The organism is Pseudomonas sp. FSL R10-1339, from assembly GCF_009600545.1.
In the GTDB taxonomy this organism is placed as follows: Bacteria; Pseudomonadota; Gammaproteobacteria; order Pseudomonadales; family Pseudomonadaceae; genus Aquipseudomonas; species Aquipseudomonas bubulae.
In genome coordinates this window covers 1-56,939 of the sequence record NZ_WIVQ01000024.1, presented here as the reverse complement: position 1 = coordinate 56,939, position 56,939 = coordinate 1, and the positions used below count along the sequence as shown (strand labels likewise).

At 57.8% G+C, this 56,939-nt stretch carries 52 protein-coding genes and 2 pseudogenes (1 of these 54 running past the window's edge); 29 read left to right on the top strand and 25 right to left on the bottom strand.

Going from position 1 to position 56,939, the window contains the following annotated elements; translation table 11 throughout:
- From GHO03_RS10110 to GHO03_RS10095, 4 genes are all read left to right on the top strand, one after another.
- Positions 1-327 carry the 3' end of an iron chelate uptake ABC transporter family permease subunit gene (locus GHO03_RS10110; RefSeq protein ID WP_153380318.1) on the top strand. The gene continues 624 nt to the left of window position 1, outside the view, so only the last 327 of its 951 coding nucleotides appear in the window; its start codon lies beyond the left edge, outside the window; it ends in the stop codon at positions 325-327.
- A complete protein-coding gene (locus GHO03_RS10105; RefSeq protein ID WP_138737953.1) occupies positions 324-1,103 on the top strand; it encodes an ABC transporter ATP-binding protein in 780 nt (259 codons plus the stop codon). Before GHO03_RS10110 ends, GHO03_RS10105 begins: the two co-directional genes overlap by 4 nt.
- Positions 1,100-2,095: a siderophore ABC transporter substrate-binding protein gene (locus GHO03_RS10100; RefSeq protein ID WP_138737954.1), complete on the top strand. Its 996-nt coding sequence runs from the start codon at positions 1,100-1,102 to the stop codon at positions 2,093-2,095. Before GHO03_RS10105 ends, GHO03_RS10100 begins: the two co-directional genes overlap by 4 nt.
- 114 nt (positions 2,096-2,209) lie before the next feature.
- On the top strand, positions 2,210-4,423 hold the full coding sequence (locus GHO03_RS10095) for a TonB-dependent receptor (protein ID WP_372241725.1): 2,214 nt from the start codon (positions 2,210-2,212) through the stop codon (positions 4,421-4,423).
- Positions 4,424-4,495: 72 nt separating this feature from the next.
- On the opposite strand, the gene GHO03_RS10090 is transcribed toward GHO03_RS10095, so the two are convergent.
- From GHO03_RS10090 to GHO03_RS10075, 4 genes are all read right to left on the bottom strand, one after another.
- Entirely contained in the window at positions 4,496-4,912 is a 417-nt protein-coding gene (locus tag GHO03_RS10090; protein ID WP_153399735.1) for a hypothetical protein, read from the bottom strand.
- A gap of 243 nt (positions 4,913-5,155) precedes the next feature.
- Positions 5,156-5,902, bottom strand: a complete 747-nt coding sequence (locus tag GHO03_RS10085) for an outer membrane beta-barrel protein (RefSeq protein WP_095000140.1) — start codon at positions 5,900-5,902, stop codon at positions 5,156-5,158.
- Between the two features lie 272 nt (positions 5,903-6,174).
- Entirely contained in the window at positions 6,175-6,522 is a 348-nt protein-coding gene (locus GHO03_RS10080; RefSeq protein ID WP_095023364.1) for a DUF6124 family protein, read from the bottom strand.
- Positions 6,523-6,985: 463 nt separating this feature from the next.
- A complete protein-coding gene (locus GHO03_RS10075) occupies positions 6,986-7,681 on the bottom strand; it encodes a pirin family protein (protein WP_133145177.1) in 696 nt (231 codons plus the stop codon).
- 257 nt (positions 7,682-7,938) lie between these two features.
- Here GHO03_RS10075 and GHO03_RS10070 point away from each other — a divergent pair, with 257 nt between their 5' ends.
- Together GHO03_RS10070 and ggt are read left to right on the top strand one after the other, a co-directional pair.
- A complete protein-coding gene (locus tag GHO03_RS10070) occupies positions 7,939-10,410 on the top strand; it encodes a UvrD-helicase domain-containing protein (protein ID WP_372241724.1) in 2,472 nt (823 codons plus the stop codon).
- 68 nt (positions 10,411-10,478) lie between these two features.
- Positions 10,479-12,254, top strand: coding sequence for a gamma-glutamyltransferase (gene ggt / locus GHO03_RS10065; RefSeq protein WP_256666464.1), 1,776 nt, complete (start codon positions 10,479-10,481; stop codon positions 12,252-12,254).
- Positions 12,255-12,389: 135 nt separating this feature from the next.
- Here the strand turns inward: ggt and GHO03_RS10060 are convergent, their stop codons facing one another.
- Positions 12,390-12,668: a DUF1652 domain-containing protein gene (locus GHO03_RS10060; protein WP_095023367.1), complete on the bottom strand. Its 279-nt coding sequence runs from the start codon at positions 12,666-12,668 to the stop codon at positions 12,390-12,392.
- A gap of 241 nt (positions 12,669-12,909) precedes the next feature.
- Between GHO03_RS10060 and GHO03_RS10055 the strand changes: the two genes are divergently transcribed.
- The 4 genes from GHO03_RS10055 to GHO03_RS10040 are packed head-to-tail and all read left to right on the top strand — an operon-like array spanning position 12,910 to position 16,690.
- Positions 12,910-13,728: an AraC family transcriptional regulator gene (locus GHO03_RS10055; protein ID WP_095020072.1), complete on the top strand. Its 819-nt coding sequence runs from the start codon at positions 12,910-12,912 to the stop codon at positions 13,726-13,728.
- Between the two features lie 48 nt (positions 13,729-13,776).
- Entirely contained in the window at positions 13,777-15,183 is a 1,407-nt protein-coding gene (locus GHO03_RS10050) for an FAD-binding oxidoreductase (RefSeq protein ID WP_095032122.1), read from the top strand.
- Between the two features lie 31 nt (positions 15,184-15,214).
- Positions 15,215-15,556 carry a cupin domain-containing protein gene (locus GHO03_RS10045; RefSeq protein WP_133144652.1) on the top strand — a complete coding sequence of 114 codons (342 nt, stop codon included), beginning with the start codon at positions 15,215-15,217 and terminating at the stop codon, positions 15,554-15,556.
- A gap of 54 nt (positions 15,557-15,610) precedes the next feature.
- Positions 15,611-16,690, top strand: a complete 1,080-nt coding sequence (locus GHO03_RS10040; protein WP_095000146.1) for a polyamine ABC transporter substrate-binding protein — start codon at positions 15,611-15,613, stop codon at positions 16,688-16,690.
- On the opposite strand, the gene GHO03_RS10035 is transcribed toward GHO03_RS10040, so the two are convergent.
- The 5 genes from GHO03_RS10035 to GHO03_RS10015 all read right to left on the bottom strand — a co-directional run bounded on the left by GHO03_RS10035 (position 16,691) and on the right by GHO03_RS10015 (position 21,888).
- Positions 16,691-17,665: a D-glycerate dehydrogenase gene (locus GHO03_RS10035; RefSeq protein WP_153399733.1), complete on the bottom strand. Its 975-nt coding sequence runs from the start codon at positions 17,663-17,665 to the stop codon at positions 16,691-16,693.
- A gap of 20 nt (positions 17,666-17,685) precedes the next feature.
- A complete protein-coding gene (locus GHO03_RS10030) occupies positions 17,686-18,981 on the bottom strand; it encodes an MFS transporter (protein ID WP_095018532.1) in 1,296 nt (431 codons plus the stop codon).
- A gap of 48 nt (positions 18,982-19,029) precedes the next feature.
- Positions 19,030-20,001, bottom strand: coding sequence for a sugar kinase (locus GHO03_RS10025; protein WP_095000148.1), 972 nt, complete (start codon positions 19,999-20,001; stop codon positions 19,030-19,032).
- Complete coding sequence (locus GHO03_RS10020; protein WP_095000149.1) at positions 19,994-20,776, bottom strand: sugar phosphate isomerase/epimerase; 783 nt, start codon at positions 20,774-20,776, stop codon at positions 19,994-19,996. The genes GHO03_RS10025 and GHO03_RS10020 overlap by 8 nt, the downstream gene beginning before the upstream one ends.
- Before the next feature lie 83 nt (positions 20,777-20,859).
- Positions 20,860-21,888 (bottom strand): LacI family DNA-binding transcriptional regulator, encoded by a 1,029-nt coding sequence (locus GHO03_RS10015; RefSeq protein WP_095020074.1) that lies wholly within the window; start codon positions 21,886-21,888, stop codon positions 20,860-20,862.
- Between the two features lie 659 nt (positions 21,889-22,547).
- On the opposite strand from GHO03_RS10015, the gene GHO03_RS10010 reads away from it, so the two are divergent.
- The 6 genes and pseudogenes from GHO03_RS10010 (at position 22,548) to GHO03_RS09985 (ending at position 30,875) form a co-directional block, all read left to right on the top strand.
- Positions 22,548-23,990, top strand: a complete 1,443-nt coding sequence (locus GHO03_RS10010; RefSeq protein ID WP_153380310.1) for a serralysin family metalloprotease — start codon at positions 22,548-22,550, stop codon at positions 23,988-23,990.
- 57 nt (positions 23,991-24,047) lie between these two features.
- Positions 24,048-24,437 carry an AprI/Inh family metalloprotease inhibitor gene (locus GHO03_RS10005; protein WP_095018535.1) on the top strand — a complete coding sequence of 130 codons (390 nt, stop codon included), beginning with the start codon at positions 24,048-24,050 and terminating at the stop codon, positions 24,435-24,437.
- A 121-nt stretch (positions 24,438-24,558) separates the two neighbouring features.
- Positions 24,559-26,302 (top strand): annotated as a pseudogene (locus GHO03_RS10000) (type I secretion system permease/ATPase).
- Between the two features lie 17 nt (positions 26,303-26,319).
- The gene (locus GHO03_RS09995) at positions 26,320-27,630 is read left to right on the top strand and encodes an HlyD family type I secretion periplasmic adaptor subunit (RefSeq protein ID WP_256668480.1); all 1,311 of its coding nucleotides are present in this window, start codon (positions 26,320-26,322) and stop codon (positions 27,628-27,630) included.
- 13 nt (positions 27,631-27,643) lie between these two features.
- Positions 27,644-28,999 carry a TolC family outer membrane protein gene (locus GHO03_RS09990; protein WP_095038920.1) on the top strand — a complete coding sequence of 452 codons (1,356 nt, stop codon included), beginning with the start codon at positions 27,644-27,646 and terminating at the stop codon, positions 28,997-28,999.
- 25 nt (positions 29,000-29,024) lie between these two features.
- Positions 29,025-30,875 (top strand): polyurethanase, encoded by a 1,851-nt coding sequence (locus GHO03_RS09985; protein ID WP_095032137.1) that lies wholly within the window; start codon positions 29,025-29,027, stop codon positions 30,873-30,875.
- A 62-nt stretch (positions 30,876-30,937) separates the two neighbouring features.
- Here the strand turns inward: GHO03_RS09985 and GHO03_RS09980 are convergent, their stop codons facing one another.
- Entirely contained in the window at positions 30,938-32,572 is a 1,635-nt protein-coding gene (locus GHO03_RS09980) for a methyl-accepting chemotaxis protein (protein WP_153399729.1), read from the bottom strand.
- Positions 32,573-32,855: 283 nt separating this feature from the next.
- Here GHO03_RS09980 and GHO03_RS09975 point away from each other — a divergent pair, with 283 nt between their 5' ends.
- Together GHO03_RS09975 and GHO03_RS09970 are read left to right on the top strand one after the other, a co-directional pair.
- Positions 32,856-33,686 (top strand): undecaprenyl-diphosphate phosphatase, encoded by an 831-nt coding sequence (locus GHO03_RS09975; RefSeq protein ID WP_095019896.1) that lies wholly within the window; start codon positions 32,856-32,858, stop codon positions 33,684-33,686.
- Positions 33,683-34,099, top strand: a complete 417-nt coding sequence (locus tag GHO03_RS09970) for a DUF1294 domain-containing protein (protein WP_372239744.1) — start codon at positions 33,683-33,685, stop codon at positions 34,097-34,099. The genes GHO03_RS09975 and GHO03_RS09970 overlap by 4 nt, the downstream gene beginning before the upstream one ends.
- Here GHO03_RS09970 and GHO03_RS09965 read toward each other — a convergent pair.
- Both GHO03_RS09965 and GHO03_RS09960 read right to left on the bottom strand, forming a co-directional pair.
- Complete coding sequence (locus GHO03_RS09965; RefSeq protein ID WP_095018561.1) at positions 34,088-34,432, bottom strand: MmcQ/YjbR family DNA-binding protein; 345 nt, start codon at positions 34,430-34,432, stop codon at positions 34,088-34,090. The genes GHO03_RS09970 and GHO03_RS09965 overlap by 12 nt on opposite strands.
- Before the next feature lie 5 nt (positions 34,433-34,437).
- A complete protein-coding gene (locus GHO03_RS09960; RefSeq protein ID WP_095000157.1) occupies positions 34,438-35,346 on the bottom strand; it encodes a LysR substrate-binding domain-containing protein in 909 nt (302 codons plus the stop codon).
- A gap of 126 nt (positions 35,347-35,472) precedes the next feature.
- On the opposite strand from GHO03_RS09960, the gene GHO03_RS09955 reads away from it, so the two are divergent.
- Together GHO03_RS09955 and GHO03_RS09950 are read left to right on the top strand one after the other, a co-directional pair.
- On the top strand, positions 35,473-36,084 hold the full coding sequence (locus GHO03_RS09955; protein ID WP_095000158.1) for an FMN-dependent NADH-azoreductase: 612 nt from the start codon (positions 35,473-35,475) through the stop codon (positions 36,082-36,084).
- Between the two features lie 138 nt (positions 36,085-36,222).
- Positions 36,223-37,293: a dienelactone hydrolase gene (locus tag GHO03_RS09950; RefSeq protein WP_153380301.1), complete on the top strand. Its 1,071-nt coding sequence runs from the start codon at positions 36,223-36,225 to the stop codon at positions 37,291-37,293.
- Positions 37,294-37,295: 2 nt separating this feature from the next.
- On the opposite strand, the gene GHO03_RS09945 is transcribed toward GHO03_RS09950, so the two are convergent.
- From GHO03_RS09945 to GHO03_RS09930, 6 genes and pseudogenes are all read right to left on the bottom strand, one after another.
- Positions 37,296-37,685: a tail fiber domain-containing protein gene (locus GHO03_RS09945; RefSeq protein WP_095000160.1), complete on the bottom strand. Its 390-nt coding sequence runs from the start codon at positions 37,683-37,685 to the stop codon at positions 37,296-37,298.
- Between the two features lie 147 nt (positions 37,686-37,832).
- Complete coding sequence (locus GHO03_RS09940) at positions 37,833-39,020, bottom strand: MFS transporter (protein ID WP_095000161.1); 1,188 nt, start codon at positions 39,018-39,020, stop codon at positions 37,833-37,835.
- Between the two features lie 231 nt (positions 39,021-39,251).
- Positions 39,252-40,838, bottom strand: a complete 1,587-nt coding sequence (locus GHO03_RS09935; protein WP_153380299.1) for an ABC-F family ATPase — start codon at positions 40,836-40,838, stop codon at positions 39,252-39,254.
- Between the two features lie 20 nt (positions 40,839-40,858).
- Positions 40,859-41,077: pseudogene (locus tag GHO03_RS25535) on the bottom strand (hypothetical protein); the annotation flags it as partial.
- A 470-nt stretch (positions 41,078-41,547) separates the two neighbouring features.
- Positions 41,548-41,715 (bottom strand): hypothetical protein, encoded by a 168-nt coding sequence (locus GHO03_RS25130; RefSeq protein WP_169916325.1) that lies wholly within the window; start codon positions 41,713-41,715, stop codon positions 41,548-41,550.
- A 178-nt stretch (positions 41,716-41,893) separates the two neighbouring features.
- A complete protein-coding gene (locus GHO03_RS09930) occupies positions 41,894-42,865 on the bottom strand; it encodes a LysR family transcriptional regulator (protein ID WP_095000162.1) in 972 nt (323 codons plus the stop codon).
- Between the two features lie 126 nt (positions 42,866-42,991).
- Between GHO03_RS09930 and GHO03_RS09925 the strand changes: the two genes are divergently transcribed.
- The 6 genes from GHO03_RS09925 to GHO03_RS09900 all read left to right on the top strand — a co-directional run bounded on the left by GHO03_RS09925 (position 42,992) and on the right by GHO03_RS09900 (position 47,150).
- A complete protein-coding gene (locus tag GHO03_RS09925) occupies positions 42,992-43,267 on the top strand; it encodes a DUF2798 domain-containing protein (protein ID WP_095000163.1) in 276 nt (91 codons plus the stop codon).
- 142 nt (positions 43,268-43,409) lie between these two features.
- Positions 43,410-44,450, top strand: coding sequence for a zinc-dependent alcohol dehydrogenase family protein (locus GHO03_RS09920; RefSeq protein ID WP_153399727.1), 1,041 nt, complete (start codon positions 43,410-43,412; stop codon positions 44,448-44,450).
- 78 nt (positions 44,451-44,528) lie between these two features.
- Positions 44,529-44,843: an acid-activated periplasmic chaperone HdeA gene (hdeA, locus tag GHO03_RS09915; RefSeq protein ID WP_095000165.1), complete on the top strand. Its 315-nt coding sequence runs from the start codon at positions 44,529-44,531 to the stop codon at positions 44,841-44,843.
- Positions 44,844-45,089: 246 nt separating this feature from the next.
- Positions 45,090-45,548, top strand: a complete 459-nt coding sequence (locus tag GHO03_RS09910) for a hypothetical protein (protein ID WP_232527584.1) — start codon at positions 45,090-45,092, stop codon at positions 45,546-45,548.
- A gap of 81 nt (positions 45,549-45,629) precedes the next feature.
- Complete coding sequence (locus GHO03_RS09905) at positions 45,630-45,983, top strand: hypothetical protein (RefSeq protein WP_153399725.1); 354 nt, start codon at positions 45,630-45,632, stop codon at positions 45,981-45,983.
- A gap of 69 nt (positions 45,984-46,052) precedes the next feature.
- Positions 46,053-47,150, top strand: a complete 1,098-nt coding sequence (locus tag GHO03_RS09900) for a PQQ-dependent sugar dehydrogenase (protein WP_372241726.1) — start codon at positions 46,053-46,055, stop codon at positions 47,148-47,150.
- Positions 47,151-47,264: 114 nt separating this feature from the next.
- Here the strand turns inward: GHO03_RS09900 and eco are convergent, their stop codons facing one another.
- The gene (gene eco / locus GHO03_RS09895; protein ID WP_095000169.1) at positions 47,265-47,747 is read right to left on the bottom strand and encodes a serine protease inhibitor ecotin; all 483 of its coding nucleotides are present in this window, start codon (positions 47,745-47,747) and stop codon (positions 47,265-47,267) included.
- A 197-nt stretch (positions 47,748-47,944) separates the two neighbouring features.
- On the opposite strand from eco, the gene pgm reads away from it, so the two are divergent.
- Positions 47,945-49,585 (top strand): phosphoglucomutase (alpha-D-glucose-1,6-bisphosphate-dependent), encoded by a 1,641-nt coding sequence (pgm, locus tag GHO03_RS09890; protein ID WP_153399721.1) that lies wholly within the window; start codon positions 47,945-47,947, stop codon positions 49,583-49,585.
- A 61-nt stretch (positions 49,586-49,646) separates the two neighbouring features.
- Here pgm and GHO03_RS09885 read toward each other — a convergent pair whose 3' ends face one another.
- From GHO03_RS09885 to GHO03_RS09870, 4 genes are all read right to left on the bottom strand, one after another.
- Positions 49,647-51,518: a DUF3857 domain-containing transglutaminase family protein gene (locus GHO03_RS09885; RefSeq protein WP_153380291.1), complete on the bottom strand. Its 1,872-nt coding sequence runs from the start codon at positions 51,516-51,518 to the stop codon at positions 49,647-49,649.
- A 173-nt stretch (positions 51,519-51,691) separates the two neighbouring features.
- The gene (locus GHO03_RS09880) at positions 51,692-52,165 is read right to left on the bottom strand and encodes a YbaK/EbsC family protein (protein WP_095000172.1); all 474 of its coding nucleotides are present in this window, start codon (positions 52,163-52,165) and stop codon (positions 51,692-51,694) included.
- Positions 52,166-52,245: 80 nt separating this feature from the next.
- Positions 52,246-53,256 carry an NAD(P)-dependent alcohol dehydrogenase gene (locus tag GHO03_RS09875; protein ID WP_153399719.1) on the bottom strand — a complete coding sequence of 337 codons (1,011 nt, stop codon included), beginning with the start codon at positions 53,254-53,256 and terminating at the stop codon, positions 52,246-52,248.
- A 54-nt stretch (positions 53,257-53,310) separates the two neighbouring features.
- Positions 53,311-53,607, bottom strand: a complete 297-nt coding sequence (locus GHO03_RS09870) for a helix-turn-helix transcriptional regulator (protein ID WP_019822791.1) — start codon at positions 53,605-53,607, stop codon at positions 53,311-53,313.
- 250 nt (positions 53,608-53,857) lie between these two features.
- Here GHO03_RS09870 and hemB point away from each other — a divergent pair, with 250 nt between their 5' ends.
- Positions 53,858-54,832, top strand: a complete 975-nt coding sequence (gene hemB / locus GHO03_RS09865; protein WP_095000174.1) for a porphobilinogen synthase — start codon at positions 53,858-53,860, stop codon at positions 54,830-54,832.
- Between the two features lie 88 nt (positions 54,833-54,920).
- Positions 54,921-55,697 carry a 5'/3'-nucleotidase SurE gene (gene surE, locus GHO03_RS09860; protein WP_095000175.1) on the top strand — a complete coding sequence of 259 codons (777 nt, stop codon included), beginning with the start codon at positions 54,921-54,923 and terminating at the stop codon, positions 55,695-55,697.
- Here the strand turns inward: surE and GHO03_RS09855 are convergent.
- On the bottom strand, positions 55,694-56,629 hold the full coding sequence (locus GHO03_RS09855) for a LysR family transcriptional regulator (protein ID WP_095000176.1): 936 nt from the start codon (positions 56,627-56,629) through the stop codon (positions 55,694-55,696). The two genes, surE and GHO03_RS09855, sit on opposite strands and share 4 nt — an antisense overlap.
- Positions 56,630-56,939: the final 310 nt, after the last annotated feature.

Genomic DNA, 56,939 nt, shown 5'->3' with positions numbered 1-56,939 from the left:
GCCATGTCCCTGGGGGTCGATTACCGGCGCAGCGTGCGCCTGCACCTGGCGCTGATTGCGGCACTGGTGGCGGTCTCAACCAGCCTGCTGGGGCCCACGGCGTTTATGGGCATCTTCGTGGCGAACATCACCTATGCGCTGGCCCGCACCTTCAGGCACCGGGTCACGCTGGCGCTGGGCAGCGTGATTGCCATCGGCATTTTCATCGTTGCGCAACTGCTGGTCGAGCATGTCTTCAACTACAAAACCACCGTCGGCATTCTCGTCAACCTGGTCTGCGGCGGGTATTTCCTGGTGTTGATGGTGCGTACCCGAGGAGCTCCATGATCACTGTTCACGGCATCCATAAAACCTATGGCAGCAAGACCGTACTACGCGGTGTCGACGCGAGTTTCCCGCCCCGGCAACTGACGGCGCTGATCGGCCCCAACGGCGCGGGCAAAACCACGCTGTTGATGATGATAGCGCGGCTGATGGAGCCCACGGCCGGTGAAGTACGCATCGAGGGGCGTGGGGTCGCGGGTATCGCGATTGGCGATTACGCCAGGCGCGTGGCCACTTTGCGCCAGTCACCGGACTTCAACCTGCGCCTTCGGGTGGAGGAACTGGTTGCCTTCGGGCGCTTCCCATACAGCCGTGGTGTGTTGACCGGCGAAGATCAACGGATCATCGACGAGGCCATCGCCTTTCTGTCGCTGCAAGCGCTGCGCCATGCCTACCTCGACGAACTCAGCGGCGGGCAGCGGCAGATGGCCTTTCTGGCCATGACCATCGCCCAGCAAACCGATTGCCTGCTGCTCGATGAGCCGCTGAACAACCTCGATATCAAGCACGCCGTACAGATTATGCGGGCGCTGCGCCGCTTGTGCGACGAACAGGGGCGCACGGTGATTCTGGTGGTGCATGACATCAACTTTGCCGCCAGCTACTGCGATCACTTCGTTGCGATGAAGGCGGGCGCGGTGCATTGCGCCGGCAGCGTTGACGAGGTGATCACCGAAGCGCGGCTGGGCGAACTCTACGGGCTGGACTTCGAGATCACCCACAGCCCGCGCGGTCGCCTGTGCAACTACTTCAACCCCCTGGAAAGAGACGCGAAATGATGATCCACAACAAAGATCGGTTATGGCCGTTGGCCCTGCTGCTCGGCGCGGCCGTGGCAGTGCAGGGCTGCAATGACAAACCGGCAGAGCCCCCACGGGCCGCCACCGCTGTGCAAGCCGTGCAGACGCCTTTTGCGCCGCTTACGGTGCAACACCAGTTGGGCACCACGGTCATTGAACGTGTACCGCAGCGGGTGGTTGCACTGGACATGAATGAAGTCGACTTCCTCGATCAACTGGGTGTCCCCGTGGCGGGCATGCCCAAGGATTTCATCCCGCACTTTCTCGCCCGCTATCGGGATGCACCGGGTGTCGAGGATCTGGGGTCGATTGTGCAGCCCAACCTGGAACGGGTACATGCCGCCAGGCCGGACCTGATCCTGATCACCTCACTGCAGGCCAACCACTATCAAGCCTTGAGCGAGATGGCCGCGACCGTTCATTTCGATGTCGATTATCGTGACAGCGAGACCCGCCATATCGAGGTGATCAGGCAGCACCTGCTGACCCTGGGGCAGATGTTCGCCAAACAGGGGCTCGCGCAGGAAAAAGCCCGGGCACTGGACGCGAAAGTCGAGGAGGCGAGAGGCATCACCCGCGGGCGCCCTGAAAAAGCGCTGGTGGTGCTGCATAACAACGGCGCGTTCAGCTCCTTCGGCGTGCAGTCGCGCTACGGCTTTATTTTCACCGGCCTGGGTGTCAAACCCGCCAGCCCTACGGCAGAGGCGGGGCTGCATGGGCAACCGGTATCCAGCGAATTTATCCAGCAGGCCAACCCCGACATCATCTACATCGTGGACCGTACGGCGGTAATGGAACACCGCCCGGCAATGGCTATCGAGAGCCTGGGCAACCCGTTGCTGCGCCAGACCAACGCCTGGAAAAACGGCCGGGTGATCGTTGTCGATCCCCAGGCCTGGTACGTCACAGGTGCCAGTCCGACCGCCCTGAAACTGGTAATCGACGATGTGATCAAGGGCTATCAGGGCTAACGCCTGAAGGCGGCTGCCAGGCATTTTTCTGGCCATATAACGATTCTCATTAAAACCATTCCTTAGATTCAGATTAACAAAAACCATTCCCTGCCAGTCCAACGGAGTCTTCACGTGAGTCACTGTCATTTTCCTACCCGCATTGCGCCCCCGCGCGCAATTTTTGCCCTGAACCGTACCGCCACGGCGGTACATGCCGTGTTGCTGACGCTGGCCATGACAAGCCTGGCAGCCCATGCCGAGACCATCCCTGACGAGAAAGAACCCGGCGCATCAACGCTGCCTGCCACGATGGTTGAGGGCCATATGGCCACCCCGGCCGACTTGCCGCCCGGTTACGCAGGCGGGCAGGTGGCCTATGGCAGCCGGGTTGGGCTGCTGGGCAACAAGGACTTTATGGAAACCCCGTTCAGTACCATCAGCTATACGGAGCAGTACATTGCCGACCGTCAGGCGCAGAACATCACCCAGGTGATTGCCGCAACTGATCCCTCGGTGTTTAGCAACGGCCTGACCGGGACCTTCAGTGAGAACTACTCCATCCGTGGCTTCGCCAGCAATATCAGCGACGTGATGATGGGCGGGCTGTTTGGGGTGGCCCCGTATTACCGGATTTCACCGGAAATGTATGAGCGTATCGAAGTGCTCAAGGGCCCGTCGGCCTTGCTCAATGGCATGCCGCCGGGAGGCTCGGTCGGAGGGGCGGTCAACCTGGTACCCAAACGGGCCGGCGACGAACCGCTGACACGGCTGACGGGCACCTATATGTCCGATGCGCAGTTCGGTGGCCATCTCGATGTGGGCCGGCGCTTCGGTGAAGACCAGCAATTCGGCGTACGCTTCAACGGTGTGTACCGTGACGGTGACGGCGCAATCAACCACCAGCGGCAGAAAGCCGAGCTCACGTCCCTGGGCCTGGACTGGCGCGGTGAACGCGTGCGGCTGTCTGCCGACCTGTATCAAAGTGAAGACCGTGTGCGCGGGCAGAACCGCGGTATCAACCTGGCTTCCGGTGTGGCCGTGCCCAAACCGCCCAAGGCCGACACTCTGCTCAACCCTGACTGGGCCTATGTGCAAACCACGGACCGGGGGGCCATCGTGCGCGGTGAGTTCGACCTGAGCGACAACCTGATGGCTTATGCGGCGTATGGCATGAGCACAACCCATTACGAGTACAGCGGCACCATGATGGCGACGGTGTTCAACGACGCGGGTGACTTCAAGACCTCCATGGGCCAGTTGAAAATGGACCTGGAGAAAACCTCCGGCGAGGTCGGCCTCAAGGGCAACCTGCACACTGGCGCGATCAAGCATCAATGGACCCTCAATGCCACACACTACGGCGACACTCAAAAGGACTACGGGCGCCGCTCGGTGCCGGGCGCGGACTGGGTCACCAACATCTACCACCCACAGTGGGGGCCAGCTGCGGCCAAGAGCTTCCCGTACATTGCCCATACCAAGAGCCGCCTGACCAGCTATGGCCTGGCCGATACACTGTCGGTTCTCGAAGACCGGGTGCAACTGACCCTGGGTGTACGTCGCCAGCAAGTGCTGACCGACAGCTTCAGCACATCCACCGGCGCACGCACCAACCGCTATGACGAAGGCGCCACCACCCCGGCAGCGGCACTGCTGGTCAAGATCACCGACCAGGTGTCGGTGTATGCCAACTACATCGAAGGCCTGAGCGAGGGCGCGGCGGCACCGATGACGGCGAAAAACTTCGGTGACGTGTTCGCCCCCTACAAGTCCAAGCAGAAGGAAGTAGGCCTCAAGGTAGACCTCGGTGACTTCACCCACACCCTGAGCCTGTATGAAATTACCCGCCCCAGCAGCTACCTGGACCGGGATACCAATATCTTTTCCTTTGGCGGCGAGCAGCGTAACCGAGGGGTCGAGTGGGGCTTTTTCGGCTCGCCGCTGCACGACGTACGCCTGATGGGCGGTGTGGCCCATGTCGACCCGAAAATCACCAAGGCCCAGGGCGGCACCAACGAGGGCAAGACCGCCATTGGCCAGCCCCGGCTGCAGGGCAAGCTGGGTGTGGAATGGGACACCCCGGTCATCGAAGGCCTGACACTGACGGCCAACGCCACCTCGGTGTCCAAGCAATACATCAGCGCCGATAATACCCAGTCGATACCGGGCTACACGGTCTACGACCTGGGCACACGCTACAGCACCCGGGTGGCCAGCCAACCGGTGACGTTGCGTGGGAGTGTGAACAACGTGACCAACAAGGCCTATTGGGGGACGCCGCTGTTGTCCAGCCTGGGCCTGGGTGCGCCGCGTACCTTTGAGTTGTCCGCGACCATTGACTTCTAAAGGCGGGCCGCCAGATATCGAATAAAAAAGCCCGACACGAAGTCGGGCTCTTGGCCATTGGACACTGGAAAGTCAACGGTGCTTATGTTTGTGCTTGTGCTTACCCTTGCCGCCGGAGCTGTGTCTGTCGCCGTCGTCGCCAAGGTTATTGCCCACTGCATCACCTACTGCGCCACCCAGCCCGGCACCAATGGTAGAGCCGGTGGAACCGCCCAGTTGACCGCCGATAAGCGAGCCGCCAGCGCCACCGACGCCGCCACCGATGGCGGCTTCGGTTTTACTGCCTCTGGGTGCACCCACTGCACTACCGGCAGCGGCGCCCACACCTGCACCGATGGCCGCTCCTGAAGAGCCGCCCAGCTGTTGACCGACAATATTGCCCAGTGCGCCGCCAACACCGCCTCCGACCGCGGCAGATCCATCCCCGGCAGCCATTGCTCCCTGCGAAATCACGATGCCCAGCACCAGGGCGGGTAATGTAATACGCATGTCATTCACCTGAATCGAAAGTGATCAAGAGATGTATGCAGGAGAGTAAGAATCCTGCCTGTGCAGAATTTGACGGCTTACCAGGCATAAAGTTCGATAACGGCATAGCGTCCTCTATTTGCAGGAAGCAAATAGATTTTCCGCAGCAAAAGGCTCATTGAGTGATGCCTGAATCAGGCAGGGGCAGCCGCGGCGATGCGGCCGATGCAGGCCCCGACAGCTGAAGGGGCCTGCCAGAAGCGATCAGAATGCCAGACCGACCTTCACGCCGAACTCGTCACGCTTGAGTTTGGTGTTGTCGGCAATCGGCGAATCTTCGTCGATTTTGTACTCCGTACGGGTGTAGTACACGCCTGCATTGATCGGCATATCACCGTTCTGGTTCATCAGCAGCGAAACTTCAGCGTAGGGGTTGGTGCGGTCTTTCATGTCGACGTTGCCGCTGCCGAAGCCGTCGACTTTCAGCCGTGCGCGACCATCCATAGCGTGACGGGCGCCTACTTCTACACGCAGGGTCGAGGTGTCGAACTGGTGGTTGTAACCCAGTGCGGCCTTGGCAAACGGCGATTTGAAGGTCAACGTTGTGTCCAGGTCGTTTATTTCAGGTTCGAAACGGGTCCAGCTGTAACCGCCACCGACGATAACGTCGACGAAGTTGCGGGCATCCAGCGCTGCGCGCCAGCCAAGGTCGAGGTCGGCCTGGGCTTCCTTGAGCTTGTTGTCGTTTTTCTTGCTGTATTTGGCTTCACCACCGATCTGGTAGATGAAACCGGATTCGGCGGTCATCTTGTTGCCAAAGTTGGCGAACACACCGGCCTGACCCATATCCTCCTTGTCGGATTTGCTACCACCTTCGAATTTGAACTTGGTGTAGGAGCCCAGTAAACCGACGGTGAAGAGCGGGTCAGTGCTTGGGGCTGCCATCACTGCCAATGGTGCGCCGAACAGCGCCAGGGCACAGGTGTGACGCAGCAGTTTTGCGGTAAGCATTCGTGAATGTCTCCATGACGTAGATAAAAATGTTTACGGCTATTTAGATATAACGACTCTGATAAGTTCAGAGCGAATCGATAAGAAGCTAAAACCCGCTCCGAATCAAGTTTTGCTGCCCCATGCCCGCCGGGGTCTTTTTTGACCTTGAGCCGTTGTGGCTGCTTACCGCTATTGCAGGTTTGAGGGCTGTAAACCCGTGGCCATAGATCCCGGAGGAGCAAACACATGAAAGAAATAACGCGCCTGTCGCCAATCAGGCGCGTGCTGCTTTAGTGCGTTACCAGCGTGTCCAGCGACTTGTCGACATACCCCTTGGCCAGCTCCACCAGGTGCAGGGTCGACAACACCAGGTCGCGCGCAGGGCCGCTCAGACCATTCCCCGCCTCATTCGCGCAGGCACCCGCACAGCGCAACAAGTCTGACGCCTGGGCCAGGGCCGCTTCTGAATTGACACTGGACGGGATGGCAAACAGGGCCGTGCCCGAAGCGCGAACGGGCCTATGGCCTTGCAGGTAGAAATTGAGCGCACGGTCGGTGGCGGCACGGTCCAGCAACGGGTCGTTACCGTCAGCAGCATCGAGGGGTAAAACGGGTGGGTCGGGGGTGATCTTTTTCATGGCTTAACTCCAAACACGTTAAGGAAGCTGCCACTTTTAGCTACTAAACGAATGGGTGGCAGCCGTGCACAGGTTAGTAGACCGGCGTGTTTGGGAACCGGTGTGCCCGAGGGCACCCTGCGCACGGCCACCATAAAACGCAGGCCGTAAAAAGCGCCTCACGGAGGTGGCGCCTTGCGCCAAACACTAAAACCGGGCTACTAAACCCGACCGCTGATTTTGCAGCGATGGGACGAGACTATTCCCCGATTTTAGGCGGCGCAAGCGAGCAAGATTTTCTAGGATGTTTCATTGGAATGAAAGCGAAACGTCGTACGAAACGGCTGATGTTAAAGGCCCAAAGCCTGCCACGATCCTGTCGCCGCGGCCGGCAACGAAGGCTGCGTTCCTCGGCAGCGGCGACAGGAGATTACGCAGCGCACTCTTGCTTCTAACAGGCTGGTCGACCGCCGCAACAGGCGAATCAGGCCACATCCACCAGCACAATCTCGCTGTCTTCAATCGCGGTGACCCGTAGCAGGGTCTCATCGACAACGGCCACACCATCCCGTGCGCTGGCCCGAAGACCATTAACCTCGATCACCCCGGTGGCAGGCACCAGGTAGGCTCGCCGGCCGCTGTCCAGACGGTACTCGGTGGTTTCCCCGGCCTTAAGGTTCGCCGCTACCAGTCGCGCATCGGCACGAATGCGCAGGCTTTCAGGGTCACCCTCCTTGCCGCTGGCCAGGGTCACAAAACCCTCACGGCCGCCCTTGGGAAAAGGCTTGGCACCCCACGCCGGAGCATCACCCTGCTGGTTGGGTACGATCCAGATCTGGAAGATCCGGGTCGGTGTGGACTCCAGGTTGTATTCGCTATGCGCAATCCCGGTACCGGCGCTCATCACCTGTACATCACCGGCTTCGGTACGACCCTTGTTGCCCAGATTGTCTTCGTGGCTGATAGCACCTTCGCGGACATAAGTGATGATTTCCATGTCGCGGTGCGGGTGTTTCGGGAAGCCGGTGCCGGGGGCGATCACGTCGTCATTCCAGACCCGCAGGTTGCCCCAGTTCATCCGCTGCGGGTCGTAGTATTCGGCAAACGAAAAGTGATGATGGGCGTCCAGCCAGCCGTGGTTTGCTCCGCCCAGCGTATTGAAAGGTCTGAGTTCAAGCATGATGCTTCTCCTGAGAAGGGTGCCAAGGGTTGACCGGTTGGCGATGAGGTGATTCTCCATCAGCAACATATCGATAAAAAGCTGAAAAAATGCGTTAAACCAATCGGTTTACTAGATGCATTAGCAAGCCAGTCAATCGCTATTTACCTTTAGTACAGGCTCTAAACGGCTGATGCCCAAGCAATTAGCTAGAAATCGGCGCGCAATGGGGTGACCATAGCCCCTCCACCCGGACAGCCTCACACCCTGGAGTCAGCGTGCCGCAACACAATCCCGAACTGCCTGAAGACCTTGCCCCCATTACCCAATTGCCCTTGCTCAAGCGCCTTGCCGCGCGTGTGTTTGGCAGTGACTTGAGCCGTTTGCGCGCGCAACATGCGCCGTCCTGGCTGCAGGGCCAGGCAGACGGGTTCCGCAGCGGGCACAGTGCCGGGGTGGATTACGGTTTCAAGGAGGGGCATGCCGAAGGGCTCGAAGAGGGTCGCCAGGTGCTGTTTATCAGCGATATGCGCCCGCAGGAGCTGCGTGCTCCCGGGATCGACGAGAATCTGTTCGATGACTGGCGCCTGCCGCTGGGCCCGGAACTGAAAAAGCTGATCAAGGCCGACGTGGCTGCCAACCTGCCCGAGCATGCCCAGCCCAGTGCCGCACAGTGGAAGATGATCTTCAGTGATACCCCGTCGACCTCGGTGGTTGCAGGCGCCGGAGCCGGCAAGTCGACCTCGCTGGTGTTGCGCATTCTGCTACTGACCCATTACCTGGGCTTTGAACTCGATTCGATGACCGTGGTGACCTTTACCCGGGAGTCGCGCAAGGACTTTATCAAGAAGCTGCAGGAAATCTTCGCCTTGTGGGGGCGCAATCTGTCGCTCAAGGTAGCCCGGGATGTGGTGCGTACCTTTCACTCGCGGATTTTGCCCATGGTGCGCAGCTTGCCCGGCTATAGCCAGTTACAGGCCTTCGAGACCCTGAATAGCCGCAGCCTGCTCAACGACGACGAGATCGACAGCAACCCGTTTGACCTGCGGATCAACGATGCCCAGCGTCAGCAACTGAATGCCTGTTATCACGGGCTATATAACCGCGATGAGCGCTTCCGTCAGACCCTGGCACCACTGCGACTGCATGCCTTGCAGCTCAAGGAGCTGGAGCGCTACCATCCTGATGTGCAAAAACGCATGGCGGTGACCGAACTGGCCGCCAGGCGCGACGAAGAACTCTGCGACACCCTGGAAGACCTCTGGTTTGCCGCCGGCGCCTGGCCGATCAAAGGCATTGAGCCCAACCGCGAAACCATCGAGATCAATGGCGCGCAGTTCCATTGCCACGGCTATATTGCCGAGCTGGATGCCTGGGTGGTACTGGGCTTCGATCCCCGTGAAAACCCGCAGATCTGCCGCCCCGGGGCCAAGCTCAGCGTGCGCGCCGAGTGGGCAGTCAAGCGCACCCTGTTTCAAGCTTTTTGCAGCAAGCCATTGATATGGCTGGAAAACTACGAGTCTGCAAAGCGTGTTGTCAGTGCCCTCGCCGGGGATGCCAGCGCAGGCCCCGGCTTTGATTACAAGCTCAAAGGTGAGTTGGGCTCGGCGCCTTTGCTCGACAGTTTTGTCGCCGCCGCCAGTTTTATTGAAAACCTGGGGCTGGACGTGGCCGCCGCAGTGGGCGATATGCGCTTTGCCAAGGATGATCCAGACCGTTTCTTTTTTGAGGCCTTGAGCCTGTTCTGGCGGGCGCTGGAAGACCACCTGCTGGCACAGACCCCGCCGGTGATGACCTATAACCGCATGTTCTCCCTGTTTGGCGAGAACACCCCGCAGAACTTCAAGCTGCTCAGCCATGAGCAACTGCGGCCGTTGTCGCATTTGATGATTGATGAGTTTCAGGATGTCTCACCACAGATCGTGTCCTGGCTACGCGCCAGCTTGCGCGAGATCCGCAGCCGTGGCCCGGCCATGCATGTAGGCCGTGGAGCCCAGCGTTCATCGTTGTTGTGTGTGGGCGATGACTGGCAATCGATCTACGGCTGGCGGGGCAGTTCGCCCAAATACTTCATGGAGTTCAACAAGGAATTTCCGTCACCTGCCACCACCCGGGTGATGCTCAGTGACAACTTTCGCAGCCATCAACACATCATCGATGCCGCCGAACATATCGTGCGTGCCGCGCCGTCCATTGCCGGCAAGCGGGCCAAGGCCAGCGGTGAGCCCAAGGTGGCAGTCCCGGTCAATGTGCTGCATCGCGATGACCAGGGGTTGGCCGCGCAGTTGATCGAGCATTACAACGCCGGGGACAGTATCTTGATGTTGTTTCGAAAAAGCAGCGATAAGTTTCTGATAGAAAAGGATATTCAATCAGTAGTTAATGTTGATTCGAGGTTGGCGCCGGAAGATCGCAGGCTCAAGCAGCTGACCTATCACAGCTCCAAGGGCTTGCAGGCGGATGCTGTTTTCCTGCTGGGGGATTGTCAGCATCTGACAACCTCACCTTATAAGAACCAGGTTTACCGCATGGCCGGTCTGGGTAAGGAGGGTGACCCCGAGCCGTATGACAATGCCCAGAAAGATGAAATCCTGCGTCTGGCCTATGTCGGTATTACCCGGGCAGTGAAGCATTGTTACTGGTATGTGGAAAACCAGGATGCCCAGGGTCCGAATATCCCCAGGGCCTCGGACCGTGTGTCCCAGGGCAAGGCGTTCTTTCAGGACTTGCGACTCACTGACAATAATTGAAGGAATACCTTTTGATTGATCTTCTGCTTGCCAAAAACAACAGTCTGCGCGTATTCGCCTTGTCAGCCCTGGCCCTGTGGACGGCCGGATGCAGTACCGGGGAGCCCGAGCTGCACAAGCCCTCCGAGTTGCCGCCTGCGCCCGAAATAGCCTCGGGTTTGCGTACCGATATGGCCCCGGTACACGCCACCCGGCATATGGCTGCTGCAGCCAACCCGCTGGCCACTGAGGCGGGGCAGAAAATACTGCGCAAGGGCGGCTCGGCAATCGATGCAGCAATCGCCATGCAAGCCGTACTTGCACTGGTTGAACCCCAGTCCAGTGGCCTCGGCGGCGGTGCGTTTATTCTGTACTGGGACGGCAAGCGGGTGCAGGCCTATGATGGCCGCGAAACTGCTCCGGCAGGTGCCACCCCGGGGATGTTCATGGGGGCAGAAGGTCAACCGATGCCTTTCTCCGAGGCCCAGATAGGCGGACGTTCAGTCGGCGTGCCCGGGGTGCTCAGGGCGCTGGAAATGGCCCATCAGCAGCATGGCAAACTGCCCTGGAGTGATCTGTTCCTACCGGCAATCAAACTGGCCAGCGAAGGTTTTCCTGTTTCCCAGCGCTTGCATACGCAAATCGCCGCCGACAGGTTTATCGCCGGCTCGGCGGAAATGGCCCGGTATTTCCTTACACCTCAAGGGCAAGCGTTGCCGGTTGGCACCTTGCTGAAAAACCCGGAACTTGCACGCACCTTGCAAAAAATTGCCAGCCGTGGCGCCGATGGGTTTTACCAGGGGGCCGTCGCGCAGGCGATGGTCGACAACGTTCGATCCCACCCTCGTGCCGGGACCCTGTCCCTGGCGGATATCAGTGGTTACCAGGCCAGGGAGCGCACACCGGTGTGTGCGGACTACAAGCAGTGGCAAGTCTGCGGTATGCCACCACCGTCTTCGGGCGGTGTCGCGGTGTTGCAGACCCTGGGGATTCTTGAGGCCCTGCAAGATAAATCCCCGGCCCTCGATCTCGCCAGCATGCCCCCCGTACCGAGCAGCTCCGGTGCAGGTCTTGAGCCTTCGCCTTCAGCGGTACACCTGATCGCAGAAGCCGAGCGCCTGGCTTACGCTGACAGGGCACAGTACCTGGCGGACAGCGACTTCGTACCAGTCAATGTGAAAGGGCTGACGGATAAAGCCTATTTCAGGACGCGGGCCGCTCTGATCGGTGACAAGAGCATGGGCCGTGCCGAGGCCGGTGTTCCGGCAGGCATTAACCTTGCCCTGGCTCCTGATCGCTCGCCACTGCGCATTTCGACCTCCCACATATCCGCTGTCGATGACCAGGGCGGGGCGATCGCCATGACCACTTCGGTTGAGGCTGCGTTTGGTTCACACGTAATGACCCAGGGTTTTATCCTTAACAATCAGCTCACCGACTTCTCGTTTATTCCCGAAGAAAACGGCAAGCCGGTGGCCAACCGCATCGAGCCGGGCAAGCGCCCGCGCTCTTCAATGGCCCCGACCCTGGTGTTCGAACGCAAAAGTGGCGAATTGGTCGCAACTATTGGTTCACCGGGTGGCTCGCAAATCATCGAGTACGTCAACAAGTCGGTAGTTGGCCTGCTGGACTGGAAGCTGAACCCCCAGGACGCAATCAGCCTGCCCAACTTTGGCAGCCGCAATGTGGACACTGAGCTTGAGGCTGGCCGGTTCAGCCCGGCGCTGGTGCAACAGTTGCAAGACCGCGGGCACAAGGTGGCGCTGATCGAAATGACCAGTGGCACGCAGATTATTGTGCGCGCCCGGGACGGTTGGACTGGCGGTGCCGATCCGCGTCGTGAAGGCACTGCCTTGGGGGATTGATGTCTGCAGCATCGCTTCGCTCCTCAGCTGCAGGAAAACTGTAACTGTGGGAGCGAGCCTGCTCGCGAAGGTCGTTCGCGAGCAGGCTCGCTCCCACAATAGGGCTTGACCTGTAGCAGAGTATCTACAGCAAACTCAGGCCTGCGCCTGCCACGTCATGGGCGGCACAAAACTCTCGAGTTCGTCTTCTACGCATTGAATGAGGCGCCCCACTTGACCGGGGGTCATCACCGCCGAGCAGGGGATACCGGCGACGGTAATCACGGTTTCACCACTGGCACGGTCAAACAAACGGGCGACCATGCTGCCTGGTGCGTCCATGGTTGCCTCGAAGCCCATCGGGTGGAAGTGCCAGCGCATCAGTTGGCAGGCATTGGGGAAGGTGACTTTGTTGATGTTGTCCATGGGGTACATAGAGCAATTCCTTTAGCTCAAGATAAGGGGCGGTTGTTTCTGACCGCATAGGTTTTCAAGTATTTCGTGATCAAACCTAACACTCGGGAGAGTTGCTGCTAAGCCTTATTTTTCCCGCAACCCGGTTGTTTGCCCGTACTTTGATGTGAATCATGCACTTAGGTTATTTATCCGCAGCCAGTACCCATTGAAGCCCATGGGCAAACTCGGCACTCTGTGTTTTTTTACCTTCGAGCCCCCCATGCCAGCTCCAGACGACGGTCCCGAAAATACCCGCGCCACCGGCGAAACCGTGCTGCGTTACCACCTGTGCTGGAAGCATCGGGATCTGGACGGGGTAATGGCGTTGTATCACCCCGATGTGACCTACAACGACTTCTTCCAGAATCGGGTCATGGTGTTCAATGAACTGCGCGAGTATGTGCAGTCGTCCATGCCCAGAGAACCGGATGAAGCCCTTGAGCACAGTGATCGCATCCGTCTGGATGGCAATACCGCCTTTATTCAGTACCGCATGACCTTGCGCGGCAGCCAGGGGTTGGTGTCATTTCGTGCCAGTGAAGCCATTACCGTGCGCGATGGTTTGATCTGGCGCGTCAACGAGTACGCCTCGCTGGTTCATGAGTCAGCCGTCAATCCGGCACGGCAGGGCTCAACACGCCCCGCGGTCAGCCGCCTGGGGCTTTCGGCGCGGCAGCTGGGCTTTATGGCCCGTGACCTGCAAACCTACTTCGAACGACAGCAACCCTGGCTTGACCCCGAGCTGGACTTGCAACAAGTGGCCAAAGCCTGTGGCTATACACGCAATCAGCTGTCGTATCTGTTCAATCAGGTGCTGGGGCAAAGCTTTTACCGCTATCTCAATCACGCACGATTACGCCATGTACTGGCTGCGATGGATGCCGCCGAGACGTCGGTCAAGGTTGATGAAATGGCCTTTGCAGCAGGCTTCAACTCGATTTCGGCGTTTTACAGCTGTTTTCGCCAGCACACCGGGCAATCGCCCAAAGCCTATGCCAAACAAATTTCTTTGCGGGCACGCACGCAAGACGCGCCCTGATGCCTGCGACTAGGATCGAGCCATTCCTGGATCGGTGTGGAGTCGGCAATGCCAGCATGGTGCTCAATCAGTTTGTGGATGGACCAGCTTGGGGAGGAACTCGCACCCCGACCGTCCCTTGAGCACGATCTGGATGTCGATGTCGCTATCATCGGCGCCGGATATACCGGGCTGTGGACCGCGTACTACCTCAAGCGCCATGCGCCTGAACTGAGCATTGCCATTGTTGAAGCGCAAACGGCCGGTTTTGGTGCATCAGGGCGCAATGGCGGCTGGCTGATGGGCAACCTGCTGGGCGAAGACCGCTTGCTTGCAGGCCTGTCTGTGGAGCAGCGCCGGGAATCCTTCGACTTGTTGCACGGTATTCCTGATGAAGTGAAGAATGTTATCGATCGTGAGGGTATCGACTGCGATTACCGTAAAGGGGGCGCCTTGTATTGCGCGGCGCGCTACCCGGAGCAGGAGGCCAGCTTGCGCAGTTATCTGGCCAGCCTGTATGCCGAAGGCCTGAACGAATCCGACTACCGCTGGCTCACCCCGGCCGAACTGGCGCAACAGATCCGCATCAACCGGCCTTATGGCGGGATTTTCACACCGCATATCGCCACCCTTCACCCGGCCAAACTGGTGCGTGGTTTGGCCCGCGCCGTTGAGCGCATGGGTGTACAGATCTACGAACAAAGCCCGGTATCCGAGTGGCAGGCAGGGTTCCTTCGCACGGCCAGGGCGCAGGTGCGCAGCCGCTGGGTGGTGCCTGCCGTGGAAGGTTATGCCAACACCCTGGCGCCTTTGGGCCGCTATCAACTGCCGGTACAGAGTCTGATCGTGGCAACAGAGCCATTGCCTCAAGCCACGTGGGACGAGATTGGCCTGTGCAAGGGCCAGGCCTTCAGTGAGAGCAGCCGTCAGGTCACTTACGGCCAGCGCACGGCCGACAACCGCCTGGTATTTGGTGCCCGGGGCGGATATCAGTTTGGCGGGCGCCTGCGTGAGAACTTTGACCTCAGCCGCGATGAAATCGAACTGCGTCGCTATTTGTTCAGCGAACTGTTCCCGCAACTGAAAAACGTTGAAATCAGCCATGCATGGGGTGGCAACCTGGGGATGTCGCGACGTTTTCAGCCGCACATGCTGTGTGATCGGCAGCAGGGCATTGCCCTGGCCGGCGGCTACGGTGGCGAGGGCGTGGGGGCCAGCCATCTGGGCGGGCGCACCCTGGCCGACCTGATCCTGCAGCGCGACACCCTCGAAGTCCGCCAGCCCTGGGTCTTGACCGAAGGCGGGTTGGGTGCGCTGAAGAGCTGGGAGCCAGAGCCGTGCCGCTGGCTGGGTTACAACGCAATCATTCGCAGCTTTGTGTACGAAGACAAAACCCTGGCCAACCCCAACAGCCCGCCTTGGCGTCGGCAATTTGCCCGCCGCCTGGCCGGGGTGATGGAAGGCTTTATGAAGTAATCCGACATTTGCGTTCAACAGGAAGCACGCCATGAGCATTACCCAGTTCAAAAACACCGCCCAGGTGACGTTGCAGGAGTCTTTCCCCGTGGCCGCGCCCCTCGGTACACCGGTGGCGGTGACCTCGCTGACCTGCGTGGAGCGTAACGACGGCGTCGAAACCGGTATCTGGGAATGCACCCCGGGCCGATGGCGCCGGCAGATCATGGAGCAGGAGTTCTGCCACTTCATTCAAGGCCGCTGCACCTTTACTCCGGACAACGGTGAAACCCTGACCATAGAAGCGGGCGATGCACTGATGTTGCCTGCCAACAGCACCGGTATCTGGGATATCCAGGAAACCGTGCGCAAGACCTATGTATTGATCCTTTGATCGCCGAAACCTGCCTATAAAAACAGCTGCCCAAAACATGCAAGGAATCGAATCATGATCCGTATAAGCCTGTTGCCCCTGATGCTGGCCACTACCTTGTGTCAGGCCGGTGAAACCGTAAAAGTCTATAACTGGTCGGATTACATTGCCCCTGACACGATGAAGAACTTTCAGCGCGATACCGGCATTGCTTTCAGCTATGACCTGTTTGACAGCAACGAAACGCTGGACGGCAAGTTGATGACGGGCTCATCCGGTTATGACGTGGTGTTTCCGTCCAACCACTTTATGGCGCGGCAGATCCAGGGCAAGGCGCTGAAGAAGCTCGACAAGAGCCAGTTGCCAAACTGGAAGAATCTCAACCCGGTGCTGCTCAAGGCACTGCAGGTCAACGATCCGGGCAACGAACATGGTTTTCCTTACCTGTGGGGCAGCACCGGCATTGGCTATAACATCGCCAAAGTAAAAGCCGTGCTGGGGGATGACGCGCCGGTGGATTCCTGGGATCTGATCTTCAAGCCCGAGAATATGGAGAAACTCAAATCCTGCGGCGTGGCGATTCTGGATAATGGCCCGGAGATCTTGCCAGCGGCACTCAACTACCTGGGGTTGCCTCATCACAGCAAAAACCCGGCTGACTACAAGAAAGCTGAAGAGATGCTGCTCAAGGTCCGACCTTATATCAGCTACTTTCACTCATCGAAGTACACCAGCGACCTGGCCAACGGCAATATTTGCGTGGCCGTAGGCTTCTCTGGCGATATCTTGCAGGCCGAAACCCGCGCTAAAGAGGCCGGAAATGGCGTCGAAATCGGTTATTCGATTCCCAGGGAAGGTGCCGCCATCTGGTTTGACATGGTTGCCATGCCCGCCGATGCACCTGACGAAAAAGCTGCTTACAGCTTTATGAACTACCTGCTGCGCCCGGATGTAATGGCCGGGATCACCAACTACGTGCACTACGCCAATGGCAACGAGCAGGCCGATGCCTTGGTCAGCCCTGAAATCAAGGCTGACACCAAGGTCTATCCAACCCCCGCCATGATGGACAAGCTGTTTGCCCTGGAGGCCATGCCGCTGAATATTGACCGGGTACGCACGCGTGTCTGGACCAATATCAAAAGCGGCAAGTAACTAGCGCAATGCTTGCGGGTTGACCAGATTGGCCGGGCGTTCACCGGCCAATGCCGCCAGCAGGTTTTCGACCGCGCAACGGGCCATGGCCTCGCGGGTTTCGAAGGTGGCCGAACCGATATGTGGCGTGGCCACCACGTTATCCAGCTTCAGCAAGGGCGAGGTCAGTTCCAGCGGTTCGCGCTCGAACACATCCAGCCCGGCAGCGCGGATCTGACCTTGTTGCAGGGCGTTGATCAGCGCCGCTTCGTCCACCACTTTGCCTCGGGAGATATTGATAAAAATGCTCTCGCGGCGCATCAGGGCAAATTGCTCGGCGCCGATCAAACCCTCGGTTTGTGCGGTCAGGGGCAAGGTCAGGCAGATAAAGTCGGCTTCTTGCAGCAGCTCGTCGAGGCTGCGGTACTGCGCATTGAAACGCGTCTCTACCGCGGGTTTGGGCGAGTTGCTGTGGTAAATCACCGGCATGCCGAAGCCAAAATGGCCGCGCTGGGCCAGGGCTTCGCCGATGCGGCCCATGCCGATAATACCCAGGGTCTTGCCGTGAACGTCGGTGCCGAAATGCTCTGGGCCGACGTTTTTCTGCCATTCGCCGTTGCGCACCATGTTGGCCAGTTCAACCACCCGCCGGGCGCTGGCCAGGACCAGGGCAAAGCCGGTGTCTGCAGTGGTTTCGGTGAGCACGTCAGGCGTGTTGGTGAACTGGATCTTGCGCTCGGTCATGTAGTCGATGTCGTAGTTGTCGACACCCACCGACACACTGGCCACTGCTTCAAGGTTCGGTGCCAGGTCCAGCAGTTGCGCATCCAGCTTCAGGCTTGCGCCCAGAATGCCTTGCGCCCGGGGCAGGGCGGCACGCAGTTGGTCCATGCCTGCGGCGTCAAGCTTCTTGATCAGCGTGACATCGGCCTGGGCTTGCAGGCGCTGCATCAGTTCCGGGGACAGTTCTTTGTAGAGCACTACATTCTTTTTCAAGGGATTCACCGACATTGAATTCAAGAGTGGGCCAGACGTTGCGAGGTGCTGTGTTGCGGCGCAGCAGGGTCTTTGGCAGCGGGTTTGAGCATGAGGGTCAGCAGTACCGAAATCATCAGCGCGCCACTCATCAACAGAAACGATGCGCCCGTCGAGCCGGTGGAGCTGTTCAGGTAACCCACCAGGTACGAACCGGCAAACGAACCCAGTGCGCCCATGCTGTTGATCAGCGCCATGGCACCACCGGCCACGTTGGAGGGCAGGATTTCCGGAATGATGGCGAAAAACGGACCATAAGGGGCGTACATGCAGCCCCCGGCAATGACCAGGAGTGCGTAGGACCACCAAAAGTGTTCAGCGCCCAGCATGTAGGAAGCGTAGAACGCCACAGACGCGATCAGCAGCGGTGGCCAGACGAAGCGTTTGCGCTTTTGCATTTTGTCCGAGCCCCAGGACACCACCAGCATCGCAATCACGGCTGCCAAATAGGGCAGGGCCGAGAGCCAGCCAGCTTCGATCATGTCCATCTGCGCGCCTTGCTTGAGAATCGAAGGCAGCCACAGGACAAAGCCGTAGACGCCGATGCTCCAGCAGAAAAACTGCAAGGCCAGCAGGATAACGGCGGGCGTACGGAACGCTGCAGCGTAGTTTTTCACCGGCTTGAGGCCCACTTGCTCGGCATCCAGTGCGCTTTGCAGGTCTTGTTTCTCCTGATTGCTCAGCCATTTGGCTTCGCTTGGACGGTCATCGGCCAGGCGCCACCAGATAAAGGCCCAAAGCACTGCAGGCAGACCTTCGACGATAAACATCCAGCGCCAGCTGTAATGCTGCACCAGATAACCCGATACCACTGACATCCACAACATGGTCACCGGGTTGCCCAGGATCAGGAAGGTGTTGGCCCGCGAGCGTTCGGCACGGGTGAACCAGTGGCACAGGTACACCAGCATGGCCGGCATTACGGCGGCTTCAACCACTCCGAGGGTAAAACGGATAACAATCAGCCAGTAGGCGTTGGACACCACGCCGGTCAATGTGGCCAGGCTGCCCCAGAGGATCAGGCTGACAAAAATCAGCTTTTTCACACTGTTTCTCTGGGCGTAGATCGCCCCGGGTACCTGGAAGAAGAAATAGCCAAGAAAGAACAGCGCGCCCAGCAACGACGACAGCCCGGGGGTGATGTTCAGGTCTTCGGCCATTCCTGAGGCAGCTGCGAAACCGTAGTTGGCACGGTCAAGGTACGCCAGGCTGTAGGTGATAAACACGATCGGCATGATGTACCACCAACGACGGGCGGCGAGTTTTAGGGATTGCATAGAGGGTGCTCCTGAGCTTGTTTTTGTTTTTTCGCAGCAGGTGACAGGTCAAGCAGATAGCGGTGTTTCAAGAGGCGCGTGCAGCGCGTTGTAGTGGTTCAGTTCGTCGCGGGTGGGCAGGCCTTCCATATCGCCGCGGCTCTGTACGGCGCGACTGCCAATCCAGTTGCCGCGCTGTACGGCCTCGGCAAAACCGAGATTTTCCAGCAAGGCACTGACTACCCCGACGGCAAAGCCATCACCGGCACCCACGGTGTCGATAACGTTGGCCACCGGCACAGCCGGGACAAACTGCTCAACCTGGGCGGTGCGATAAAACGCGCCTTTGGCCCCCAGTTTGATAATCACGGCTTCAGCACCCTGATCGAGATAGAAGGCGGCGATATCGGACGGGTCTTCAAAACCTGTCAGTAGCCGGCCCTCACTCAAGCCCGGCAGTACCCAGTCGGCGTGGGCAGCAAGCGCATTGATGTCGCGAATCATCTGTTGTTCGCTGGCCCACAACGATGGGCGCAGATTCGGATCGAACGACACGCTGTTACCTGCTGCGCGCATCGACTTCATCAGCTCAAAGGACAGTTCATTGCAGCTGGCCGACAGCGCAGGCGGTATGCCGGTGGCGTGCAGGTGGCGGGCGCCGAGCAACTGCGGGTTGAGCACGGAGCGGTCCATATGGCTGGCGGCCGAGCCCCGGCGGAAGTACTCCACCTGTGGGTCGCTGCCGTCGTCAACGCGGGATTTGAACTGAAAGCCCGTGGGATGTTGCGTATCAGTGGTCACGTACTGGCAGTTCAGCCCTTCGGCTTGCAGTGCATGGCGTACAAAGCGCCCTAGGGAGTCCGCGCCCACTCGGCTCAACCAGGCGACATTGAAGCCCAGTCGCGCAAGGCCAATGGCCACGTTGCTGTCCGCCCCGGCGATGCGTTTGTGGAACCGTTCGACCAGGGCCAGATCGCCAGTTTCTTCAGCCACCAGCATGGCCATGGTTTCGCCAAACGACAGCACATCGACCTTAGACATGGCTCAACTCCTGTTGTTTTTGGCTCAAGCGCGCCAGTACGGCGACGTGTTCCTGGGTCAAGCCGTCCAGATCCGAGCCCTGCAGCGGATATTCGATGGCCCGGGTCAGACCGTGGGGCATATGGGTCATCAGGTGCTGCCAGTGCTGCAGGTCGGTGTCGGTTGGCGGTGTGGCGACCAGTTTGCCGTCCGGGCGACGGCTCACGCCTTTGCAGTGCAGATAGGTGACGTAGCGGCCCAGCAGGCGGGCTGCGGTACTGGCTGACTGATCCTGCCAGTGCCAGTTGCCGATATCGAAGGTCATGCTGATTGGCGCTTGCTGTTGTTCAACCTGATCGAAAAAACGCTGCATGGGCTCAATGCGCCCGCCGTAGGAGGTCTGGTCGTTTTCTACCAGCAGTCGTACAGGTTGCTGGTTGAGCAGGGCAGCGAGGTTTTGCAGGTCACAGTGTTCGGTGAAATAGCCCAGTGACACTTTCAGCCATTGGGCGCCGAAAGCGTGGGCGCGCTGCAAGGTGGCCAGCAGTTGGGTATTGGGCCGCGACTGCCCGGCTTCCCACAGTTCCAGTGGCGATGAGAACACGCATTCAAGCCCGTTATCCTGCACGGCCTGGCTGAATGTGGTCGGATCTTCTGTGGTCAGCAGTTCTTCGCGCAGTTCGATGCGTGACACACCGGCGTTGGCCAACACTTCAATAAAGCTGGCCTGGCCGCGCTGGCGAACCAGATCGGCACCGTAGCTCGACAAACTGATGGAAACGGGAAATGTAGTCATTGTCATTATTCTCTGAAACCGGTTTCATTTTGTTGTGCATCAAACGGCCGGTAACCGGGTCAAGGTTGTCAGCCGGTAAAGTGTCAGGCAGTCATGGGTGATCGGGTTGAGCCGCGAACAATCAATTGAGGGGCAAAATCCAGTGCCAGGGGTGCAGATTTGTCACCGCCCAGGCGTTTAAGCAGGCAGTCAAAAGCGCTGGCACCGATCTGTTGCGTAGGCTGGGCCAGGGCAGTGATGCCGTTACCCACCAGCGGGAACCATTCCAGGTCATCCAGGGCAATCAGGCCCACGTCTTCAAACAAGCGGCAATTCAAGTCGCGCAGCACCTGGGTACAAGCCAGCGCAGCCAGGCCGTTGGCACAAAATATGGACTTGGGGCCGTGGCCGGGTGCTTGCATGAAGGACTGGATGGCAGCACGAAGGCCTGTACCGGTTTTTACTACGGCGCCGTGCAGGGCAGGGCGCGCGGCCAACTGGCGGGTAAAACTGTCGATGCGCTCGATTCGCGAACTGGTGCCATCGACCGGCTCACTGACCATCAGCACATCGCGATAGCCCTGCTGCTCAAGATGCTCCACAGCCATGCGCACCGCGTCAGCGTTATCGAGGCCGACCAGATCGGTATGCAGTTGCTCGACTTTGCGGTCGATCAGCACGATGGGCATTTCCTGATGCAGTTCTTGCAGTGCGTCAGGGTCATGGCCAAGGGTGTTAAGGATCAATCCTTCGATATTGTAGGAGCGTAGCGCTGCCAGATGCTGACGCTCTTGCTCGTCATTACGGTCGGTATTGCACACCACCAGGTTGTAGCCGTGCAGGCGGCAGGCGGTTTCGACGCCGTGCATGACGGCAATGGAGTAGGGGTTGCGGATATCGGCCACCAGCATGCCGATCAGCCGTGTGCGTCCGCGTTTCAGGCCACGGGCCATTTGATTTGGGCGATAGCCCAGGTCATTGATGGCGCGCTCGATCCGTTCGGCGATGGCTACGGAGAGCAAGGCGCGGTCTTCGCCGATAAAGCGTGACACGCTGGCCTTGGAGACGCCGGCGCGCTGGGCAACATCGAGCATGGTTACGCGGGAGCGTTGAGCTGCGGAAAAACTGTTCACGGCCTGAAACCTTTTATTGGTGTTATCGCAGGCGATTTCGCGGGTGGGCGCTGAAACCGGTTTCATGGAAACCCAAATACCCTGATGACGTCAAGTGACAATGGTTTTAAGGGATACCCGGACCTGTAGCCGCAGAGGAGCGAAGCGAGGCTGCGATCGGCTGCGCAGCAGTCGTAGAACCAGGCCGCTCGACCTCTCATGCATACCAAAATTGCCGGTTTTACGAGCGCTTAGCGCCTCAGCGGCTACAGCGATCAGGCAACTTGCTAGTTGCGACGCAAACTTGTCAGTTAGCGACGTTGCACATATAAAAATCGAGAAGTTGCCGTGGCGAGAAAGTTATATGACGAGTGTTATATCAATCTGCTTTCGGCCCAGGTTAGAGACGAACGGGAAGCCGTTTAATTTAACTTTTTATAATTAGACCATGCAGTCAGTTAGTGGCCGATAACGGATAAAAAAATACTGCCGGTCAAGTATTCAATGTTTCCGGGAACTTGCGCCGTTTGCGCAAATAAGCCGTAAAAAAGTACTGGACTAAATATTTCAGATTGTGTCAGTTTTGCTCCGCCATAAACGGCGAGTGATAGGACGATCTCGCCAAGGGGTCGTCGTGGTCTGTCAATAAACTTTCTACTGCTAAACAAGGAAATGTTTACATGTCGAAACTTAAAGAGAAAGCGGCACTGTCCGTTGGCCAGGTACAAGCGGCAAGCGCCAGCAGTTCTGCCTTCACTCAGATTGATAACTTTAGCCATTTCTATGATCGTGGTGATCATCTGGTCAATGGCAAACCTTCGCTCACTACCGACCAGGCCGCCGATCAGCTCACGCGCTCCGGCGCCAGTTGGCACGACCTCAACGGCGATGGTGTGATCAACCTTACCTACACGTTCCTCACGGCACCGCCGGTGGGTTACGCGACCCGTGGCCTGGGCACTTTCAGCCAGTTCTCCTCGCTGCAGAAAGAGCAGGCCAAGCTGTCGCTGGAATCCTGGGCCGATGTGGCCAAGGTGACCTTCACTGAAGGCGCTGCAGTCCGTGGCGGTGATGGCCACATGACCTTTGCCAATTTCAGTGCAAGTAACGGCGGTGCGGCGTTTGCCTATCTACCCAGCAGTTCGCGCAAGGGTGAGTCGTGGTACTTGATCAACAAGGACTATGAGGTCAACAAGACCCCGGGTGAAGGCAACTATGGTCGCCAGACCCTGACCCATGAAATCGGCCATACACTGGGCCTGTCGCACCCGGGTGACTACAACGCCGGCAATGGCAACCCGACCTACCGGGATGCGGTGTATGGCGAAGACACCCGTGCCTACAGCGTTATGAGCTACTGGAGTGAAAGCAACACCGGCCAGCATTTCACCAACAGCGGCGAAGGTGCTTACGCCTCTGCGCCATTGCTGGATGATATTGCGGCGGTGCAGAAACTCTATGGCGCCAACCTCGAAACCCGCGCTGGCGATACGGTCTATGGTTTCAACTCCACCGCCGATCGTGATTTCTACAGCGCGACGTCTGCCAGTTCCAAGCTGATTTTCTCGGTGTGGGACGGTGGCGGCAACGACACCCTGGACTTCTCCGGCTTTAGCCAGAACCAGAAGATCAACCTGACTGCAGGCTCGTTCTCCGATGTTGGCGGCATGACCGGTAACGTGTCGATTGCCCAAGGCGTCACCGTGGAAAACGCCATTGGCGGTTCGGGCAACGATCTGCTGATCGGCAACAGCGCTGACAATGTGCTCAAGGGCGGCGCCGGCAACGACATTATCTATGGCGGCGGCGGTGCTGATACCTTGTGGGGCGGTACGGGTTCAGATGTGTTTGTGTTTGGCGCGGTGTCTGACTCTGCGCCGGGTGCAGCCGATATCATCATGGACTTCCAGTCCGGTATCGACAAAATTGATGTATCGGCCATCACCAAGCTGGCCGGGCTTAACTTTGTCGAGGCCTTTACCGGCCGTGCCGGTGAAGCGATTGTCAGCTATGACATGGCCAGCAACCTGGGCCACTTTGCGGTCGATTTCAGCGGTCATGCCGTTGCCGACTTCCTGGTGAACACTGTGGGCCAAGTGGCAACTTACGACATCGTTGTCTAAGCCTGCCGGTACACGGGCAGCGCGCCAGCGCTGCCCTCTGCCAGGAAGCCTGAAATCATGAGTCATTTGGCATACCGTTTATTCAGGGCAGTGGGGTGTATCGCCGCACTGCTGACTTTTACCACAGAGAGCGCCATGGCCAATTCCTTGCTGTTGATGAGCCCCGCACAACTGGCGGGCAGTTGGACGTTTTACCTGCAGGGCGATGCAAAAGAGGCCTGCAAGGTGCAGTTGATTGCCGAACATAAAACCTTCAGTGCGCAAGTGAAGTGTTTGAAAACATGGTTGGGCGAAGTGCCAAAAAGTTGGTCGCCAACACCGGACGGTCTGTTTCTGATGGGCGAGGATGGAACAGCTCTGGTGCATATGAACCGGATTGAGCCCGGTCACTATGAAGCGAAGATCAAACCCGAAACAGTGTTGGTGATGGTGCGTGGCAATCATTAAGTTGTACTGAAATTGTAACTTCAATCGCGCGAGGCTGGGCGCCCCCTGTGAGGAGCGGCGCAAGTGCGCCTGTCAGTTTTATTTATGTGCGAAAGCCGTACTTATCGATCAAGGACGATTCATGAGGCGATTGAAAAACAGCACCGTTGCGCCGTTGATACATGCACTGGCTGACTATAAGAGCATTCTGGTCAGCGTGGGCTGCTTTACTGCCCTGATCAATATATTGATGCTGGTGCCATCGATTTATATGCTCCAGGTGTATGACCGGGTACTGTCGTCACAGAACACAACAACGCTGGCCATGCTGTCATTCATGGTGGTGGGTTTTTTCATCTTTATCGGGATGCTTGAAACGGTCCGCAGTTTTATTGTGATCCGCATCGGCAGCCAGCTGGAGCGCAGGTTCAACCAACAGGTGTACCGCGCCGCGTTCGAGCGCAACCTGTTCAGCGGCCAGGCCCACGCCGGGCAGGCATTGGGGGATTTGACCCTGATCCGCCAGTTTGTCACCGGTCCGGCGCTGTTCGCCTTCTTTGATGCTCCGTGGTTTCCCGTCTATTTGTGCGTGATCTTTCTGTTCAGTCCCTGGCTCGGTCTTATGGCGACGTCTGGGGCACTGCTGCTCATAGCCCTGGCGTGCATCAATGAGGTGATGACGCGCAAGCCCCTGAGCCAGGCCAGCCTGTACTCCCAACAATCCAGCCAATTGGCTACCAGCCACCTGCACAATGCCGAGACCATTCAGGCCATGGGCATGCTGGGTGTGTTGCGCCAACGCTGGTTTAACCTGCATTCGCGATTTCTGGCCGAGCAAAACAAGGCCAGTGACACCGGTGCAGTGATTGGTTCGGTGAGTAAAACCTTGCGCTTGTGCCTGCAGTCACTGGTGCTCGGCCTGGGTGCCTTGCTGGTGATCAACGGTGATATGAGCGCGGGCATGATGATTGCCGGTTCGATTTTGATGGGCCGTGTGCTGAGCCCCATCGATCAGTTGATCGCTGTCTGGAAGCAATGGAGCTCGGCAAAGTTGGCCTATCAACGCCTGGACAGTCTGTTGCGCGAGCATCCGCCCAGTGAAGACAACATGCAGCTGCCAGCCCCCATGGGTCAGGTGAGCTTTGAACAGGTCAGTGCGGCACCGCCGGGACAGCGCCTGCCCACCTTGCATCAGGTCAGCTTTAGCCTCAATGCAGGCGAGGTGCTCGGTGTGCTGGGCGCGTCGGGTTCGGGCAAGTCGACCCTGGCGCGGGTGCTGGTAGGCGTCTGGTCGACGCTGGCGGGCACGGTGCGCCTGGATGGCGCGGACATTCACCAGTGGAACCGCGATCAATTGGGCCCACATATCGGCTACCTGCCCCAGGATATCGAGCTGTTCAGCGGCAGCATTGCCGAGAATATCGCCCCGCTTTCGTGAAGCAGATCCCCGGCAGGTGGTCGCTGCGGCGCAGCAGGCCGGGGTTCACGAGATGATTTTGCGTTTGGCGCAAGGTTACGACACGGTTCTGGGTGACGAGGGCAGCGGCCTGTCGGGCGGGCAAAAGCAGCGGGTCGCTCTGGCGCGTGCCTTGTATGGCAATCCGCGGCTGGTGGTGCTGGATGAACCCAACTCCAACCTCGATGCCGTCGGTGACGCAGCCCTGACCCGGGCCATTGCTCACCTCAAGGCGCAGGGCTGCACCGTGGTGCTGGTGACGCACCGTTCGGCGTCGCTGGCCCAGGCCGACAAACTGCTGGTACTCAATGAAGGTCGCTGCCAGGTGTTCGGACCAAGTGCCGAGGTGCTCAAAGCCTTGTCCGGGGCCCAGCAGCAACACGCCGCGCCGCAGGCGGCCAGTATCAACCGTCAGAGTGCTGACGCATGAGCAAGGACGCTGGATTGATGAATGACCACAATCAACCGCCATTGCGCGAGCGCGGGGCGGGATTTTACGTGCGGGCAGGCTGGGTGCTGACCCTGGTCGGAGCGGGCAGCTTTTTTCTCTGGGCCAGCCTTGCACCGCTGGACGAAGGCATACCTGTACAGGGTACGGTGGTGGTCTCGGGCAAGCGCAAGGCAGTGCAGTCGTTGGGGGCCGGGGTGATGAGCCAGATTCTGGTGCGCGAGGGCCAGACAGTACGTCAGGGCGAGGCATTGTTTCGACTGGACCAGACCCAGGTTGAAGCTGACGTGCAATCCTTGCGCGCGCAGTACCGCATGGCCTGGGCCAGCCAGGCGCGCTGGCAAAGCGAGCGTGACAACCTGGCACGGGTGAGTTTTCCGCCGGAATTGAGTCTGGACCCTGACCCACGGCTGGCCCTGGTACTGGAGGGGCAGGAGCAGTTGTTCAGTAGCCGGCGCGAAGCCTTTGCCCGTGAACAGGCCGGGCTCAAGGCCAGTGTCGAAGGCGCAACCCGGCAACTGGACGGTATGCGTCGTGCGCGCAGCGATCAAATAGCGCAGGCCGACTCCCTGCGCCAGCAGTTGAGCAACCTGCGCCCCCTGGCTGAAAAAGGGTATATCCCGCGCAATCGCCTGATGGAATACGAGCGGCAGCTGTCACAGGTGCATCAGGATCTGGCGCAGAACGCCGGTGAAAGCGGGCGTATCGAGCAGGGTATTGTGGAGTCGCGGCTCAAACTGGCGCAGCACATCGATGAATATCAGAAGGAAGTGCGTAGCCAACTGGCCGATGCCCAGCTCAAAACCCTGACCCTGGAGCAGCAACTGACTTCGGCCGGGTTTGACCTGCAGCACAGTGAAATCTCTGCGCCAGCTGATGGCATCGCAGTCAACCTCAGCGTGCATACCGAAGGCGCGGTGGTGCGGGCGGGCGAAACCCTGCTGGAGATCGTGCCGCAGGGCACCCGCCTTGAGGTCGAGGGACGCCTGCCGGTGCATCTGGTGGACAGGGTGGGCAGCCAGTTGCCAGTGGATATTCTGTTTACGGCATTCAATCAAAGCAGCACACCGCGTGTGTCGGGGCAGGTCAACCTGGTTTCAGCCGACCAGTTGCTCGATGAAAAAACCGGCATGCCGTACTACGTGCTGCGCAGTTCGGTGAGTGATCAGGCGCTGGAGAAACTCAACGGGTTGGTGATTAAACCTGGCATGCCGGCCGAGATGTTTGTACGCACGGGCGAGCGTTCGCTGCTCAATTACCTGTTTAAACCGCTGCTGGATCGCGCAGGGTCTGCGTTGACTGAGCGCTAGGATGCTGCCATTTATGAAAATAGCTTCGATGTTGGGCCTGGGCCTCGCGCTGTGGGCGGGCCTCGCAGCCAGCGCACAGGCGCTGGGGCCGTTTCAGGTATATGAACAGGCCTTGCGCAATGATCCCGAGTTCCTCGCCGCCATCAAGGCGCGGGACGCGGGCCTGGAGAGTCGTAATATTGGTCGTGCCGGGCTGCTGCCCAAACTCTCGTACAACTACAACAAAGGCCGCAATAACTCCCAGGCCACCTATTTGAATGAGCGTGGCAATACCCACGACGACCGTAACTACAACAGTTATGGCTCGACCTTGACCTTGCAGCAGCCATTGATCGATTACGAGGCGTACGCCAATTATCGTAAAGGTGTGGCCCAATCGCTGTTTGCCGATGAGACATTTCGCAGCAAAAGTCAGGAACTGCTGGTGCGGGTGCTGACCCATTACACCCAGGCGTTGTTTGCGCAAGACCAGATCGACAATGCCCGGGCCAAGAAAAAAGCCTATGAGCAGCAGTTTCGGCAAAACGAGCACATGTTTCGCCAGGGCGAGGGCACCCGCACCGACATTCTTGAAGCCGAGTCGCGTTACGAGCTGGCCACTGCCGAGGAAATCCAGGCCCATGACGAGCAGGATGCGGCCTTGCGCGAGCTGGGCGCGTTGATTGGCGTGGCCACCCTGGATATCGATGAGCTGACGCCATTGACCCGCAGTTTCAGCTCATTGCCGCTGGAACCGGGGAGTTTCTCGAGCTGGCATGAAATGGCACTGGAGAGTAATCCGATACTGGCGTCGCAGCGTGAGGCGCTGGAAGTGGCAAGGTACGAAGTTGAGCGCAACCGGGCAGGGCATCTGCCCAAACTCAATGCCTATGCCAGCGTGCGAAAGATGGAATCCGACAGTGGCAACACCTACAACCAGCGCTACGACACCAACACCATCGGCATTGAAATCAGTGTGCCGCTGTATGCAGGGGGCGGGGTGTCGGCCTCGGTGCGTCAAGCCAGCAGCAATCTGGCCCAAGTGGAGTACGAGCTGGAAGGCAAAACCCGTGAAACCCTTATTGAACTGCGACGCCAGTTCAATGCCTGCCAGTCGGGCGTGAGCAAACTACGGGCTTATCAAAAAGCGCTGATTTCAGCCGAGGCGCTGGTCGTATCGACCCGTCAGAGCATTCTGGGCGGGGAGCGGGTCAACCTCGATGCGCTAAACGCCGAGCAGCAGCTGTACAGCACGCGGCGTGACCTTGCGCAAACCCGTTACGACTATCTGCTGGCCTGGACCAAGCTGCATTTTTACGCAGGCACCCTGGGCGCGCAGGACCTGGCACGGGTCGATGAAGCGTTTATCGCGCCGGGGCAAGCATATTGATTTGATCAACGAAGAGAGAAAAACCATGGCAGTGTTTGACTACAAGGATGTGGGTTCCAGCGTATCGGCAACACAGTTCAAGGATGCGATGGCAATCATGCTGTACAGCTATCACAACCTGGACAACGGCTTTGCCGTGGGTTACCAGCAACATGGCCTTGGCACCGGGCTGCCTGCCACACTGGTCAAGGCCTTGCTCGGCGGTACCGATGCCCAAGGGGTAGTGCCGGGGATTCCCTGGAACCCCGATTCGGAAAAGCTTGCCCGCGAGGCGGTCGAAAAAGCCGGGTGGACCCCTATCAGTGCAGAACAGTTGGGCTACACAGGCAAAGTCGATCAGCGCGGGACTTTTTTTGGTGAAAAAGCCGGCTACGGCACTGCCCAGGTGGAGATCCTCGGCAAGTACGCAGCCGATGGCCAACTGACTTCCATCGGTATCGGTTTTCGCGGCACCAGCGGACCGCGTGAGTCGCTGATTAGCGATTCCATCGGCGATGCCATCAGCGATTTGCTGGCAGCGATCGGGCCTGCCGATTACGCTAAAAACTACAGCGCCAACGCGTTTGACATGCTCCTGGGCAAAGTGGCGACCTTTGCCAGCGCGCAAGGGTTGAGCGGCAGCGACATACTGGTCAGTGGCCACAGCCTTGGCGGCCTGGCCGTCAACAGCCTGGCGGACCTGAGTGGCGATCATTGGGCGGGGTTTTATCGCGACTCAAAGTACATAGCCTTTGCTTCACCCACCCAGAGCGAAAGCACCGACAACGTGCTCAATATCGGCTACGAGAACGACCCAGTGTTCCGTGCCCTCAATGGTTCGGATTTCAATCTGTCGTCGCTGGGCGTGCATGACGCGCATCAGCCATCCGCCACCAACAATATTGTCAGTTTCAATGATCACTACGCGTCCACCGCGTGGAATCTGATGCCCTTTTCGATTGCCAATATTTCGACCTGGATCACCCACTTGCCCAGTGGCTATGAAAGCGGCATGACGCGGATTTTCGACTCGGCGTTTTATGACCTGACCGAAAAGGACTCGACCATTGTGGTCGCCAACTTGTCCAGTCCGGCACGGGAAAACACCTGGGTCCAGGACCTCAATCGCAACGCCGAACCGCACAAGGGCAGCACCTTTATCATAGGCAGCGACGGTAATGACTTGATTCAGGGGGGACGCGGCAATGACTTCCTGGAAGGTCGCGACGGCAATGACACCTTCCGTGACAGTGGCGGCTACAACATCATTCTGGGTGGCAAAGGCGTCAATACGCTGGACTTGCAACAATCGTTGAGCCGCGTGGATGTGGTCAATGACGGGCAGGGCGCCTTGTATGTGCGCGATAGCCACGGCGGGATCACTATTGCCCGTGATATCAGTTTCCTGATAACCGAAGAGCCCGCCTGGCTGGGCCTGACCCACCGCGAAGTCAGCCATCGAGTTGATGATCAGGGGCTGTGGGCCGGCAAAGACCGCACTGATTACACTCACTCGGTCAAGGCAGGGGCTGCGGACAGTACCCTCACGGCCGGTGAGCAGGGTGACTGGCTGCTGGGGCAGGGCGGCAACGATCACTTGATCGGTTTGCACGGCAATACGGTGTTTGTTGGCGGCGCAGGCAATGACCTGCTGGAGTCGGCAGGCGGTAATAACACCTTTGTGTTCAGCGGCCATTTTGGCAACGACACGCTGCTGGGCTACCAGCCCAGTGACAAGTTGGTATTCCTGGGGGTGGATGGTGGCTACAACGCGGACTACCGGGCCCATGCCAGCGCGACGGGGCATGACACCGTGCTCAGCTTTGGCAGCGACTCGGTGACCCTGGTGGGTGTAGGGCTGGCCTCCCTGGCGAGCACGGACATTGTCATCGCCTGACGGCGAGTTGCAAGGGGCAAGCTTCAAGCGTGCTGCTTGTCACTTGCCGCTTGCGGTTGCCTCTAAACCTTAAACTGACGTAACAGCCCATTGAGCTGCACGCTGAGCTCCTTGAGGTGGGCACTGGCAGCGCTTGATTGCTCTGCCGCCAGGGCGGTGCCTTGGGACAGCTCGGCGGCCTGGGTCACATTCAGGTTGATGTCTTCCACGACATGGGCCTGTTGCAGGGTGGCGCTGGCTATCGAGGCATTGAGGTCGTTGAGGTTGCTCAGGGCCTGGCCGATGCTGGTCAGGCTCTGCCCGGCCTGGGTGGCCTGTTCGATGGTCAGCTGCGAAGCGCGACTGCTGCTGCCGATCACGTTGACGGCGGCTTCCGAGTGTTTTTGCAGGCCTTCGATCATGGTCTGGATTTCGGCCGTGGATTTTTGCGTGCGCTGGGCCAGTAGTCGAACCTCGTCCGCCACCACCGCAAAACCCCGACCCTGCTCGCCGGCGCGGGCTGCTTCGATCGCAGCGTTGAGGGCCAGCAGGTTGGTTTGCTCGGCAATCGAGCGGATCACTTCAAGCACGCTGCCAATTTCGCTGCTTTGCGTGGCCAGGGTGCGGATCACCTCGACGGCCTGATGGATGGTGGCAGACAGCTGGCCGATCTGTTCCAGGCTGGTATCGATATTCTGCTGTCCAAGCTCGGCTTGTGACTGCGCACCGCGCATTTCGCTGGCTGCGTGCTCGGCGTTTTTCGCCACGTCTTGCACGGCGTAGGTGACTTCGTTGATCGCCGTGGCCACCTGATCCATTTGCAGGGCTTGCTGTTGGCTGCGTTGTTGCGCGTCGCTGGCGTCACTGCCCAGTTCCGTGGAGGACTGGTCGAGTGCCGTGGCAGTGGCCTGTAAATGGCTGATCACATTGCGCAGCTTGGCGGTAAAGGCATTGAAATGATGGGCCAGTAAAGTGACCTCATCACGGCCGTGGGTATCCAGGCTTCGGGTCAGGTCGCTTTCACCACTGGCGATATTGGCCATGGCCTGCACGGCCTCTTGCAGCGGTCGCACGATGCTGCGAGCAATCAGGGTCACCAGCAGCGCCATGATCAACGCGATGCCAAGGCCAGCCCAACTGGCTTTCCAGGCTTGAGCGCGGAACTCGGCCTGCATGTCGTCGATATACACGCCCGAGCCTATTACCCAGCCCCACGGCTCGAACAGTTGTACATAAGAGGTTTTTTGCACAGGCGCTTCGGCGCCCGGTTTTGGCCAGCGGTAGTCCACCATGCCTGAACCTTTGCTTTTGGCCAGGCTGGCCATCTCGTTGAAAATCGCAAAGCCGTCCGGGTCCTTGATGGCCGACAGGTCTTTGCCATCGAGTTTGGGGCTGGTGGGGTGCATGACCATATAAGGGCGCAGGTCATTGATCCAGAAATAGTCATCGTGGTCATAGCGCAGCTGGCTGATCACGGTCAGCGCCTGCTGTTGCGCGGCTTCACGGCTCAAGCTGCCGGCAGCTTCCAGGCCCTGGTAATAGTTGAGTACCCCGCTGGCCGCTTGTACCACGTGCCGGGTTTTCTGGGCTTTACCTTCATACAAATCGTCATGTATCTGTTTTAGCATCAGCAATCCCAACGCCAGCAGCATGGCCATGGCCACAATCAAGATCAGCCATAAACGTCGGCTGATGGATAACCCGCGCAGGGTATTCATAAAGGCTCACTCCTGGTTTTTCTTCTTGTGGTGATTCACAGAACAACTTTTTTCAGACTTGCCTGTCAGACGAGACCGAGCTCATGTCATAGCAGCGAAAGTGGAACGTGTCTGATAGGATCTCGGCCGAAATTGGCAAAGCTTCATCTTTATTGATTTCTGACAGTTTTTTCACAGCGCGTCGGGGCGCATGTCGCACTTTTATCCTGCTCCGGGGCCGTGGCTGCAACACCTTAATCAAGACTAATCAGCTCTGCATGAGGCAGGGCTTTATGGGGGAATAATGGATCTTTGGACTGCCGCTCAGGCGTTGATTTTGGGCGTCGTTGAAGGCTTGACGGAGTTTTTGCCGATCTCGAGTACGGGCCACCAGATTATTGTGGCCGACTTGCTCAACTTTGGCGGCGAGCGGGCGATGGCATTCAACATCATCATCCAGTTGGGTGCGATTTTGGCTGTGGTCTGGGAGTTTCGCCGCAAGATCATCGATGTTGTCGTTGGTTTGCCCACCAAGCCCGAGGCACGTCGTTTCACCACCAACCTGATTATCGCGGTGATGCCGGCGGTGGTGCTGGGGGTGATTTTTGCCGATGTGATCCACGAGTACCTGTTCAACCCGATTACCGTGGCCACGGCCCTGGTGATTGGCGGTGTGATCATGCTGTGGGCCGAGCGCCGCCAGCATGTGATTCGCGCTGAAACCGTGGACGACATGACCTGGAAAGACGCAGTTAAAATCGGCTTTGCCCAGTGCCTGGCGATGATTCCCGGCACTTCGCGCTCGGGTTCGACCATTATCGGCGGCCTGCTGTTTGGTCTGTCGCGCAAAGCGGCCACCGAGTTCTCATTCTTCCTGGCCATGCCGACCATGGTCGGTGCTGCGGTTTACTCCGGCTACAAATACCGTCATCTGTTCCAGCCTGACGACCTGCCAGTATTCGCGATCGGTTTTGTCACCTCGTTTATCTTCGCCATGATCGCAGTACGCGCCTTGCTGAAGTTTATTTCCAATCACAGCTATGCCGTTTTTGCCTGGTATCGTATTGGTTTTGGCCTGTTGATCCTGGCCACCTGGCAGTTCGGCTGGATTGACTGGACGGCAGCTGCAGCGTGAGGAATGGGCATAACGGCGCACTGGTGCGTGGCTTGAAGCTCAAGTTGCTGGTATTGCTAGTGCTGTGTGCCTTGCCGATTGGTGGCTCGGTGAGCGTGTTGCTCACCGAGGGCAGCCCGCTGCCGTTGCTGGCCTATGCAGTGGCCAGCCTGCTGGCGTTCGGCCTGTACCGCTACGACAAGCAACAGGCCGCAGCTGGCCAGTGGCGCACGCCGGAGAAAATCTTGCACGGGGTTGAGCTGCTGGGCGGTTGGCCAGGGGCACTGGTGGCGCAACAAATGTTTCGCCACAAAACCCGCAAATTGTCTTATCAGCTGTTGTTCTGGTTGATTGTGGCTGTGCATCAGGTGGTATGGATCGACGTCCTGTTCCTGAACAGGTCGTTTCTCCAGCTGTTGCGGTTACAGCAGTAAACCGATCTGACGTTTTTTCGCCAGTTTTCCCACCACCAGTTGGTGGGAACGGCGCAACAGGTCCTGCAGCTCTTCAGCGCCCATCGGATAAGGTGCTTGCATATTGATCCAGTACGCTCGCGCCAGATAAGGCGACGGGCGTATACCCGGCCGATCGATGTAGCCCAGAAACAGTTCTTTCTCGACCTTGAACGAAAGCCCGTTGCTGTTGAGGTTGAACAGGGCAAACATCTTGCTGTCGTCGATAAAAAAAACCTCGACCCCACCCCATTTCACTGCTTCCTGAGCGCCCGGCAGGTTTCGGCAGAATTCGGCTACATCCTGTTTGGTCATTGCGGTCATAGCAGTTTGTCTCCACAGCTTTCGAATGACTCAACCAGGTGGTCGATCCAGGCCCGCACGGCCGGTATCACCCCGCGTCTGTGGGGATACACTGCGTGCAGCCAGCCACCGGGCAGGGTCCATTTGGGCAATAGTTGAACAAGCTGGCCGTCTTGCAGCTCCTGCTCGCAATACATCATGGGTAACACGGTGAAACCCAGGCCGGCCAAGGTGCAAGCTTTGCGCACGATAAAATCGTCAACCCCCAGGCGTGCTTCAAGCACCAGGTTGCAGCCCTTGCCGTGCTCGTCGAGCATGCGCAAGTGAACCATGCGATCGGCCTCGAGCGCGCCCAGCAGCGGGATTTTTTTCAGGTCTTCAGGGCTATCAACCGGCCAATTACGGGCAAATTCGGGGGTGGCTACCATCACGGTGCGGGCCTGACGCAGGCGCCGCGTGACCAGCGACGGGTCTTCATCGCCTTCTTCGCGCACCCGTAAGGCCACATCGATGCCGTCGGTGACCAGATCGACGCGACGGTTGAGCAGGTTGACCTCCAGCTGCACCAGGGGATAGGCCTGCAGAAAGGAACTGATCACCCCGGGCATAAATTCATGGGCCAGCCCCACAGGGCACGACACTCGCAAGGGGCCGCGTGGCTCGCTGGACATGCTGGCAACGGCTTCGTCGGCCATTTCGGCTTCCAGCAACATGGCCTGGCAATGGCGCAGATAACGCTCGCCCACAGCGGTCAGCTTGAGCTGACGTGTGGTGCGCTGCAGCAAGCGGGCGCCCAGACGCTCTTCAAGTTCGGCCACGCGCCGCGACAGACGTGACTTGGGGATGCCCAGCAATCGTCCGGCAGCAGCGAAGCCACCGGATTCGACCACCTTGGCGAAATAGTAAAGGTCGTTAAGGTCTTGCATGGCGTGCTCACTGTCCTGCAGGTGGGACGAACTATCGCATAATGGCCAACTTATCGTCGATTGCTTTCATTGGTAGTATCCCCTCCATCGAGATCGCCCAGAGGCGGTCATCATCTGGAGATCACCATGAAACTGTTGCATATCGATTCGAGCATTCTGGGCGACAACTCGGCATCCCGTCAGTTGAGCAGCGAAGTGGTCAAGGCATGGCAGGCTGCTGATCCACAAGTAGAGGTCAGCTACCGCGACCTGGCCGCTGAAGCCATTGAACATTTCTCGGCCGCCACCCTGGTGGCTGCCGGTACTCCGGCCGAGCTGCGTGATGCGGCACAAAAACACGAAGCCCAGTTGAGTGCTGACACCCTGGCCCAGTTTCTCGCGGCTGACGCGGTGGTGATTGCAGCGCCGATGTACAATTTCACCATTCCAACCCAGCTCAAGGCCTGGATTGACCGCATCGCAGTTGCTGGCCAGACCTTTCGTTATACCGAAGCCGGCCCTGTAGGGCTGTGCGGCAACAAGAAAGTAGTAGTGGTATCGACCTCCGGTGGCCTGCATGCGGGTCAGGAAACCGGCGTAGCTCACGAAGATTACTTGAAAGTGATGCTGGGCTTCATGGGCATTACCGACGTCGAATTTGTCCGCGCCCACGGCCTGGCCTATGGCGACGAGGTACGCAGCAAAGCCATGAGCGATGCACATGCGCATATCAAGCAGGATCTGTTCAGCGCAGCGTAAGCAATCTCAGGCGCAGCACTGTCTAAACTCTGTATTCTGGTCTTTGTAAAAGGATCGGGGTACGGAGTTTTTTGCGTCTGGCCCGGGTTGTGCAGAGTGTGATGCTGTCGAGCAATGCACCGTTGAAGGTGAGCCTCCATGATGCGTCTGTGTGCGGTACTGGTGTTGTTGATCGCAGGTTGCCCTGTCATGGTGCAAGCTGAGCCCGTATACCCCTGGAGCGTGGGTTTTCATCGCCTGAGCTTTCTCGATCCGCTGGACGATCAGCCCATGCGCGCCATTGCCTTTTATCCTTCCACGGATCCCGAAGGCGTCAGCAAGATGGGCAGCTACGAAGTGCAAGCCACCGAAGGCGCGAAAATCGCCATGGGCCGTTATCCGCTGCTGATGCTGTCCCATGGAAACACCGGCACGCCACTGGCGTTGCATGACCTGGCCACCTCATTGGCGCGCAAGGGGTTTGTAGTAGTCGCCGTGCTGCACCCTGGCGACAATTACAAGGATCACAGCCGTCTGGGCACACTGAGTAACCTTTATGGGCGGCCGATGCAAATATCTGCTGCGATCAGCGCGACTCTGGCCGATCACGATTTGTCACCCTATGTGCAAGACGATCAAGCAGGGGTCATCGGTTACTCGGCAGGGGGCGAAACGGCGTTGATCCTGGCCGGCGCCCAGCCTGACCTGGATCGACTGCGCCGCTATTGCCAGGAACGCCCTGAAGACCGTGATGCCTGTACTACCAAGGGCGAGTTGATCGCCGATCGTGATGACTTGGTCGCTGTCTCGGACCCTCGCGTAAAAGCCCTGTTGCTGATGGCGCCTTTGAGCCTGATGTTCGGCCGGCAAACCCTGGCTGATGTGAATGTGCCTGTGCTGCTGTACAGCGGTGACAACGATCAGTTGGTGTTTCCCGATAAGAATGCCGATGCCCTGGCGCGCAAGCTGCCCGTGGAACCTGAGTTCAAGATGATCCCCGGTGCCGGGCACTTCGTCTTCATGGCGCCCTGCAGCGACGAGCAAATGGCGGTTATGCCCGGTTTATGCACGGATGCTCAAGGGGTTGATCGAGAAGACATCCATCGTGACCTGATTTATGAGGCGGGGAGGTTTTTCAGCAAGGTCCTGGAACCTGCAGCACAGGGCAGAACCGCTTCAACCGACCACCAGACTTGCCCTGTTGGCCGGTTGGGCGCTCGCCACTGTTAGTTCTATTTTTGCGCGGCTTCAAGTTGTTTGATACGCGCATCCATTTCGCGCACTGATTCGATCAGGGGGGCGACAAGTTTCTCGTAGTCGACGCGTAACTGATTGTTATCCTCGCGCACCAACTGCGGATAAACTTTTTGTACGTTTTGGGCAAGAACGCCGATATCTTTACGGCCACCGTCCTTCCAGTCGAAAGTTACGCCCTGAATTTGCAGTAACGTGTCAGTGGCATTTTTCATTGGCTGAATATTGGTTTTAAGGTTCGCATCACTGAACGGGCAGCACGGCCATCCCGGCGGGAAGTCATAAAAATCTTTGGACTCCGCGTGGGCTGTTGCTTGCAGGCCCATGAACAAAAAAGGTACTGCCATTATCGTTAGATACTTTTTCATATGATACTCTGCAGTGTTATCCAAAATAATTGGTATTACAGCGCAGAAAATAATATCCCTAAGTGCTCTTCGCACAATGATGGCTAAACGATTTAACTTTTTCCGATTATTACTGAGCGTAATCAGTTCGCCATGTCAGAAGAAGTTTTAACGCGTTTTTCGGTTTGACAACCAAACGCTCAACAGTAATCCCAGAATGCACATCACCGCTGCACTGAAGAATATCCACGGGTACCCCATGTTCAGCGCAATAACCCCCATGATCGGCCCCGCGATGGCCAGTGCCAGGTCAAAAAACACGGCATAGGCACTTAACCCGGCGCCGCGGCTGGAAACAGGCACTTGCTTGACCGCTTCGACACCCAGGGCCGGGTACACCAGGGACAAGCCAAAGCCGGTCAACCCTGCCCCTGCCAGGGCAAATGCGGTGCTGGGTGCCAGCCACAGCATGACCAGCCCCAGCGTTTCGATGCTCATGCAGGCAATCGCCACGTTGTAGCCACCAAAGCGGCTGATGCTGTTGGTAAAGATCAGGCGGCCCAGGATAAAACACACACCAAATACTGACAGGCAATACGCAGCCCCGTCCCAGCCCTGGTCAATATAAAACAGGGTGATAAAGGTGGTCAGCGTGCCATAGCCAATAGAGGCCAGGGTCAGGCTGATGCCATAGGGAGCAATCAGGCCAAACACTGACCAAAAGGGCAGGCGCACGCCAGCGACCGCCGGGATTGCCGGTTTTTTGCGAATCAGCCCCAAGGCTGCCAGCGCCAGCAGCAACAGGGTTACACCCAGCATGGCAAAGCCCAGCCGGTCGACCATCACCACGCCCAGAGGCGCGCCAATGGCGATCGCGCCATAGGACGCAATGCCATTCCAGCCGATAGCTCTGGCGGTATGTTGAGATCCCACCTGGGCAATGCCCCAGGTGATGGTGCCGACACCGATCAGGCCCTGGGCAATGCCGAGAAATACCCGGCCGACAATCAAAACGCCCAGGCTCAACAGTGGCCAGTCTTGCAGCGCTACGGCCAGGGACGTGAGCACGCCGCTGATGGCGATGCCGGTCAAGCCATACACGATGGCGGGCTTGGTGCCGATGCTGTCGACCAGTCGCCCGGCTGAGGGGCGGCTCAGCAGGGTGGCCAGATACTGCGACGCAATGGCCAGCCCTGCGACGATCGCACTGAAGCCCAGTTGGTCATGCACATAGCTCGGCAAAACGGCTATCGGCAAGCCAATACAGATAAAGGCAATAAAGGTGTAGAACACGATCGACAGGATCTGCAGGGTGATCGACAGGGAGCTTGCAGGGGAAGGGTGTTGCGCGGGCATTAGCGGGGAGTCCGGCTGGCGATCGGTAACCGACATGATGGCGCGGCCCCGGGATAAAAGAAAGCAGGCTAACGGTAATATTGGCCCACGCACACAGCCTGTGGGAGCGGGCTTGCTCGCGATAAAGGCGCTGCGCTGTATCAGGCCTCACGCGAGTGGCTAAAGGCCAGAAACGAAAAACCCCATCACCAGGACGGGGTTTTCGTTATAGCTGATCAGGCAGTGCCTGAATCAGAACGTAACGCCCTGGCTGCGCAGGTAGTCATCGTAGGTGCCGCTGAAGTCGATCACGCCGCTTGGGCTCAGCTCGATAATACGAGTGGCCAGGGAGGATACGAACTCACGGTCATGGCTGACGAATACCAGGGTGCCCGGGTAGTTCTCGAGTGCCAGGTTCAGCGCCTCGATGGATTCCATGTCCAAGTGGTTGGTCGGTTCGTCCATGACCAGCACGTTGGCCTTTTGCAGGATCAACTTGCCGAACAGCATGCGCCCTTGCTCACCACCGGAAATAACCTTGACCGACTTGAGGATGTCATCGTTGGAAAACAGCATGCGGCCCAAAGTACCGCGCACCATTTGTTCGCCCTGGGTCCATTGGCCCATCCAGTCGAACAGGGTCATGTCGTCTTCGAAATCGTGAGCGTGATCCTGGGCGTAGTAGCCCAGTTCGGCGGCTTCAGTCCACTTCACCGTACCGGCATCCGGGGTCAGTTCGTTGACCAGGGTGCGCAGCAGGGTGGTTTTGCCAATACCGTTCGGGCCAATGATCGCAACGCGCTCGCCGGCTTCAACGGTGAAGCTGAAGTCCTTGAACAGAGTCTTGCCATCAAAGCCTTTGGCCATTTGCTCGACAATCACAGCCTGACGGTGCAGCTTCTTGTTCTGCTCGAAGCGAATGAACGGGCTGACACGGCTCGAAGGCTTGACCTCGGCCAGGGTGATCTTGTCGATTGCCTTGGCGCGGGAGCTGGCCTGCTTGGATTTCGAGGCGTTGGCCGAGAAGCGGCTGACGAACGCTTGCAGTTCGTTGATCTGCGCTTTCTTCTTGGCGTTTTCCGACAGCAGTTGCTCGCGCGACTGGGTCGCGACGGTCATGTACTCGTCATAGTTGCCCGGGAACAGACGCAACTCGCCGTAGTCCAGGTCAGCCATGTGGGTGCACACGCTGTTCAGGAAGTGACGGTCGTGGGAGATGATGATCATCAGGCTGTTGCGCTGGGTCAGAATGTTTTCCAGCCAGCGGATGGTGTTGATATCCAGGTGGTTGGTGGGTTCGTCGAGCAGCATTACTTCAGGATCGGAGAACAGTGCCTGAGCCAGCAATACGCGCAGTTTCCAGCCTGGCGACACTTCGCTCATCGGGCCGAAATGCTGCTCGATACCGATACCCAGGCCCAGCAACAGCTCGCCGGCACGGGATTCGGCGGTGTAACCGTCCATTTCAGCGAACTCGGTTTCGAGTTCGGCTACGGCCATGCCGTCTTCTTCAGTCATTTCCGGCAGCGAATAAATGCGATCGCGCTCGGCCTTGACCTTCCACAGCTCTTCGTGACCCATGATCACGGTATCGATCACGGTGAATTCTTCGTAGGCGAACTGGTCCTGGCGCAATTTACCCAGACGCACGTTCGGCTCCAGCATGACCTGGCCGCCGGACGGCTCAAGGTCATCACCGAGGATCTTCATGAAGGTGGACTTGCCGCAACCGTTGGCACCGATCAGGCCGTAGCGGTTACCGGCGCCAAATTTTACTGAAACGTTCTCGAATAGCGGCTTTGCGCCGAACTGCATCGTGATATTTGCTGTGGAGATCAATTACTTTACCTATCAATAGCTTAGAGTTCGCTGGTTTCAGCCGGTACCCATATGGGACCAATTTGGAGCTTTTCCAGCTCGCTCCAATCTGAGCTTGAGTCGAACCAATGCGCATACGTTGACAGCAACATTTGGACGCTATGGCCAAGCTGCTGGGAAATGAAGGCGGGATTCAAACCGGACATTGAGCGTATTGTCTCATAGGTATGGCTACAGTTGTATGGCACCGGGCATCTGATTCAGTGTGTTTGCTGGCTGACTGCACAAAACCCTGGTTTGGTATGACAGGTACCTCTCTTTGAAGCGCAAGCGGCCCAAGGATTTCGCCTGGCCCGTGAGAAGCCTGCTTTTAATGGAGGCTATGAGAAGCCGTCAGCGGCAAATACGAATTTGCATAGGGTTTTTTTGCAGGCAAATCTGCCGGTATTTCCGCGTATGGCCTACAGGGTTGCCCTGTAGAAAGCCGATGTGAATGAGCGGCGCATCTTGCGAAAGGCCCATATTCAATCATGGTGGGCAGCGTCACTCATAGGGTGCTTTATGCACACCTTGGAACTGCAAGCCCCGGTAGTCGGGCGAAGTTCGTGCAGAGGTCAATCATTCAAAGAGACAATCAATGCCTTTGATTTGTAGGGGTGAACAATTTAAAAGCCATGCCCTGAATTGCAGTGTTAGTAAGCAATGCTGCAAGTTTATAAAGTGGGCAGCATCAGCGGCTGATGCGGATTTTTTTACGGGTGAGTTCACACATAAAGGTCCCCGTATCGCCGCGCAGTACGTACAAGGTCGCTCGGTAGAAGGCCGAAGGCCGCGTGCAGTGCAGGTCGCGCATCTTGCGATAAGCCCATTTCCAGCCGCGCTTAGTTACAGTACTCATCTTATTCATCCTTGAAAGATTTTATATTTTGAGTGTATCAGCACTTTTGGATAAATGGACTACTCCGTATGAGGGTGTTTTTCTGGCAAGGAATGTCGCCATGCTCAAGTTTTAGCTGCACTAAATTGTTTCGAATGTATTAAATTTAGATGGTCATCTAAACGAGTTTTGCACTTTTTTAGTGCGCAGCTGAAAGTGAGTGCAAGTTGGCGGTTGTTATTGGGGTAGTAGCACTAAGCCATCTCTTGTCCAGGTTCTCCGTCAAATAATCCATGAACGCTTTGACCTTGGCCGTCAGGGCAGAGCGATCCTGTACGCAGGCATAAATATCCAGTGGCTCGACGCAGGACTGGCTCGAGTCGTGACTGTGTTTGAGCAGTGCAATCAGCCGGCCTGAATCGACATGGGGGGCAGCCACGAACTCTGCCAGGCGGGCAATCCCGGCACCGTAAATGGCCATTTGGGTCAGTGCGTCGATATCGTCACTGATAGCCGTGAAGTTCAGCGCTACATAGTAATGCTCCCCCTCGCGGAAAAACCCCCAGCGCAACAAGCGCCCGTCAAGCGGATAGCGAAAGGCCAGGCAGGCATGCCTCTGAAGATCTTCAGGGCTGCGTGGGATACCGGCCCGCTCCAGATAGGCAGGGGAGGCGCACACCACAAAAGGTACTGAAGCGATCTTTCGCGCAACAATGCCTTCTTCCAGCTGCGGCTTGATCCGCAGGCTCAGGTCAATACCGTCCTGGATATGGTTTATTTTGCCGTCAGTGGTGCACAGTTCAAGGCGCAGGCGCGGGTGGCGTGCCGCAAAACCGGCAATCAAGGGAGCCAGTACATGGCGGCCGAACGCGGAGGTCGATGCAATGCACAAACGCCCTTGCAGTTCTGTCTCGCCAGCGCTGATGGCCATTTGTGCAGACTCAAGGTCTGCAGCGACGCGTCTGACTCTTGCGTAGTACAACGCACCGCTTTCTGTCAGCGCCATACTGCGCGTGGTGCGGTGCAGCAACCGAGCGCCAAGGTGCTCCTCCAGGCGGTTGATGGTCTGGCTGACGGCGGCGGCACTGAGCCCCAGATTTTTTGCCGCGCCCACGATGGACCCCGTTTCGACCACTTTAATAAAGCTGGCAATCGCCGCGAGCAGATTCATGAGGGGCTCTACAGGTTATTCGTAAGATTTTCTTTATAAAGTAAGTGTCCTAGAACGTCTAGTTGACCGTTTTTGATCTTGCTAAGGTGCGTCATCTCTTTATTACATGCTCAAAAAAGGCCTTTTATGACCTCCAAAACATCCAGCGCCGTACTTTCGTCGAAGCGCATGAAGCTCTCCGCGCGGGCTACGCCTTATGTCTTTGCTTTCTACATGTCGACGATCATGGCCTTTCTGATGTCCTTGGTAATCACCGCAGCCAACTCCGGCATTGAGGAAGATTACCTGAGCAATGCGCTTCATGCTTATCAGCTGGCAATGCCGGTTGCGTTCCTGTGCATCCTGGTGGTGCGGCCCATTGTAGTGAAACTGGTGTCATTTACCGTGCACCCGCACCGTTAGTCCGAAAACCCTTTTTGTGACCTGTGGCAAGGGCACAGCAGAAAAAGGCTGCTTAACTGCATCAGTGATTTTGGCGGCTGCCAGACAGGGGGACCTGAGTGGCAGCCACGGATGATTTTTGATCAGGTAAAGGAAGGCCATCATGAAAGCGCTCACCTACCAGGGGCCCGGCGAAAAAGCCTGGGCCGAGATCCCCGATCCGGTCATCGACAAGCCGACCGATGCCATTGTGCGCATCCTGCACACCACCATTTGTGGCACCGATCTGCACATTCTCAAAGGCGATGTTCCCGAAGTGACCCGCGGCACGGTTTTGGGGCATGAAGGTGTGGGGGTGGTTGAAGCGGTCGGCTCGGCCGTGCGCAATTTCAAGCCCGGCGATCATGTATTGATATCCTGCATCACCTCGTGTGGCAGCTGCGCCAATTGTCGACGTCAGATGTATTCCCACTGTGCGGATGGAGGCTGGATTCTGGGGCACTTGATTAACGGAACCCAGGCCGAAAAAGTACGCATTCCCCACGCAGATAACAGTCTGTACCCAGTTCCCGCCGGGGCTGATGAAGAAGCTCTGGTGATGCTCAGTGACATCTTGCCCACCGGTTTTGAAATTGGCGTGCTCGCGGGCAAGGTCAAGCCCGGCGACAGTGTAGTGATCGTGGGGGCAGGGCCGGTTGGTATGGCAGCGCTGTTGACCGCGCAATTTTACTCGCCGGCCCAATTGATCATGGTGGATGGTGATACAAACCGGCTTGAGGTCGCCAAGCGTTTTGGGGCCACGGATATCATCGATATCAATACGCAAAACGCGGTTGAACGTATTTTTGAGCTGACCCATGGCGTCGGGGTGGATGTTGCGATTGAAGCGGTGGGTATTCCTGCCTCGTTTGACACCTGCCAATCAGTGATAGCCCCGGGCGGCAGCATCGCCAACGTGGGCGTACATGGCAAAAGTGTCGAGTTGCACTTTGAAAAATTGTGGATCCAGAACGTCACAATTTCAACCGGGCTGGTCAATACCAATACCACCCCTCTGCTCCTGAAAACCGTGCAGTCCGGAAAAATCGATGCGGGCAAGCTGATTACGCACCGCTTTGCGCTCACAGACATCCTCCAGGCTTACGAGGTGTTCGGGAACGCAGCCAAGGAGAAGGCAATGAAGGTGATTCTGTCGCAACAATAGACAGATACACCATCCACTACTATGTTGTTTGCGGCAGAACTAATGTTACTTAATCGTTGATAATAGGGATATTGGCATATGAAAAAGCACATTTTGTTAGTTGGCGTTGTGGGTTTGGCGGCACTTTCCACACTTGCACAAGCTGAAACCAAACAACCCGTCGCAAAATGGACGTGCGCGGATTTCCTGGCCGTGGATGAGAGCTTCCAGCCGACCGCCGTTGGCCTGGGCGAAGCCATCAACAAACAGGGCAAAGTTGAAGATGCGGTGCTGGATGTAGACGGTATCGCCAAAATCACTCCTTTGGTGGTGACGGCCTGCAAGGAAACCCCTAAAGAATCCTTCGTCTCCAAGCTCAAGGCTGAGTGGGCAAAAGTCAAAAAAGACGTTTAACCCAAACCCGGCCTGTACTTCACGCGAGTACAGGCCTCTGCGGTGCAATCCTGGCCCGTATGTGGCCAATAACCTCCTCGCCGTTGTGAATTTCCTGCGCTGTAACCCCTCTACATAAAGACAGGCCTGCCTTACTGGTCAAAAGGGCGTAGTAGACTAGGCTTTTTTTATCTCTATCTGTCGGGGAACCCTATGTTAATCAAGTCATTAGCTGAGCTTGACCGTATTCGTGACGAGTGCCGTTCCATGGTCACCAAGCGCTCGGCCGTCTCGGCAGGTGCGGCTGCGATCCCCATCCCGGGGCTTGATATCGGTACGGATGTCGCGTTGCTGGTTGAAATGCTGCCGGCCATCAACAGCAAGTTCGGCCTTACCCCACATCAGATCGAACAGATGGACTCACGTTCCAAGCGTCTGATCGTGGTGGCTGTCAGTGGTATTGGCAGTGAAGTGATCGGCAAATTCATCAGCCGTACGCTGGTCATGTCCCTGGTCCGCAAGATGGGCACCAAAGTGGCGACCAAATCCGTGGTTCGCTTTGTCCCTTTTGTGGGGCAGGCCGTGGCGGCAACCATCAGTTTTGGTGTGATGAAACTGGTGGGCAATGGCCATATCGAAGATTGTTATCAGGTTTGCCGCGAGGCATTGCTGGCGCAAGCCAGAGACTCGACGGTGATTGTGATCGGCCCTGAAACCGATAGCTGACACGTTTTGTACACCTTGCAATCGAACCTGTTACGCGCAGGGCCCTCAAAGGTTCAAGGTCGATCAAAAACGGAGGGCGTGATGAACACGTTCAGAACCAGTTTTGCATTCCTGCTGCTGGGGGGTGTACTCGCCACCCAGCTACAGGCGCAACCCCTTTCAGAACCTTTGCCGGCTCAGTATCAGCAGCTGGCGCAAAACACCCCGATCACCAACACCCCGCCTGTTAACAACCCCATCCGCCGTATCAACCCCAACAGCCGTCAGGGCACCGGTGCTTCCGTGCCGGGGGCAAGTGGCCAGGGTATTGCGCCTGCGGTGCAACCCCAGGGCATTGATAACGGCAAAATAGGCAATGGTTACCCGCGTAACCCGCCAGTGCCACCGACAATCAAGCCGACCGCACCCTCATTGCAGCCGCGGGACAAACCTTAAACGAACAAGGAATAGTTGATGTTGAGAAAAACCCTGCTGGCCACAATGTGTGCCACTTCGCTGCTCGGTATGGCGTTCACGGCCCATGCCGATGGGCAGAATACGTTTGTTTCCGAGTCCGGGGCCGTTACCGTCACGCCGGTGGTCGAAGGGCTCGATCATCCCTGGGCACTGGCCTTTTTGCCCGACAGGCAAGGCATGCTGATTACCGAGCGGGCGGGCAATCTGCGAGTTTTGAGCCCTGACGGTAAATTGTCCGCACCGCTTTCAGGTGTGCCGCAAGTGTGGGCCAAGGGGCAGGGTGGCCTGCTCGATGTGGTGTTGTCGCCCAGCTTCGGTGAAGACCGGTTGGTGTATCTGTCGTACGCCGAAGGTGGTGCAGACGGCAAGGCCGGTACCACGGTGGGGCGTGGGCGCTTGTCGGATGATTTGACCCGATTGAGCAACTTTGAAGTGATCTTTCGCCAGCAGCCGAAGCTCTCTACCGGTAACCACTTCGGCTCACGGCTGGTGTTCGATCGCGATGGCTACTTGTTTATCGCCCTTGGGGAAAACAACCAGCGTCCGACCTCACAGGATCTGGACAAGCTGCAAGGCAAGATTGCGCGCATTTACCCTGACGGGCGTGTGCCCAAGGACAACCCTTTCACAGGGCAGCAGGGGGTAAGGCCGGAAATCTGGTCATACGGCCATCGCAATCAGCAAGGCGCGGCGCTGAATCCCTGGACCGGGACCCTGTGGACCCACGAACACGGGCCAAAGGGGGGCGACGAAATCAACCTGATCGAGCGCGGTAAAAACTACGGTTGGCCGCTGGCAACCCACGGGATTGACTACCCTTCCAAGCCGATTCCGGAAGCTCAGGGCAAAATCGTCGAAGGCACTGTGGTTCCGCACCACATATGGGAAAAATCCCCGGGTATCAGCGGCATGGCTTTTTATGATTCAGATCGCTTCAAACCCTGGCAGCACAGTCTGTTTATTGGCGCCCTGGCAGACAAGGGCCTGATACGCCTGCAACTGAGCGGTGACAAGGTGGTGCATGAAGAGCGCATGCTCGGCGATCTCAATGCCCGTATCCGCGATGTGCGCCAAGGCCCTGATGGCTATTTATATGTATTGACCGATGAGGATGACGGCATGCTGTATCGCGTGGGGTTGCAATAACACTCATCAATGTGGGAGCGGGCTTGCCCGCGATGGCATCAACGCGGTCTGACCGTTCAGCCGCGTCGTCTGCATCGCAGGCAAGCCAGCTCTCACAATGAAAAATAAAAGCGCTTACTCGCTCACAGCCTGCTTGATCTGCTTGGAGGCCGACCAGATACGGTAGCGCACTTCAATATCCTTGGGCACATACACCACGATCGGCAGTTTGCTGTTGTAACGCAGCATAAAGCCTTCACCGACCACCGGCACAAACTCGGGATGCGCCTTGCCTTCAGGGCAAGCCATCATTGTGCTCATGGGCCCGCTGACCTTGTTCAGGCGATACATCGGGTAGCCCCAACCCTTGAGGGTTTTTTCTTCCAGCTTACCGCCAAGACGCTGCTGGTTGCAGTCAACCTGCAGGGTCTTGCCCGCGATGATCTGTACCTTGTAGTCGTCTTCATTCTTTTGCTTGGGCAAATGAATGACCTGACGGCTAAAGCCTGCTTCGGCTTTTGGATAGGGAGCGACATCTTCCAGTTTGGCGGCGTTGGCCACGCTGCACAGCGTACTCAAAGACAGTAATACGGCTGCGCTGATCACCAGTGATTTCATGGTGCTTTCCTTATTTCAGAGCTAAAAATATACCTACAGTTGAATTAAACAACCTGCCCGGGATCAACTTCAGACAACTAACAGTCGATTAAAGTGCCCGTTCGGCCACCGGGTACGGATAGATTACTTCGCACCAGGGTCGAACAGCCAGTAAACTGCTTTTTTTCCTGCGAATCATTAATTTACCGAGGTTTTGCATGACACTCAGTCCTCTTGCGGGCAAGCCGGCCCCGGCTCAGTTGCTGGTCGATATTCCGCGACTGGTGACCGCTTATTACACCGGTCAACCCGATGCAGCCATCACGACCCAGCGTGTCGCCTTTGGTACTTCAGGGCACCGCGGCAGTTCATTTGAACTGAGCTTCAATGAGTGGCATGTACTTGCTATCAGCCAGGCCATTTGCCTGTATCGTCAAATGAAGGGAATCAACGGGCCGCTGTTTGTCGGTATCGACACCCATGCGCTGTCTACCCCTGCCGGCGCCAGTGCTCTGGAAGTATTTGCCGCCAATGGCGTCGAAACCATGATAGCCGCTGACGACGAATACACCCCGACGCCAGCGATTTCCCACGCAATCATTTGCTACAACCGTGGCCGCACCAGCGGGCTGGCTGATGGCGTGGTGATTACGCCTTCACACAACCCGCCAGAAAGCGGCGGTTTCAAGTACAACCCGCCCAATGGCGGCCCGGCTGATACCGATGTCACCAAGTGGATTGAAGCCAAGGCCAATGAACTGCTCGCGGCCCTGCTGGCCGGGGTCAAGCGCATAAGCTACGAGCAGGCCCTTAAAGCCAGCACTACCCATCGTCATGATTACTTGAATACCTATGTTGCCGATCTGAAAAACGTGATCGACATGGACACCCTGCGCGGCGCCAATCTGCGCCTGGGCGTAGATCCGCTGGGTGGCGCAGGTGTGCGCTACTGGTCGGCGATCGGCGAACACTACGGCCTTGATCTGGACGTGGTGAACACCTCGGTCGACCCGACGTTCCGCTTTATGTGCGTGGACTGGGATGGCCGGATCCGCATGGACCCGTCTTCCAGCTACGCCATGCAGGGCCTGATCGGCCTGAAAGAACGCTTCGACGTGGCGTTTGCCTGTGATCCGGATCACGACCGTCACGGCATTGTTACGCCATCGGGCGGTCTTTTGGCCCCGAACAACTACCTGGCTGTGTCCATCGACTACCTGTTCCGCAACCGGCCGCAATGGCGCGCCGATGCCGCCGTGGGCAAAACCGTGGTTAGCAGCGGCCTGATTGACCGGGTAGCCGCGCGTCTGGATCGTCGCCTGTATGAAGTGCCGGTAGGCTTCAAGTGGTTTGCCGATGGTCTGTTTGAAGGCTCGCTGGGGTTTGGCGGCGAAGAAAGCGCCGGCGCCTCGTTCCTGCGTCTGGACGGCAGCGTCTGGTCGACCGACAAGGACGGCCTGATTCCGTCGTTGCTGGCTGCTGAAATGACGGCGCGTACCGGTCGCGACCCTTCTCAGCTGTACCAGAAAATGACCGAAGAGCTGGGCCAGCCGTTCTCCACCCGTGTCGATGCCAAGGCCACCCCGCAGCAAAAAGCGCTGTTGGGCAAGCTGTCGCCCGGGCAGGTCAAGTCGACCACGCTGGCAGGTGAGCCGATCACTCAAATCCTCAGCCATGCACCGGGCAACAATCAGGCCATCGGCGGGCTCAAGGTCATGACTGAAAACGGCTGGTTTGCTGCACGCCCTTCGGGCACTGAAGATATCTACAAGATCTACGCCGAGAGCTTTATCGGCGACGAGCACCTCAGCCGTCTGGTTGAGGAAGCGCAGGTACTGGTCGATACCGCCATCGCCTAAGCCAATAAAAAGCCCGACCCCGCAATGGGGTCGGGCTTTTTTGTGGCTCAGCGCAAAGCACTCAGCTGCGGGTGACCAGTTGCACCACTTGCTGCATGTTTTCGTTGCAGGCACGGGCTTGCTGGAGCATTGCTTCGAATGGCGCGCTCATGATTTCGTCATGGCTCAACCAGCTGTGCTTTTGCGTCATGGAGTACAGGTAACGGTACTCCTCTTTGCTGCGCTTGCTGCTCAGCTCCATATCAAACCACGGCGAGTTCACCTTGCAGGTCTTGATCTCCTTGCCAACCTCGGCCCCTGACAGGGTGATGTCGTAGGTGACTGTCTCCGGATCGGCCATGTACAAATCCGCCAGCTGACCGGTGCGGCGATAGTTCATCAGGCTGTCCCAGCGCTCGCTCGCAAAGGCGGGTTTGTATACCTGCTGCCCGGAGAGGTTTTCCAGTGGCCGAAGGTTGGTCAGCGTGGCCTGCACCTTGTATCGCTCGGGTACGACAAAGCCGGTTTTCTCGCGACTGATCTTGCAGTCGCCGATTTCCTTGCCGAAATGGTTGCACAGGTTCAGGTCGGTGGCACTGACCCCGGAGTCTGTGTCGGCGTAGCTGAGCTGCATCAGCGTCATTTGCCCCATCTGTACTTCAGCCGTGGTGCGGGCCTGGCCATCACGATTGAAGTGTTCGAACTTCTTCACGCCCATGCTCAGGCTCGGCTGTTCTTCCGGAATATGGTCCTGGTACACCTTGCCTTCGGCATCGATGACCAGTGCCCAGCGATTCTGGATATCGGGCATGCTGCGCCCCGGCATAAACACCGGGTTGGTAGGGTCCAGCCACCAGACCTGGCCGTTGACTTGAGCCTTGACGATGGCGTGATTGGCTGCGCCTGTGCCAGGCAGCAACAGGCCAAGCGGGTTGCTGCCACGGCTGACCCAGGCGGTTTGCGCGGTTATGTCGCTGGCCTTCAACATGGCAGTCAGCAATACGGACAGGTCTTTGCAATCGCCGTAACCGCGCTCTTCGATCTCCTTTAAGGTAAAGGGTACATAGCCACGATCTGTGGCGCGCCAGTCACCCATATAACGGTATTGCTCGTGGATGTACTGCATCACGCCTGACACTCGCCCGGCGGCAGGCAAACCCTTGAGGCCCGAAACAACCTTGGCGGCGCCCGCAGGCAGGCTGGCGCCGAGGATTTGCTGATACCGCGCGGCGAGGTTGCCGAAGTGATCCTGCACCTGGCTGGAACTGGCGATTTCAACCCGTGGCATCTGGCGGATATAGGCGTTGCCGGCTTCGTTGATGTAGTTCACGAAGCGCGGTTTTTGCTGCTCGATCACCAGGGTCTTGTTGTCGGAAGAGGGGTTGAAGGTAAAGTCCTCCATCAACTCACTGCGCCAGACCATCGGCTGCTCAGCGGTGAACGTGCTTTTGAAGGCATCCGAGCGCACGGGGGCAGGGCCGAACATCATCGGGTAGTGGAAGTGCTCCATCAGCGGTTTCGCCACCGTATGCTCACGCACGGTGTACATGATACGGGTGCCGATGCGCAGGTTGGGGAAAGCGATCGATGTTTGCCGCGCTCGCTGAAAACCCTGGTCGGGGTTGGGGGCCATGCGCGTATCGATTTGCGAGGGGGCCAGCGCGACCGGTTTGCCACCGGGTTGTGTCGACTGGGCGTCAATGATCTCCAGCCGATCCGTTTCGGGGAAGCTGAAGTCGATGCGCGACAGCATCTCGCGGCCATTGTTGGTCAGGATGGTATAGCGGTACGTGGTAGTGCAGTCGGTGCTGGTGTCTTTGTTGAAATGGCAGTTTTTTGCTGTTTCGCCAGCCAGAGCAGCCTCTGACGCCGGTTGCAATGCCGCGTAAGACGGCAGGCTGACGATCCCCAGTGTTGCGCAAATCAATGATTTGCTGAAAGTAAAGCGGTGCATGAGCGCCTCAGGTCGTTCCCTTGAAACAGCACCCTGCGACGTTTTAGTTATGTTGATAGACGGTTGCAGGATGCTGCGCGAACAGCGGATGATAATCGATCGCAACTGTATTTTCTACATTGTCAGACAATCAACCTCGCGCAGATGCCCGTTCCAGAGCCTTTTCCTGGAATTCAGGCGGCAGGTAGGGGCTGACACACATCGACCCATTGCGCGTTAACCAGATCCGCCATGCGTGTCGGGCAAATTTTCACCGCCGTATGCGTGGCCCCGGCTGCAGGCATGACTTCGCTAAAGCTTTGCAGGGAAATATCGCAGTACACGGCAAGATCGGTGGCCAAGCCGAATGGGCAAACACCCCCCACCGGATGGCTGGTCAAGGCAACGACGGTTTCGGCATCGAGCATTTTGGCTTTGCTGCCCAGGGCATCCTTGATTTTTTTGTTATCGATACGTGCATCGCCGCGGGCCACCAGCAGAACGTTGCGTTCGCCGACGCGAAAGGCCAGGGTTTTGGCGATTTGACCAGGTTCCACCCCATGGGCCTCGGCCGCCAGAGCGACCGTCGCGGTGCTGGTGGCCAATTCGATGATGTGCAGGTCAGGGGCGTTGGCGTGAAAAAATGCGCGTACGGATTCAAGGCTCATCAGACTCGGCTCTCTGGGCAAAAGCCTGAATCTAGAGAAGCCGATGACGCACTGTCAATGCGCCATCGGCGATGTCGCGGTTAGATGTCCAGAATGATCTTGCCGAAATGCTGGTTGGTTTCCTGGTACTTGAAAGCCTCGACAATGTCCGTCAGGGGGAAGTGGCGATCTATTACAGGGCGCATGCCGTTGGCATTGATGGCGCGAATCATGTCTTGCTGCTGGCTGCGGCTACCGACCAGCACGCCTTGCAGGCGGGCTTGCTTGACCAGTATCGGGACAAAGTTCATTGCGCCGCTAACGCCGCTGAGGATGCCGATGATCGAGATATGCCCGCCCACACGGATGGCAATCATCGACTGTTCAAGTGTCGCAGGGCCGCCGACTTCAATAATGTGGTCAACACCGCGCCCGCCGGTGAGGGCCAGGGCGGTTTCACCCCAGTGGGTGTCCTTGCGGTAGTTGATCACGTGGTCTGCGCCCAGCGCTTTGAGGCGCTCCAGTTTTTCATCGCTGGAGGAGGTGGCAATGACCGTTGCACCGGCCATCTTGGCGAACTGCAGGGCGAAAATCGAAACACCGCCGGTGCCTTGCACCAATACCGTGTCGCCCGGCTTGAGCGAATCGTCGGCCATCAATGCGCGCCATGCGGTCAGGCCGGCTGTAGTCAGGGTTGACGCTTCGGCATGGCTCCAGCGGGTGGGTGCCAGGGTGAAGGACGTGGCTTTGGCGGTTACCTGCTCGCGGGCATAACCGTCGATGCCATCACCGGGTACGGTAACAAAACCTTCCACCAGAGGGGTGCCGTCGATCCAGTCCGGGAAGAAGGTGCTGACCACCGAATCTCCCACCTTGAATTCGCTGACATCGGCGCCAACGGCAATTACTTCGCCAGCGCCATCGGCCATGGGGATGCGATTTTCGCTCGGACCCCACATGCCGCTTACGACAGCAAAATCATGGTAGTTCAGTGAGTTGGCGTGCAAACGTACAGTGATTTCGCCGTTCCCGGGGGCGCGCGCTTCACTGCTGCCAACCACTACATTGTCATAACCGCCGCCAGGTTGGACGAAAATTGCTTTGGTGCTCATGGGGCTTCCTCATATTTTTACATTGCGCGAAATAACGAAACGTATAATTAAAAATTACAACTCGATTTTCAGCCTAGCCGCAAAGTCATCGATCGCCTGTTCATTGCGTCGGTAGTAGGTCCACTTGCCGATGCGGGTGGTCAGGACGAAGCCGGCGCGCTGCAAGATAGCCAAATGCGCCGAAGCAGTAGAGGGCGACAATCCGGCCTTGTGCTGCAGATGGGTCACGCACACGCCGATGGCAGGATCACCGTGATCCTGAGGCGGGAAATTGCTGAGCGGGTCTTTGAGCCACTCCATCATTTGCATGCGAGTGTCATTGCCCAGGGCTTTGAGCTGTTCGAGTATCATGGTCGGCAATGTTACGCTTTTTAACGAAATGTTCAAGCATATGACCGATTGCCCTGGCCTGTGCGCGGGCTCGCTCGCGATACAGGCAATGAGGTGTAGCTGTCAGCCCCGGCATTTCCCACAAGAAACACCCCGCGACCACCGGCCGCAGGCCGGGCGGATGTTTTGCAATTGCAGGATCAATCCTGTATTTGTTGCGCCATTGAGCCAAGGCTCGTCTGTTTTTTGAATCTGCCCATCAGGAACCATGATGCCTAACCAGTTCCCCGCTGTACGTCCGCGCCGCCTGCGCCGCTCCCAGACCCTTCGCGACATGTTTCAGGAAACCGAATTCAGCCTGAATGATCTGGTGCTGCCGATTTTTGTCGAAGAAGAGATCGACGATTTTGTGCCGATCACCAGCATGCCCGGTGTGATGCGTATTCCCGAGTCAAAACTGGCCGGTGAAATCGAGCGTTACGCCCGTGCGGGTATCAAGTCGGTGATGCTGTTCGGTGTGTCCCATCATCTGGACGCAACCGGCAGCGATGCCATGCGTGAAGATGGCCTGGTGTCGCGCATGGTGCGTATCAGCAAGGATGCCGCGCCGGACATGGTGGTGATGAGCGACACCTGCTTTTGTGAATACACCTCCCACGGCCATTGCGGCGTGATGCATGACCACGGCGTCGACAATGACGCGACCCTGATCAACCTGGGCAAGCAGGCAGTTGCCGCCGCAGCGGCCGGTGCCGACTTTATCTCGCCATCAGCGGCCATGGACGGCCAGGTGCAGGCCATCCGCAGCGCCCTGGACGGTGCAGGGTTTACCGACACCTCGATCATGGCGTACTCCACCAAGTTTGCCTCGGCCCTCTATGGCCCGTTCCGTGAAGCTGGGGGCAGCGCGCTCAAGGGCGACCGCAAGTCTTATCAGATGAACCCGATGAATCGCCGTGAAGCAATCCGTGAGTCATTGCTGGACGAGCAGGAAGGCGCAGATGTGCTGATGGTCAAGCCTGCCGGTGCCTATCTGGACATTATTCGCGATATCCGCCAGGCCTCGCATCTGCCATTGGCGGCTTACCAGGTGAGCGGCGAATACGCGATGATCAAGTTTGGCGCCCAGGCCGGGGCCATCGACGAGGCCCGCGTCGTTCGCGAGAGCCTTGGGTCGATCAAGCGTGCCGGTGCCGACATGATCCTGACTTATTTCGCGATGGATCTGGCCCTGCAGGGAATTTAAGGGATAGTTGCAAGCTGCAAGCTGCAAGCATCAAGCTAGTTTTATCTGATAGCTTGCAGCTGCTTCATCCCACACAAGGAGCCCCCTCATGCCAGACGCTCGACTCGAACGAATCTTGATCACCAACGACGACGGGATCGACGCACCAGGCCTTGCAGTGCTGGAAGCGGTGGCCCGTGAGTTGGCGGACGAAGTGTGGGTCGTGGCGCCTGACCATGACCAGAGCGGTATATCCACGGCAATCAGTATTCACCACCCCTTGCGCGTCACAAAACGTGGCGAGCGGCGTTTTTCGGTTTCAGGAACACCGGCAGACTGTGTCGCGATGGCCTTGCAGCAGTTGTTGGATAAACCCCCGCAGCTGTTGCTCTCCGGCATCAACAAAGGTGCCAACCTTGGGGTTGAAACCCTGTTTTCAGGAACCGTGGGTGCTGCCATGACGGGCTTGTTGATGGGCGTTCCATCCATCGCCTTGAGCCAGTACTTTACCCGCCGCAGCTCGGTACGCTGGGAAACGGCCCGTGCACTGGCTCCTGGTGTTATCCGGCAACTATTGGGCAAGGGCTGGGAGCAGTCGGCGTGCCTGAACATCAACTTCCCTGACGTGCCTGCCGATGAGGCCGGCCCGATCCAGATCACCCGCCAGGGCGCCGGTCGCATGGACGGGGTGGAAGCCATCGAGCGTACCGACTTTCGCGAAGCCAAGTATTACTGGCTCAGCATCACTCGCCACCAGCACCCGGAAGCGCTGGATACCGAAACCCGCGTGGTCACCCAGGGTGGTATTTCAGTGACACCACTGGAGTTTGATCGCACCGCCATCGCCTTGCGCGAGCATCTGCGCACGGCGGTTCAAGTCGTCTAAGCCCAATGCGCCGGGTCATCGACGATGGCCTGGTGTCTTTCAAGCACTTTGGGTATCTCTTCTTTCAAAAACTCGACCCAGGTCTTGACCTTGGCATCCAGAAATCGCCGGGAAGGGTAGAGTGCATAGATGTTTTTTTCATGCAGCCGATAATGCGGCAGCAGGCGCACCAGTGAGCCGCGCTGGTAAGAACCCACCGCCACATAATCAGGCAGCAGGCAGATTCCAAGCCCGGCCTCGGCGGCCTTCGCCATGGCCTCGGCCACGTTGACCTGAAATACGTTACCAGGGCGGATGACTTGCTCGCCCTCATCATCACGAAAGGTCCAGCTGTCGGTAAACAATGGGTCAACCAGATGCAGGCAGCGGTGTTGGTGCAGATCCTCAGGAACCTTCGGGATGTTCCGACCCTCGAGGTAGGAAGGCGCAGCACTGATGACACTGAAGATGCTGCCCAGCGGTTGGCCGATCAATTCCGAGTCCGGCAGGTGGGCCGACAGGGTAATCACCAGATCATGGCCCTCCTCAAGCAGATCGGGCTGGCGTTGTGACAGTGTGAGATCGACATGGACTTGCGGATACAGCTCCGTGTAACGGGCTACCAGCGGTGCCAGTAGCTGGATCCCCAGGCCTGTAGTTGATTGCACACGCAAATGGCCACGGGGGATCAAGTGCGCCCCCGCTGCTTCAGCATTTGCATCTTCAATCTCGCCCAGTATCAACCGGCAGCGTTCCAGGTAACGCGCACCCACTTCGGTCAAGGCCAGGCGCCGTGTGCTGCGCTGCAGCAACCGTGCTTGCAGCGAGGACTCAAGCTCTGACAGCAACCGTGAGGTTTGCGCCGTTGAATAACCCAGAGCCTGCGCCGCAGCGGTAAAGCTGCCGGTTTCGACTACGCGGACAAACACCCGCATCGCCTGAAAAATATCCATTCTGATTATTACCCCACACGTAAGCGTGCTTTCTTGTGGCGGCAATAATTACACAGTCCAGGAAGCTGTGCCGTTCTGGCGTGGAGATTCGATGAAAACGGCACAGACACATTGTTATTTTGCCTTTATTTTTTGTGAGGCAATTCTCATTAGAAACTAGGGTGCATCCTATTTTTAATAAAGATGTTGGATATCATTTTCTAATTACTTGCTTTTGTTGTTCTATGTGCTTGATGAATCGCCCCTAGTTTCGTAGACATCTCCAAGCCTTAAAATGAGGCCCATTAGGAGGTGCCATGAGCAACCAGCG

What these genes read in the sequence shown, in the direction of transcription:
- GHO03_RS09885 (WP_153380291.1), bottom strand. Translation starts at nt 51,518, where the DNA reads ATGCACCGCTTTACTTTCAGCAAATCATTGATTTGCGCAACACTGGGG.
- GHO03_RS09855 (WP_095000176.1), bottom strand. Translation starts at nt 56,629, where the DNA reads ATGGATATTTTTCAGGCGATGCGGGTGTTTGTCCGCGTAGTCGAAACC.
- GHO03_RS10085 (WP_095000140.1), bottom strand. Translation starts at nt 5,902, where the DNA reads ATGCTTACCGCAAAACTGCTGCGTCACACCTGTGCCCTGGCGCTGTTC.
- GHO03_RS09875 (WP_153399719.1), bottom strand. Translation starts at nt 53,256, where the DNA reads ATGAGCACCAAAGCAATTTTCGTCCAACCTGGCGGCGGTTATGACAAT.
- GHO03_RS09980 (WP_153399729.1), bottom strand. Translation starts at nt 32,572, where the DNA reads ATGAATACCCTGCGCGGGTTATCCATCAGCCGACGTTTATGGCTGATC.
- GHO03_RS09910 (WP_232527584.1), top strand. Translation starts at nt 45,090, where the DNA reads ATGGTCACCAAGCGCTCGGCCGTCTCGGCAGGTGCGGCTGCGATCCCC.
- GHO03_RS09930 (WP_095000162.1), bottom strand. Translation starts at nt 42,865, where the DNA reads ATGAATCTGCTCGCGGCGATTGCCAGCTTTATTAAAGTGGTCGAAACG.
- GHO03_RS10025 (WP_095000148.1), bottom strand. Translation starts at nt 20,001, where the DNA reads ATGTCTAAGGTCGATGTGCTGTCGTTTGGCGAAACCATGGCCATGCTG.
- GHO03_RS09985 (WP_095032137.1), top strand. Translation starts at nt 29,025, where the DNA reads ATGGCAGTGTTTGACTACAAGGATGTGGGTTCCAGCGTATCGGCAACA.
- GHO03_RS09945 (WP_095000160.1), bottom strand. Translation starts at nt 37,685, where the DNA reads ATGAAAAAGTATCTAACGATAATGGCAGTACCTTTTTTGTTCATGGGC.
- GHO03_RS09905 (WP_153399725.1), top strand. Translation starts at nt 45,630, where the DNA reads ATGAACACGTTCAGAACCAGTTTTGCATTCCTGCTGCTGGGGGGTGTA.
- eco (WP_095000169.1), bottom strand. Translation starts at nt 47,747, where the DNA reads ATGAAATCACTGGTGATCAGCGCAGCCGTATTACTGTCTTTGAGTACG.
- GHO03_RS10010 (WP_153380310.1), top strand. Translation starts at nt 22,548, where the DNA reads ATGTCGAAACTTAAAGAGAAAGCGGCACTGTCCGTTGGCCAGGTACAA.
- GHO03_RS09955 (WP_095000158.1), top strand. Translation starts at nt 35,473, where the DNA reads ATGAAACTGTTGCATATCGATTCGAGCATTCTGGGCGACAACTCGGCA.
- GHO03_RS10030 (WP_095018532.1), bottom strand. Translation starts at nt 18,981, where the DNA reads ATGCAATCCCTAAAACTCGCCGCCCGTCGTTGGTGGTACATCATGCCG.
- pgm (WP_153399721.1), top strand. Translation starts at nt 47,945, where the DNA reads ATGACACTCAGTCCTCTTGCGGGCAAGCCGGCCCCGGCTCAGTTGCTG.
- GHO03_RS10080 (WP_095023364.1), bottom strand. Translation starts at nt 6,522, where the DNA reads ATGAAAAAGATCACCCCCGACCCACCCGTTTTACCCCTCGATGCTGCT.
- GHO03_RS09900 (WP_372241726.1), top strand. Translation starts at nt 46,053, where the DNA reads ATGGCGTTCACGGCCCATGCCGATGGGCAGAATACGTTTGTTTCCGAG.
- GHO03_RS10055 (WP_095020072.1), top strand. Translation starts at nt 12,910, where the DNA reads ATGCCAGCTCCAGACGACGGTCCCGAAAATACCCGCGCCACCGGCGAA.
- GHO03_RS10050 (WP_095032122.1), top strand. Translation starts at nt 13,777, where the DNA reads ATGCCAGCATGGTGCTCAATCAGTTTGTGGATGGACCAGCTTGGGGAG.
- GHO03_RS10075 (WP_133145177.1), bottom strand. Translation starts at nt 7,681, where the DNA reads ATGCTTGAACTCAGACCTTTCAATACGCTGGGCGGAGCAAACCACGGC.
- GHO03_RS25130 (WP_169916325.1), bottom strand. Translation starts at nt 41,715, where the DNA reads ATGAGTACTGTAACTAAGCGCGGCTGGAAATGGGCTTATCGCAAGATG.
- GHO03_RS09960 (WP_095000157.1), bottom strand. Translation starts at nt 35,346, where the DNA reads ATGCAAGACCTTAACGACCTTTACTATTTCGCCAAGGTGGTCGAATCC.
- GHO03_RS10060 (WP_095023367.1), bottom strand. Translation starts at nt 12,668, where the DNA reads ATGTACCCCATGGACAACATCAACAAAGTCACCTTCCCCAATGCCTGC.
- GHO03_RS09880 (WP_095000172.1), bottom strand. Translation starts at nt 52,165, where the DNA reads ATGAGCCTTGAATCCGTACGCGCATTTTTTCACGCCAACGCCCCTGAC.
- GHO03_RS09995 (WP_256668480.1), top strand. Translation starts at nt 26,320, where the DNA reads ATGAATGACCACAATCAACCGCCATTGCGCGAGCGCGGGGCGGGATTT.
- hemB (WP_095000174.1), top strand. Translation starts at nt 53,858, where the DNA reads ATGCCTAACCAGTTCCCCGCTGTACGTCCGCGCCGCCTGCGCCGCTCC.
- GHO03_RS09870 (WP_019822791.1), bottom strand. Translation starts at nt 53,607, where the DNA reads ATGATACTCGAACAGCTCAAAGCCCTGGGCAATGACACTCGCATGCAA.
- GHO03_RS10100 (WP_138737954.1), top strand. Translation starts at nt 1,100, where the DNA reads ATGATGATCCACAACAAAGATCGGTTATGGCCGTTGGCCCTGCTGCTC.
- GHO03_RS09950 (WP_153380301.1), top strand. Translation starts at nt 36,223, where the DNA reads ATGATGCGTCTGTGTGCGGTACTGGTGTTGTTGATCGCAGGTTGCCCT.
- GHO03_RS10105 (WP_138737953.1), top strand. Translation starts at nt 324, where the DNA reads ATGATCACTGTTCACGGCATCCATAAAACCTATGGCAGCAAGACCGTA.
- GHO03_RS09940 (WP_095000161.1), bottom strand. Translation starts at nt 39,020, where the DNA reads ATGCCCGCGCAACACCCTTCCCCTGCAAGCTCCCTGTCGATCACCCTG.
- hdeA (WP_095000165.1), top strand. Translation starts at nt 44,529, where the DNA reads ATGAAAAAGCACATTTTGTTAGTTGGCGTTGTGGGTTTGGCGGCACTT.
- GHO03_RS10090 (WP_153399735.1), bottom strand. Translation starts at nt 4,912, where the DNA reads ATGCGTATTACATTACCCGCCCTGGTGCTGGGCATCGTGATTTCGCAG.
- GHO03_RS10045 (WP_133144652.1), top strand. Translation starts at nt 15,215, where the DNA reads ATGAGCATTACCCAGTTCAAAAACACCGCCCAGGTGACGTTGCAGGAG.
- GHO03_RS10020 (WP_095000149.1), bottom strand. Translation starts at nt 20,776, where the DNA reads ATGACTACATTTCCCGTTTCCATCAGTTTGTCGAGCTACGGTGCCGAT.
- GHO03_RS09975 (WP_095019896.1), top strand. Translation starts at nt 32,856, where the DNA reads ATGGATCTTTGGACTGCCGCTCAGGCGTTGATTTTGGGCGTCGTTGAA.
- GHO03_RS09965 (WP_095018561.1), bottom strand. Translation starts at nt 34,432, where the DNA reads ATGACCAAACAGGATGTAGCCGAATTCTGCCGAAACCTGCCGGGCGCT.
- surE (WP_095000175.1), top strand. Translation starts at nt 54,921, where the DNA reads ATGCCAGACGCTCGACTCGAACGAATCTTGATCACCAACGACGACGGG.
- GHO03_RS09920 (WP_153399727.1), top strand. Translation starts at nt 43,410, where the DNA reads ATGAAAGCGCTCACCTACCAGGGGCCCGGCGAAAAAGCCTGGGCCGAG.
- GHO03_RS09925 (WP_095000163.1), top strand. Translation starts at nt 42,992, where the DNA reads ATGACCTCCAAAACATCCAGCGCCGTACTTTCGTCGAAGCGCATGAAG.
- GHO03_RS10005 (WP_095018535.1), top strand. Translation starts at nt 24,048, where the DNA reads ATGAGTCATTTGGCATACCGTTTATTCAGGGCAGTGGGGTGTATCGCC.
- GHO03_RS10040 (WP_095000146.1), top strand. Translation starts at nt 15,611, where the DNA reads ATGATCCGTATAAGCCTGTTGCCCCTGATGCTGGCCACTACCTTGTGT.
- GHO03_RS09990 (WP_095038920.1), top strand. Translation starts at nt 27,644, where the DNA reads ATGAAAATAGCTTCGATGTTGGGCCTGGGCCTCGCGCTGTGGGCGGGC.